Source organism: Bradyrhizobium sp. ARR65 (assembly GCF_000472385.1).
Taxonomy (GTDB): Bacteria; Pseudomonadota; Alphaproteobacteria; order Rhizobiales; family Xanthobacteraceae; genus Bradyrhizobium.
In genome coordinates, this window is record NZ_AWZU01000005.1 from 56,698 (window position 1) to 112,612 (window position 55,915).

Annotated in this window: 54 protein-coding genes and 1 tRNA gene (2 of these 55 running past the window's edge); 31 read left to right on the forward strand and 24 right to left on the reverse strand. The window is 62.9% G+C overall.

Translation table 11 applies throughout. The annotated features are described in order from the left end of the window. From F758_RS0108075 to F758_RS0108085, 3 genes are all read right to left on the reverse strand, one after another. Positions 1-658: the start of a peptidoglycan L,D-endopeptidase MepK gene (locus tag F758_RS0108075; RefSeq protein ID WP_035721318.1), read on the reverse strand. Its footprint begins 950 nt before the window's first position; 658 of the gene's 1,608 nt are visible here — the first part of the coding sequence; its start codon is at positions 656-658; its stop codon lies beyond the left edge, outside the window. Between the two features lie 301 nt (positions 659-959). Continuing rightward, on the reverse strand, positions 960-3,194 hold the full coding sequence (locus F758_RS0108080) for a L,D-transpeptidase family protein (protein WP_024507389.1): 2,235 nt from the start codon (positions 3,192-3,194) through the stop codon (positions 960-962). A gap of 318 nt (positions 3,195-3,512) precedes the next feature. Next, complete coding sequence (locus F758_RS0108085; RefSeq protein WP_024507390.1) at positions 3,513-5,009, reverse strand: sigma-54-dependent transcriptional regulator; 1,497 nt, start codon at positions 5,007-5,009, stop codon at positions 3,513-3,515. 115 nt (positions 5,010-5,124) lie between these two features. Between F758_RS0108085 and F758_RS0108090 the strand changes: the two genes are divergently transcribed. The 10 genes from F758_RS0108090 (at position 5,125) to F758_RS0108135 (ending at position 15,553) form a co-directional block, all read left to right on the forward strand. Further along, a complete protein-coding gene (locus tag F758_RS0108090) occupies positions 5,125-7,038 on the forward strand; it encodes a M3 family oligoendopeptidase (protein WP_024507391.1) in 1,914 nt (637 codons plus the stop codon). 248 nt (positions 7,039-7,286) lie between these two features. Beyond that, positions 7,287-7,439, forward strand: a complete 153-nt coding sequence (locus tag F758_RS0108095) for an aa3-type cytochrome c oxidase subunit IV (protein WP_024507392.1) — start codon at positions 7,287-7,289, stop codon at positions 7,437-7,439. Between the two features lie 134 nt (positions 7,440-7,573). Then, positions 7,574-8,701 (forward strand): Re/Si-specific NAD(P)(+) transhydrogenase subunit alpha, encoded by a 1,128-nt coding sequence (locus F758_RS0108100; RefSeq protein ID WP_024507393.1) that lies wholly within the window; start codon positions 7,574-7,576, stop codon positions 8,699-8,701. Positions 8,702-8,714: 13 nt separating this feature from the next. Then, entirely contained in the window at positions 8,715-9,032 is a 318-nt protein-coding gene (locus F758_RS0108105) for a proton-translocating transhydrogenase family protein (protein ID WP_024507394.1), read from the forward strand. A gap of 202 nt (positions 9,033-9,234) precedes the next feature. Continuing rightward, complete coding sequence (locus F758_RS0108110; protein WP_024507395.1) at positions 9,235-10,632, forward strand: NAD(P)(+) transhydrogenase (Re/Si-specific) subunit beta; 1,398 nt, start codon at positions 9,235-9,237, stop codon at positions 10,630-10,632. A gap of 16 nt (positions 10,633-10,648) precedes the next feature. Then, positions 10,649-11,455 (forward strand): alpha/beta hydrolase, encoded by an 807-nt coding sequence (locus tag F758_RS0108115; RefSeq protein ID WP_024507396.1) that lies wholly within the window; start codon positions 10,649-10,651, stop codon positions 11,453-11,455. Between the two features lie 97 nt (positions 11,456-11,552). Continuing rightward, a complete protein-coding gene (locus F758_RS0108120) occupies positions 11,553-12,887 on the forward strand; it encodes a sodium:proton antiporter (RefSeq protein WP_024507397.1) in 1,335 nt (444 codons plus the stop codon). Positions 12,888-13,030: 143 nt separating this feature from the next. Continuing rightward, positions 13,031-14,128, forward strand: coding sequence for a calcium:cation antiporter (locus F758_RS0108125; protein ID WP_024507398.1), 1,098 nt, complete (start codon positions 13,031-13,033; stop codon positions 14,126-14,128). 15 nt (positions 14,129-14,143) lie between these two features. Then, entirely contained in the window at positions 14,144-14,428 is a 285-nt protein-coding gene (locus F758_RS0108130) for a cupin domain-containing protein (RefSeq protein WP_024507399.1), read from the forward strand. Positions 14,429-14,542: 114 nt separating this feature from the next. After that, positions 14,543-15,553, forward strand: coding sequence for a hypothetical protein (locus tag F758_RS0108135; protein WP_024507400.1), 1,011 nt, complete (start codon positions 14,543-14,545; stop codon positions 15,551-15,553). Positions 15,554-15,870: 317 nt separating this feature from the next. On the opposite strand, the gene rpsU is transcribed toward F758_RS0108135, so the two are convergent. From rpsU to purE, 3 genes are all read right to left on the reverse strand, one after another. Further along, a complete protein-coding gene (gene rpsU, locus F758_RS0108140) occupies positions 15,871-16,167 on the reverse strand; it encodes a 30S ribosomal protein S21 (protein WP_024507401.1) in 297 nt (98 codons plus the stop codon). A gap of 173 nt (positions 16,168-16,340) precedes the next feature. Further along, the gene (locus tag F758_RS0108145) at positions 16,341-17,453 is read right to left on the reverse strand and encodes a 5-(carboxyamino)imidazole ribonucleotide synthase (protein ID WP_024507402.1); all 1,113 of its coding nucleotides are present in this window, start codon (positions 17,451-17,453) and stop codon (positions 16,341-16,343) included. Then, positions 17,450-17,938, reverse strand: coding sequence for a 5-(carboxyamino)imidazole ribonucleotide mutase (gene purE, locus F758_RS0108150; RefSeq protein WP_024507403.1), 489 nt, complete (start codon positions 17,936-17,938; stop codon positions 17,450-17,452). Before purE ends, F758_RS0108145 begins: the two co-directional genes overlap by 4 nt. A gap of 151 nt (positions 17,939-18,089) precedes the next feature. Between purE and F758_RS0108155 the strand changes: the two genes are divergently transcribed. Continuing rightward, positions 18,090-18,788, forward strand: coding sequence for a GGDEF domain-containing protein (locus F758_RS0108155; RefSeq protein WP_024507404.1), 699 nt, complete (start codon positions 18,090-18,092; stop codon positions 18,786-18,788). 141 nt (positions 18,789-18,929) lie between these two features. Here F758_RS0108155 and F758_RS0108160 read toward each other — a convergent pair whose 3' ends face one another. The 3 genes from F758_RS0108160 to F758_RS0108170 all read right to left on the reverse strand — a co-directional run bounded on the left by F758_RS0108160 (position 18,930) and on the right by F758_RS0108170 (position 19,779). Next, the gene (locus tag F758_RS0108160) at positions 18,930-19,181 is read right to left on the reverse strand and encodes a hypothetical protein (RefSeq protein ID WP_024507405.1); all 252 of its coding nucleotides are present in this window, start codon (positions 19,179-19,181) and stop codon (positions 18,930-18,932) included. Positions 19,182-19,204: 23 nt separating this feature from the next. Beyond that, positions 19,205-19,411: a hypothetical protein gene (locus F758_RS0108165; protein ID WP_024507406.1), complete on the reverse strand. Its 207-nt coding sequence runs from the start codon at positions 19,409-19,411 to the stop codon at positions 19,205-19,207. A 161-nt stretch (positions 19,412-19,572) separates the two neighbouring features. Then, the gene (locus F758_RS0108170; RefSeq protein ID WP_024507407.1) at positions 19,573-19,779 is read right to left on the reverse strand and encodes a YdcH family protein; all 207 of its coding nucleotides are present in this window, start codon (positions 19,777-19,779) and stop codon (positions 19,573-19,575) included. Between the two features lie 297 nt (positions 19,780-20,076). Here F758_RS0108170 and F758_RS0108175 point away from each other — a divergent pair, with 297 nt between their 5' ends. After that, entirely contained in the window at positions 20,077-20,262 is a 186-nt protein-coding gene (locus tag F758_RS0108175; RefSeq protein WP_024507408.1) for a YdcH family protein, read from the forward strand. Positions 20,263-20,380: 118 nt separating this feature from the next. Here F758_RS0108175 and F758_RS0108180 read toward each other — a convergent pair whose 3' ends face one another. Further along, on the reverse strand, positions 20,381-21,484 hold the full coding sequence (locus tag F758_RS0108180) for an NAD(P)/FAD-dependent oxidoreductase (protein ID WP_024507409.1): 1,104 nt from the start codon (positions 21,482-21,484) through the stop codon (positions 20,381-20,383). Between the two features lie 223 nt (positions 21,485-21,707). Here F758_RS0108180 and F758_RS0108185 point away from each other — a divergent pair, with 223 nt between their 5' ends. The 5 genes from F758_RS0108185 to F758_RS0108205 all read left to right on the forward strand — a co-directional run bounded on the left by F758_RS0108185 (position 21,708) and on the right by F758_RS0108205 (position 28,961). Beyond that, the gene (locus tag F758_RS0108185) at positions 21,708-24,398 is read left to right on the forward strand and encodes a sensor domain-containing protein (RefSeq protein WP_024507410.1); all 2,691 of its coding nucleotides are present in this window, start codon (positions 21,708-21,710) and stop codon (positions 24,396-24,398) included. A 36-nt stretch (positions 24,399-24,434) separates the two neighbouring features. Further along, on the forward strand, positions 24,435-25,904 hold the full coding sequence (locus tag F758_RS0108190) for a glycerol-3-phosphate dehydrogenase (protein WP_024507411.1): 1,470 nt from the start codon (positions 24,435-24,437) through the stop codon (positions 25,902-25,904). A 113-nt stretch (positions 25,905-26,017) separates the two neighbouring features. After that, positions 26,018-27,217 (forward strand): ABC transporter ATP-binding protein, encoded by a 1,200-nt coding sequence (locus F758_RS0108195; RefSeq protein ID WP_024507412.1) that lies wholly within the window; start codon positions 26,018-26,020, stop codon positions 27,215-27,217. Next, on the forward strand, positions 27,214-28,128 hold the full coding sequence (locus F758_RS0108200) for an ABC transporter permease (RefSeq protein ID WP_024507413.1): 915 nt from the start codon (positions 27,214-27,216) through the stop codon (positions 28,126-28,128). Before F758_RS0108195 ends, F758_RS0108200 begins: the two co-directional genes overlap by 4 nt. Beyond that, complete coding sequence (locus tag F758_RS0108205) at positions 28,128-28,961, forward strand: ABC transporter permease (RefSeq protein WP_024507414.1); 834 nt, start codon at positions 28,128-28,130, stop codon at positions 28,959-28,961. The genes F758_RS0108200 and F758_RS0108205 overlap by 1 nt, the downstream gene beginning before the upstream one ends. 144 nt (positions 28,962-29,105) lie before the next feature. Here the strand turns inward: F758_RS0108205 and F758_RS0108210 are convergent, their stop codons facing one another. From F758_RS0108210 to F758_RS0108225, 4 genes are all read right to left on the reverse strand, one after another. Continuing rightward, positions 29,106-29,957 (reverse strand): carbohydrate ABC transporter permease, encoded by an 852-nt coding sequence (locus F758_RS0108210; protein WP_024507415.1) that lies wholly within the window; start codon positions 29,955-29,957, stop codon positions 29,106-29,108. A gap of 11 nt (positions 29,958-29,968) precedes the next feature. Then, positions 29,969-30,844 (reverse strand): carbohydrate ABC transporter permease, encoded by an 876-nt coding sequence (locus F758_RS0108215; protein ID WP_024507416.1) that lies wholly within the window; start codon positions 30,842-30,844, stop codon positions 29,969-29,971. 63 nt (positions 30,845-30,907) lie between these two features. Further along, positions 30,908-32,287 (reverse strand): ABC transporter substrate-binding protein, encoded by a 1,380-nt coding sequence (locus tag F758_RS0108220; RefSeq protein WP_024507417.1) that lies wholly within the window; start codon positions 32,285-32,287, stop codon positions 30,908-30,910. 142 nt (positions 32,288-32,429) lie between these two features. Further along, positions 32,430-34,358: an AsmA family protein gene (locus tag F758_RS0108225; RefSeq protein ID WP_024507418.1), complete on the reverse strand. Its 1,929-nt coding sequence runs from the start codon at positions 34,356-34,358 to the stop codon at positions 32,430-32,432. Between the two features lie 347 nt (positions 34,359-34,705). Between F758_RS0108225 and F758_RS0108235 the strand changes: the two genes are divergently transcribed. The 4 genes from F758_RS0108235 to F758_RS0108250 all read left to right on the forward strand — a co-directional run bounded on the left by F758_RS0108235 (position 34,706) and on the right by F758_RS0108250 (position 37,637). Then, a complete protein-coding gene (locus F758_RS0108235; protein WP_024507420.1) occupies positions 34,706-35,437 on the forward strand; it encodes a CoA transferase subunit A in 732 nt (243 codons plus the stop codon). Continuing rightward, positions 35,437-36,087, forward strand: coding sequence for a CoA transferase subunit B (locus F758_RS0108240; RefSeq protein ID WP_024507421.1), 651 nt, complete (start codon positions 35,437-35,439; stop codon positions 36,085-36,087). Before F758_RS0108235 ends, F758_RS0108240 begins: the two co-directional genes overlap by 1 nt. Positions 36,088-37,113: 1,026 nt before the next feature. After that, positions 37,114-37,329, forward strand: coding sequence for a hypothetical protein (locus F758_RS0108245; RefSeq protein WP_024507422.1), 216 nt, complete (start codon positions 37,114-37,116; stop codon positions 37,327-37,329). A gap of 20 nt (positions 37,330-37,349) precedes the next feature. Further along, positions 37,350-37,637 carry a hypothetical protein gene (locus tag F758_RS0108250; protein ID WP_024507423.1) on the forward strand — a complete coding sequence of 96 codons (288 nt, stop codon included), beginning with the start codon at positions 37,350-37,352 and terminating at the stop codon, positions 37,635-37,637. Positions 37,638-37,915: 278 nt separating this feature from the next. Here the strand turns inward: F758_RS0108250 and F758_RS0108255 are convergent, their stop codons facing one another. Together F758_RS0108255 and F758_RS0108260 are read right to left on the reverse strand one after the other, a co-directional pair. Then, entirely contained in the window at positions 37,916-38,476 is a 561-nt protein-coding gene (locus F758_RS0108255) for a hypothetical protein (protein ID WP_035721386.1), read from the reverse strand. Positions 38,477-38,731: 255 nt separating this feature from the next. Further along, complete coding sequence (locus F758_RS0108260) at positions 38,732-39,316, reverse strand: YdeI/OmpD-associated family protein (RefSeq protein ID WP_024507425.1); 585 nt, start codon at positions 39,314-39,316, stop codon at positions 38,732-38,734. Between the two features lie 277 nt (positions 39,317-39,593). Here F758_RS0108260 and F758_RS0108265 point away from each other — a divergent pair, with 277 nt between their 5' ends. Together F758_RS0108265 and F758_RS0108270 are read left to right on the forward strand one after the other, a co-directional pair. Next, the gene (locus F758_RS0108265; RefSeq protein ID WP_024507426.1) at positions 39,594-40,625 is read left to right on the forward strand and encodes a GlxA family transcriptional regulator; all 1,032 of its coding nucleotides are present in this window, start codon (positions 39,594-39,596) and stop codon (positions 40,623-40,625) included. 114 nt (positions 40,626-40,739) lie between these two features. Further along, positions 40,740-41,273, forward strand: coding sequence for a hypothetical protein (locus F758_RS0108270; RefSeq protein ID WP_024507427.1), 534 nt, complete (start codon positions 40,740-40,742; stop codon positions 41,271-41,273). Positions 41,274-41,552: 279 nt separating this feature from the next. Here F758_RS0108270 and F758_RS0108275 read toward each other — a convergent pair whose 3' ends face one another. The 4 genes from F758_RS0108275 to F758_RS43470 are packed head-to-tail and all read right to left on the reverse strand — an operon-like array spanning position 41,553 to position 44,114. Beyond that, complete coding sequence (locus F758_RS0108275; protein WP_024507428.1) at positions 41,553-42,527, reverse strand: SUMF1/EgtB/PvdO family nonheme iron enzyme; 975 nt, start codon at positions 42,525-42,527, stop codon at positions 41,553-41,555. Between the two features lie 49 nt (positions 42,528-42,576). Next, positions 42,577-43,671, reverse strand: a complete 1,095-nt coding sequence (nirK, locus tag F758_RS0108280; RefSeq protein ID WP_024507429.1) for a copper-containing nitrite reductase — start codon at positions 43,669-43,671, stop codon at positions 42,577-42,579. Next, positions 43,568-43,846, reverse strand: a complete 279-nt coding sequence (locus F758_RS50745) for a hypothetical protein (protein WP_198026434.1) — start codon at positions 43,844-43,846, stop codon at positions 43,568-43,570. The genes nirK and F758_RS50745 overlap by 104 nt, the downstream gene beginning before the upstream one ends. A gap of 52 nt (positions 43,847-43,898) precedes the next feature. After that, complete coding sequence (locus F758_RS43470; protein WP_035721325.1) at positions 43,899-44,114, reverse strand: copper chaperone PCu(A)C domain-containing protein; 216 nt, start codon at positions 44,112-44,114, stop codon at positions 43,899-43,901. Between the two features lie 241 nt (positions 44,115-44,355). Between F758_RS43470 and hemN the strand changes: the two genes are divergently transcribed. Both hemN and F758_RS0108300 read left to right on the forward strand, forming a co-directional pair. Further along, on the forward strand, positions 44,356-45,708 hold the full coding sequence (gene hemN / locus F758_RS0108295) for an oxygen-independent coproporphyrinogen III oxidase (RefSeq protein WP_024507432.1): 1,353 nt from the start codon (positions 44,356-44,358) through the stop codon (positions 45,706-45,708). A gap of 178 nt (positions 45,709-45,886) precedes the next feature. Beyond that, complete coding sequence (locus F758_RS0108300; RefSeq protein ID WP_024507433.1) at positions 45,887-46,087, forward strand: DUF1858 domain-containing protein; 201 nt, start codon at positions 45,887-45,889, stop codon at positions 46,085-46,087. A gap of 98 nt (positions 46,088-46,185) precedes the next feature. On the opposite strand, the gene F758_RS0108305 is transcribed toward F758_RS0108300, so the two are convergent. Continuing rightward, the gene (locus F758_RS0108305; protein ID WP_024507434.1) at positions 46,186-46,899 is read right to left on the reverse strand and encodes a Crp/Fnr family transcriptional regulator; all 714 of its coding nucleotides are present in this window, start codon (positions 46,897-46,899) and stop codon (positions 46,186-46,188) included. A gap of 156 nt (positions 46,900-47,055) precedes the next feature. On the opposite strand from F758_RS0108305, the gene F758_RS0108310 reads away from it, so the two are divergent. Next, positions 47,056-48,255 carry an NnrS family protein gene (locus F758_RS0108310; RefSeq protein WP_024507435.1) on the forward strand — a complete coding sequence of 400 codons (1,200 nt, stop codon included), beginning with the start codon at positions 47,056-47,058 and terminating at the stop codon, positions 48,253-48,255. Positions 48,256-48,331: 76 nt separating this feature from the next. Here F758_RS0108310 and F758_RS0108315 read toward each other — a convergent pair whose 3' ends face one another. Continuing rightward, on the reverse strand, positions 48,332-51,631 hold the full coding sequence (locus F758_RS0108315; protein ID WP_024507436.1) for a PAS domain-containing protein: 3,300 nt from the start codon (positions 51,629-51,631) through the stop codon (positions 48,332-48,334). Between the two features lie 356 nt (positions 51,632-51,987). Between F758_RS0108315 and F758_RS0108320 the strand changes: the two genes are divergently transcribed. The 5 genes from F758_RS0108320 to F758_RS0108345 all read left to right on the forward strand — a co-directional run bounded on the left by F758_RS0108320 (position 51,988) and on the right by F758_RS0108345 (position 55,210). Next, positions 51,988-52,371, forward strand: a complete 384-nt coding sequence (locus tag F758_RS0108320; protein WP_024507437.1) for a phasin — start codon at positions 51,988-51,990, stop codon at positions 52,369-52,371. A 266-nt stretch (positions 52,372-52,637) separates the two neighbouring features. Further along, the gene (locus F758_RS0108325; RefSeq protein ID WP_024507438.1) at positions 52,638-53,072 is read left to right on the forward strand and encodes a phasin; all 435 of its coding nucleotides are present in this window, start codon (positions 52,638-52,640) and stop codon (positions 53,070-53,072) included. A 225-nt stretch (positions 53,073-53,297) separates the two neighbouring features. Further along, positions 53,298-53,374 (forward strand) — tRNA-His (locus F758_RS0108330). A 472-nt stretch (positions 53,375-53,846) separates the two neighbouring features. Continuing rightward, entirely contained in the window at positions 53,847-54,161 is a 315-nt protein-coding gene (locus tag F758_RS43475) for a hypothetical protein (RefSeq protein WP_157449907.1), read from the forward strand. Positions 54,162-54,532: 371 nt separating this feature from the next. Continuing rightward, positions 54,533-55,210 (forward strand): AAA family ATPase, encoded by a 678-nt coding sequence (locus F758_RS0108345; protein WP_024507440.1) that lies wholly within the window; start codon positions 54,533-54,535, stop codon positions 55,208-55,210. 356 nt (positions 55,211-55,566) lie between these two features. Here F758_RS0108345 and F758_RS50750 read toward each other — a convergent pair whose 3' ends face one another. After that, positions 55,567-55,710, reverse strand: a complete 144-nt coding sequence (locus tag F758_RS50750; RefSeq protein ID WP_198026435.1) for a hypothetical protein — start codon at positions 55,708-55,710, stop codon at positions 55,567-55,569. 98 nt (positions 55,711-55,808) lie between these two features. Beyond that, positions 55,809-55,915, reverse strand: partial view of a 4-hydroxy-tetrahydrodipicolinate synthase family protein gene (locus F758_RS0108360; RefSeq protein WP_024507442.1) — the final stretch only. Its footprint extends 832 nt past the window's final position; the window shows 107 of its 939 coding nt (coding positions 833-939); its start codon lies off the right edge, out of view — the gene reads right to left on this strand; the stop codon is at positions 55,809-55,811.

Sequence of the window (55,915 nt, forward strand, 5' to 3'; positions counted from 1 at the left end):
GCGGAACGCCATCGGAGGGAATGTGCACCGTGCGGCCGTCCGGAAACACCTTGACGAGCTGGTCATGGGTCATCCGCGGCCAGTGGCGGATGTTGCCGGTATCGAGGTGAACGAATGGCGAGCCTGAGGTCGGATAGAAGCCGACGCCGCCGCGTTGCAGCCTAAGACCCGCATAGCGGATCTGTTCAAGCGGCACGCCGGGAATGTAGAAGTCCATCGCATGCCCCAGCATGTGCTGGGAGAAGCGGGCCACGCCGGAATGCGCGGAGCGGCGGCGGAGCATGGCGTTGGTGGCTGGGCTGCGGTAGGCGGAGACGATCTGGATCGGCTGTTTGCCGTCGACGTCGCGATAGACTTCCCAGATGATATCGAAGAGGTGGCGGTCCATCACGATCTGGTCCTGGGTGCGCCAGTCGCGCAGAAAGTGATTGAGCTGTTTCAGCGCGTCTTCGTCATAGCGCCCGTCGCGCTTGAAAGTGACGGTGAGATCTTCGCCGGAATGGGTGTGATGGAAAGACAGCGTGCGGGTCTCGTTCAACGCACTTGCGTCGTGAACCGATCCCGCCCCGATCAGGAGCAATAGTGAAGCCAAGCCGAGCTGGCATCCGGCCTTCTGCAGGGACAGCATGTTGAATTGGCGTGCGAGACCCGTCAGCACGTATGAGCCCACCCACTCGACCCGCGTTCAGTGGACTCTTCCGCTAACCCCGTGGGCGAAAGAGAATGAACGCTTTTTCTAAAGCGGGATGGTTAACCAACCTCTATCATCCCGCCCCCAAGTTAGCTTTAACCTAACCGGTCGAGTGTGGCGAAAAAGAGCCGCCGCTGGAGAAGGGCCAAGAATGGTTAACGTTAGGCGATCCAGCTTCGCGCCGAGATCGTTGATTCTGCAGGGATAAAATCGACTCTAGGGCTGAAACGGCCGCCTGGTCGGGCGGCCGCTATCGCGTCTCTTGGCTTCAGCGGGTGAAGAAGCCCCGCGGCTGCATCTGCGCTGGCCGGCGGCCGATCGGAGCCGGCGGCGTCGGCGGGCCGCCGAACAGTCGCTCGAAGAAGTTGGGCCCCGACGACCAGCTGTTGTCGCTCGCATAGTTGACGCGGGAGGGCAGGGTGCTGCCCGGCGGACGCGTATAGGTCGGCTGCGCATGCGCAACGACAGCCTCGAGGTCCTTGCCGCGCGTGTTCTTGAGCATCGCGATCATGGTGGCGTCGCGGCCGTAGATGTCCTTGCGGAATTGCAGCTTGCCGGCGTCGTCGACGAAGGCCGTCTGGTAGGTGATGTTAACCGGGATCGGGGTGGGGAATTTCAGGTCGATCTCGTCATGACCGTACATCGCACGGATCTTCTCCGGCGTGTAATGCTCGTTGGGCATTGTGATGTTGAGCAGGATCGAGGCGTATTGATCCGGATACTGCACGCGCATGCAGCCATGGCTAAAGGCGCGCTCGCTCTTCTCGAACAGGTACTTGTCCGGCGTGTCGTGCTGATAGACCAGGAATTTGTTCGGGAAGTTGAAGCGGATGCGGCCGAGCGCGTTGCCGTCGCCAGGCGGCTGCGAAATGTGCGGCGAGCCGTCGCGATTGTACTCCAGCCGCAATCCCATCCGCTCCAGCACGGTCGGATCCTGCTGCAGCGCCGGCAGATATTCGTTGTAGACGATCGACGGCGGCACGTTCCAGGTCGGGTTGACCGTGATGTACTTCATCGTCTCCGTCAGCAGCGGCGTCGCGTGAATGCCCGGCTTTCCCGTCACGACCCGCGTGGTCCAGACCGTCTTGCCATTCTGCATCACCTTCAGCGTGTAATCGGGAATGTTGAGGATGACATAGGCATCGCCAAGCGAAGGCGCGCCCAAGTCGCGCGGCAGCCAGCGCCAGCGCTCCATGTTGGCGATCACGGTGTCGATCTGCTTGTCGCGCTTGGGGCTGTTCAGCGCCTTCACGGTGGCGGCATCGAGAATGCCGGTTTCCTTCAGCTCGGCGCTCTCCTGGAATCGGCGCACGGCTTCGGCGACCTTGGCGTCGTAATGCGTATCGTCGGGATTTTCGACGCCGAGTTTCGCGCGCAATTGCGGGACACGCGGGTCCTCCATCACCGCCTCGGGCTGCTTCTTGCGCGCAGGCGTGTATTTCAGCGTCGGACCTTCGGCGATCTCGATCGCGGGGCCGCTACCTACACCGCGCAGTTCGGCGAGCTTGGCCTTCAGCTCCTTGTAGAGCTTCTGCGGTGGGTTGTAGCTGTCCAGCGCCGCGGATGCATCCTTTGCCGTGGTGACGTGGCTCAGCACCTCGTTCGGATCGGTCGGATGCTCCGGATAGGAAATATCGCCGCTGACCTGCGACCAGTGCATGCGGCCGCTCTGCGCCTGGCGCGCATAATCGAGCATGCTGGCGGTCAGCTTCAACTCGGCTTCCGCAAGCGCATCCGGCGTGGTCGCGGCGGTGAAATCCGGAACAGGATAATCGCCGGGATTAAGTCCGTCGGATGCGGCATCCTTCAGGCGTGCGATCACGCCCTTGGCGGTGTCGGTCAGATTGCCCGCTTGCGTCCAGACCGGCGCATAGTCGCGCGCGCCGTAAAACTTCTCCACCGCGGTGCGTTCAGCCTTGCGGTCGAAATAGCGCAGCGACTTGGCCGCGAGCATGTCCTTCAGCTTGTCGGCCACGGGTTGATCGGCCGCAGGCACATTGCTTGCGGCCTTGGCGGGCTCGGAGGTCGGCGCGACCGAGGCCGCCGGAGCGGGCGCCGTCGGCGGCGTAGCGGACGCTGCGGCAGGGATGGCGGGGGCAGCGGTTGGCGCAGTCGCCGTATCGGCCTTCGCAGCCTCGTCCTTCTTGGGCTCGACGGGCGGTGTCGTCGCAACATCGGCGGGCTTGGGTTCGGTTGTATCCGCAGGCTTGGCCGCTTCGGTCGTCGGCTTTGCGGCCTCCGTTACGGCTTTGGCCGCGGCGTCCGCCTTGCCCGGTTCAGGGACCGAGGCCGTGGTGTCCATCTTGAAATCGTTGACGGTCGGGGGCGGGACGTTGGCCGGCTCGGGGCGCGGGATTGCCGCCTCGATCGCCAATTCTGCGGCGCTGCTGCGCTGCGGATCGCTCTGCGCCATTGCCGAAGTTGCGGACACCGCGAGGAAGCTTGCCGCGACAGCCATCAGCACGCGGTCAAATCCGCCACGGTTATTCAGACAATTTCGCATTTCACGTCCCTTTGGATGAACTGTCCCGGCAATCGGACAGTTCCGGTTATCGTCCCGTCAGCTTCCGCTAAAAGCGCCGGCCGTGAGATCTTCGCACGCCTGCACGCAACGATTCATACGCAGACGATACATAGGCCCCACTTGTGCGGCCAAGGCCGCACGGAGCCACTCACGACAAACTGACTTCAAGGAAAGCCCTTTGCAACGGATTGTGCGCTTTTGCCACGCGGTTTTTCATTAGTCTGTCACCGGCAAGCAACGGTTCACACATTGTGTATTGACCGAGACTTGTAGGCATTTTCACGTCTTGCGGGTGCGTCATTCCGCGCTGCCGTTTGTGGGGTCGGTGGCGGCGACGTCGTCAAGCTTCCGATAAAGCGTGGAGCGGCCGATCTTCAACCGTCGCGCGACTTCCGACATCTGTCCGCGATAATGCCCGATGGCAAAGCGGATGATCTCGTGCTCCATCTCGTCCAAAGGCCGCACATCGCCGGCCGCATTGAGCAGCGCGAGCGTGCCATTGGTCGCCAACGGTGCAATGGGTATTTCACTACCTGAAATCGTGACCGGCTGGGCGGGATTGATCGGTGGCGAGACCACCAGCGGTTCGGCGGGCGCGTCCGGGACGATCGGGGATTGCGCATTGATCAGCGGAAAATCTGCAATGCCGAGCTGTTCGCCCTCGCTGAGCACGACAGCGCGGTACACGACGTTCTCGAGCTGGCGGATGTTGCCGGGCCAATCGGCTTGCGACAGATACGCCATCGCTTCGCCGCTGATGCCCGTGATGATGCGGTTTTCCTCCGCGGCAAAGCGCGCCAGAAAATGCCGCAGCAGATGCGGAACGTCTTCGCGCCGCGCGCGCAAAGGCGGGATCGTCAGCGGCAGGACGTGCAAGCGATAGAACAGATCCTCGCGGAAATGCCCGGCCTTCACATGGTCCAGCAATTTGCGGTTTGTCGCGGAGATGATGCGGACGTCGACCTTGACCGGCCTGCGCCCGCCGACCACCTCCACCGTCCCTTCCTGCAGCGCGCGCAACAGCTTGACCTGCGCGCTCAACGGCAGCTCGCTGACCTCGTCGAGAAACAGCGTGCCGCCATGGGCCTCGACGAATTTGCCGGCGTGGCGCTCGGTGGCGCCGGTGAAGGCGCCTTTCTCATGACCGAACAGAATCGATTCCACCAGATTGTCCGGGATTGCGCCGCAATTGACGGCCACGAAAGGTCTGGACTTGCGCTCACCGCTGCCGTGGATGGCGCGCGCGAACAATTCCTTGCCGACGCCAGATTCGCCTTCGATCAGCACGGGAATCGAGGAGGCGGCCGCCTTCTGCGCGGTGCGCAGCACAGGGGCCATCGCCTCGCTGCGGGTGATGATGTCGGCAAAGCTCAGGCGGCCTTCGCGGCTGTGCTTGATGCGCTGCAACTCGCCTTTCAACGCCGACGTATTGAGCGCGTTGCGCAAGGAAACCTGCAGCCGCTCGAGGCCGACCGGCTTGACCACGAAATCGTGAGCGCCGGCGCGCATCGCGGACACGACATTGTCGATGCCGCCATGAGCGGTCTGCACGATGACGGGCAAAGTGAGGCCGGCTTCGCGCATCTTTGCCAAGACTCCCATGCCGTCGAGACCGGGCATGACGAGATCGAGGACGACGGCGTCGATTGAGGGCGATTCCAGGCTGGTCAGCATGGCCATGACGGCATCGCCGGAATCGACGACGACCGCCTCATAGCCGCATTTTTGCACCATAGCCTCGACGAGGCGGCGCTGTACGGCGTCATCGTCGGCGATCAAAATGGTAGCGGCCATGGCTTTCCCCCCGCATTACGACTATCTGTCTCGAATCGGGGCACTCTCGCCGATGCCACTTAACGCACACTTAAACCTTGTCCTTTGCTCCGGCTGAACACAGGTTTCGAACAAGATGACCTCGCGCTCCACATCTACTCTCCGCAAACCGAACTCCAGCAAGCCCGCCGCCAAAGCCAAGAGTCTCAAAAACAGTCTCAAAAGCCAGGCCAAGAACCAGGTTAAGAGCCCGGCAAAGACCGCCCCCGCCAAGACCGGCAAGTTACCGGAATGGAACCTGACCGATCTCTATGGCGGGATCGACGCCCCCGAAGTGGCGCGTGACCTTGCGAAGATGGACGCCGATTGCGTCGCGTTTGAGACCGACTACAAGGGCAAGCTCGCGGGAGGCACCGCGCGCGAGGATGGTGGCAAATGGCTGGCCGAAGCGGTGAAGCGTTACGAGGCGATCGATGATCTCGCCGGAAGGCTTGGCTCCTTTGCCGGGCTCGTTCATGCCGGCGACAGCGTCGACCCTGCGATTTCCAAGTTCTACGGCGACGTCTCGGAACGGCTGACCGCGGCCTCAACGCATCTGTTGTTCTTTCCGCTTGAACTTAATCGCCTCGACGATGCGGTGCTCGAGAAGGCAATACAGGCGGAAGAGCTTGCGCATTATCGGCCGTGGATCGAGGATCTACGCAAGGACAAGCCGTATCAGCTCGATGACCGCAGCGAGCAGTTGTTTCACGAAAAGTCGCAGACTGGCTTTTCCGCCTGGAATCGGCTCTTTGATCAGACCATCTCGGCGCTGCGCTTCAAGGTCGCAGGAAAAGAGCTCGCGATCGAGCCGACATTGAACCTGCTGCAGGACCGCGATGGGCAAAAGCGCAAGGCCGCGGCCGAAGCATTGGCCAAGACGTTCAAGGCCAATGAACGAACCTTCGCCCTCGTCACCAACACGCTCGCCAAGGACAAGGAGATTTCCGACCGCTGGCGGGGCTTTCAGGACGTCGCCGACTCGCGTCATCTCAGCAACCGCGTCGAGCGCGAGGTGGTCGACGCGCTGGTGGCGTCAGTGCGCGCTGCCTATCCGAAACTGTCGCACCGCTACTATCGGTTGAAAGCGGGCTGGTTCAAAAGGAAGAAGTTGCCGCATTGGGATCGCAATGCACCGCTGCCGTTCGCGCCGAGCGGGGTGATCGCCTGGCCGGAAGCAAAGCAGATGGTGCTGACGGCCTATCGCGGCTTCTCGCCGAAGATGGCCGAGATCGCCGAGCGCTTTTTCACCGACCGCTGGATCGACGCGCCGGTGCGGCCCGGCAAGGCGCCGGGCGCGTTCTCGCATCCCACCACGCCGTCCGCGCACCCCTACGTGCTGATGAATTATCAGGGTAAGCCGCGCGATGTGATGACGCTCGCCCATGAACTCGGCCATGGCGTGCATCAAGTCCTGGCAGCGAGGAACGGCGCGCTGATGGCGCCGACGCCGCTGACGCTCGCCGAGACCGCAAGCGTGTTCGGCGAGATGCTGACGTTCAAGCGGTTGCTGTCGCAGACCAAGAGCTCAAAGCAGCGTCAGGCGCTGCTTGCCGGCAAGGTCGAGGACATGATCAACACCGTAGTGCGGCAAATCGCGTTCTATTCCTTCGAGCGCGCAGTTCATACCGAGCGCAAGAATGGCGAATTGACTGCTGAGCGGATCGGCCAGATCTGGCTATCCGTGCAAGGCGAAAGCTTGGGTCCGGCGATCGAGATCAGGCCGGGTTATGAGAATTTCTGGATGTACATTCCGCATTTCATCCATTCGCCGTTCTATGTCTACGCCTATGCGTTCGGCGACTGCCTGGTGAACTCGCTCTACGCGGTCTACGAGCATGCCGCTGAAGGCTTTGCCGAGCGCTACCTCGACATGCTCGCGGCCGGCGGCACCAAGCATTATTCCGAGCTTCTGGCGCCCTTCGGGCTCGACGCCAAGGACCCGAAATTCTGGGACGGCGGGCTGTCGGTAATTTCCGGCATGATTGATGAGCTGGAGGCGATGGACTGAGGGTTGCGCTTTCCTGCTCAAAAATTAGGTGCGGTTTGCGCCCGATCCCGCCGATGGAACGAATATTATTCTATTTCCTGGTGCCGGCGGGGCCGATGAGCAGAGTTTGACCCGCTGCTTCCAGGATATTGCTCCTGTTTGCCTGTACCTTGGGCAAAGTGGCGCATAGGCGCGCAGTCGGCCGCCGTTGCCCTGGAAATGGGATTGCGCTAATTGCACGGCGGAAACGCATAAGACTGGGGACCCCAATGGCAGACCATGGCGAAGTGGCCTACTCCACGGCGGACGGCAATGATTACGCGGCACATGAGGCGACCTATGAGGGCTTCATCAAGCTGGTGAAATACGGCACCGCGGCGGTTGTCTGCATTCTCGCCTTGATGGCAATTTTCCTGACCTGATCGGTCGACGTTGCGCGCAACGGCGCGCTGCAACGAAGGATTGTCCATAAGCGCCGGTCGCAAAACCGGCACTCGTTCCACCAGATTAGCGCTAATCTGATCGCGCGCGCATGCCTTGCGCCGCCGGAGGCCTTATGAAGATTGCCGTTGCCAAGGAAATCGATCCGGCCGAGCCGCGGGTCGCGGCCTCGCCAGATACTGTGAAGAAGTTCAAGGCGTTAGGGCTGGAGGTCGCGGTCGAGCCCGGCGCCGGCGTCAAGTCGGGCCTGCCGGATACCGAATTTACCGCGGCGGGGGCGACCGTCACCGCGGATGCCGTCAAGGACGCCGACGTCGTCATCAAGGTAAAGCGGCCGGAAGCCTCCGAGCTCGCCCAGTACAAGCGGGGTACGCTGGTCATCGCCATCATGGACCCTTACGGCAATGATGCTGCGCTGAAGGCGATGGCAGAGGCCGGGATCTCGGCCTTCGCCATGGAATTGATGCCGCGCATCACCCGCGCCCAGGTGATGGACGTGTTGTCGTCACAGGCGAACCTCGCGGGTTATCGCGCCGTGATCGAGGCGGCCGAGGCGTTTGGCCGCGCTTTTCCGATGATGATGACCGCGGCGGGTACCGTCCCGGCCGCCAAGGTGTTCGTGATGGGCGTCGGCGTGGCTGGTCTGCAGGCGATTGCGACCGCGCGCCGCCTTGGTGCGGTGGTCACGGCGACCGACGTGCGGCCCGCGGTGAAGGAGCAGGTGGAAAGTCTCGGCGCCAAATTCATCGCGGTTGAGGACGAAGAGTTCAAGCAGGCCGAGACTGCCGGCGGCTACGCCAAGGAAATGTCCAGGGAGTACCAGGCCAAGCAGGCCGCGCTGACGGCCGAACACATCAAGAAGCAGGACGTCGTCATCACCACCGCGCTGATTCCGGGCCGGCCGGCGCCGCGGCTGGTGAGCCTTGAGATGGTCAAGTCCATGAAACCAGGCTCGGTGCTGGTCGATCTCGCCGTCGAGCGCGGCGGCAATGTCGAGGGGGTGAAAAGCGGCGAGACCATCGATGTCGAGGGCATCAAGATCGTCGGCTTTCCCAATCTCGCCGGCCGCGTCGCCGCCTCGGCCTCCGGCCTCTATGCGCGCAATCTCTTGTCCTTCATCGAGACCCTGGTCGACAAATCGAGCAAGGCGCTCGCGGTGAATTGGGACGACGAGCTGGTGAAGGCCACCGCGTTGACCAAGGACGGCAAGGTCATTCACCCGAACTTCCAGCCGAAGGCGTAAAGGAGAGAAGCCAATGGAGCATGTCGCCCAAGCCGTCGATCCCTTTGTATTCCGGCTGTCGATTTTCGTGCTGGCCGTGTTCGTCGGCTATTTCGTGGTGTGGTCGGTGACGCCCGCGCTGCATACGCCGCTGATGTCGGTGACGAATGCAATTTCGTCGGTGATCGTGGTCGGCGCGCTGCTCGCGGTCGGCGTCGGACTGGTGTCGAGCGGGTCGGGCTGGGCGCGCGGTTTCGGCTTTGTCGCGCTGGTCTTTGCCTGTGTGAATATTTTCGGGGGCTTTCTTGTCACCCAGCGCATGCTGGCGATGTACAAGAAGAAGGCGAGGTGACCGCGATGGTGAGCATCTTGCAAAAAGTACCATCGCCATTGCCGGGCGTGACCCGCCTGCGGGGCCGAAGCTTTCGCGGGTGCGGCCAAGGCCGGTTACCGATCGGCGAGGCGAAGACCCGGCAATCCATCCCTCTTCAAACAGTTTGTTTTTCTCTGACGGATGCGCGGATCAAGCCCGCGCATGACGGAGTGCGCGCGCTATGAACGCCAACCTGTCTGCACTGCTCTATCTCGTCGCAGGCGTGCTGTTCATCCTGTCGCTGCGCGGGCTGTCGAGCCCGGCTTCCAGCCGCAGAGGCAATTTCCTCGGCATGGCCGGCATGGCAATCGCGGTTGCGACCACGCTCGCAAGCCATCCGCCGGCCGATGGGATCGCCTGGCTCTTGGTCATCATCGCCGTTGCGATCGGTGGCGGTATCGGCGCCGTGATCGCCCGTCGCGTGCCGATGACTTCGATGCCGGAGCTTGTTGCCGCCTTCCACTCGCTGGTCGGCATGGCCGCGGTGCTGGTCGCGGCCGGCGCCTTTTACGCGCCCGAAGCCTTCGACATCGGCACGCCCGGTAATATCCACACGCAGAGCCTGGTCGAAATGTCGCTCGGCGTTGCCATCGGTGCGCTGACCTTCACTGGCTCGGTGATCGCGTTCCTGAAATTGTCAGCGCGGATGAGCGGCGCGCCGATCATTCTGCCCGCCCGGCATCTCATCAACATTGCGCTCGGCATCGCCTTGATCGTCTGCGTCGTCGGTCTCGTTTTGACCGGCAATGCGGTCTATTTCTGGCTCAACACCGCCATCGCGCTGGCCTTGGGCGTGCTGATCATCATCCCGATCGGCGGCGCCGACATGCCGGTCGTGATCTCGATGCTCAATTCCTATTCGGGGTGGGCCGCCGCCGGTATCGGTTTCACGCTGGGCAATTCGGCGCTGATCATCACCGGCGCGCTGGTCGGCTCATCCGGCGCCATCCTGTCCTACATCATGTGCCATGCGATGAATCGCTCGTTCATCTCGGTGATCCTGGGCGGCTTTGGCGGCGAGACGGTAGCCGCTGGCGGCGCCACGGCCGAGGCGCGACCGGTGAAGCTCGGCTCGGCTGATGATGCGGCCTTCATCATGAAGAATGCGCAGAAGGTGATCATCGTGCCCGGCTACGGCATGGCGGTGGCGCAGGCGCAGCACGCCCTGCGCGAAATGGCCGATACGCTCAAGAAGGAAGGGGTGGAGGTGAAATATGCCATTCATCCGGTCGCGGGCCGTATGCCCGGCCACATGAACGTGCTGCTCGCGGAAGCCAATGTGCCCTATGACGAGGTGTTCGAACTCGAGGACATCAATTCCGAGTTCGCGCAAGCCGATGTCGCCTTCGTGATCGGCGCCAACGACGTCACCAACCCGGCGGCGGAAGAAGATCCGAAGTCGCCGATCTACGGCATGCCGGTGCTGCAGGTGTGGAAGGCGGGCACGGTGATGTTCATCAAGCGCTCGCTGGCCTCGGGCTATGCCGGCATTGATAACCCGCTGTTCTACCGCGACAACACCATGATGCTGCTCGGCGACGCCAAGAAGATGACGGAGAGCATCGTCAAGGCGATGTGATATCTTCTATCGAGCCATGACCATCCTAAAATGGCTCGTCATCCTCGCTGTCCTCGGCTATCTCGGCGCGGTGGCCGTGCTGTTCTTCAACCAGCGCTCGCTCATCTATCCGATTCCGGAGGCGAGGCGAACTGCGCCTGAGGCGGCTGGATTTGGGCAAGCCGAAGAACATCTGCTCACCACGTCCGACGGGGAACAAATCATCGTTTGGCACGTCCCGGCGAAGGCGGGTCACCGGGTCGTGCTCTATTTCCACGGCAACGGCGACATTCTTGCAGGACTGGTCGGCCGCTTTCGCGAGATCACGTCTGACGGCACCGGCCTCATCGCGGTGTCCTATCGCGGCTATGCCGGCTCGAGCGGCAGCCCGAGCGAGCTTGGGCTGCTGCAAGATGCCGCGGCCGCTTACAATTTTGCGCTCGCGCGGTATGCTGCGAGGCGCATTGTGCCCTGGGGCTTTTCGCTGGGCAGCGGAGTCGCGGTGGCACTTGCGGCCGATCATCCGGTCGGCGGGCTGATCCTGGAAGCGCCCTACACCTCGATCGCGGACGTCGCCGCCACGCTGTTTCGTTGGGCGCCGGTACGCTATCTGCTCAAGGACCGTTTTCGCTCCGATGAGTGGATCGCCCGCGTGAACGCGCCGCTGCTCGTCATGCACGGAGACAGGGACCTCACGATTTCGATCTCGTTCGGGGAACGATTGTTCGCTCTTGCGCATGAGCCCAAGCAATTCGTGCGATTTCCCGGAGGCGGGCACAACGATCTCGACCAATTCGGCGCCATCGAAGCAGCAAGGAAGTTCATTGCGGGTTTGCGGACTTAACTGGACGAGCAAGTCAGGCCTCGCACTGGCTCTCTCGATCTTCATGCTGCTGCTGCCGAGGAATGCCTATGCTGGAACGGAGCTTGATGGCGCGGCGATGCCGTGGCCGTTTGCGCTTCCCTTCGCCGGGCTGCTGCTGTCGATCGCGGTGGGGCCGCTGCTGGTTCCTAAGTTCTGGCATCGTCAGTATGGCAAGATCGCTGCGGCCTGGTCGGTGCTGACGCTTGGCTTGCTGGTCTGGTTCGCCGGCGCTGCCTCCGCGCTCGCCGCCTTTGTGCATGCGCTGCTCGGCGAGTATCTCAGCTTCATCGTACTTCTGTTCGCGCTCTACACGGTGGCGGGCGGAATCCTGGTGAGCGGTGATCTCAGAGGCACGCCGTGGATCAACACCGGCATTCTCGCGCTGGGCACAGCCATCGCAAGCATCGTTGGGACGACGGGCGCAGCGATGATCCTGGTCCGGCCTTTGATCCGCGTCAACCTGTCACGGCCGCACAACGCGCATGTCGTGGTCTTCTTCATCATCCTTGCCGGCAATGTCGGCGGCGCGCTGAGCCCGCTTGGCGATCCGCCGCTTTTCGTCGGCTTCCTGCATGGCATCGATTTCTTCTGGACCGCGCGGAACATCTGGCTGCAGACCGCAATCGTATCGGGCTTGCTGCTCGCCGTCTTCGCAATACTCGATGTTTGGCGTTTCCAGGCCGAACCGCGGGTCACCAAAATCGGTGTACGGCGGCCGATCAGAATTCGAGGTCTCGTCAACATTGCGTTGATCGCGGCGATCATCGCAAACGCGCTGATATCGGCAATATGGCGCCCGGGGATCGCCATCGACATCCTTGGCACCAGGCTGGAGTTGCAGAACGTGGTCCGGGATGCGGTCTTGCTCGCGATCGCGGGCTTGTCCCTTTGGCTCACGCCCGACGAGCACCGCGAAGCCAATGATTTCAATTGGGAGCCCATCCGCGAGGTGGCCAAGCTGTTCGCCGCGATTTTCACGGCGATCATGCCGGTGATTGCCATGCTCCATGCGGGCCGCGACGGTGCTTTTGCCTGGCTATTCTCGGCGGTCACCGCGAGCAGCGGCGCTCCCCAGGAGGTTGCCTATTTCTGGTTCACGGGATTGATGTCGGCGTTTCTCGACAATGCCCCGACCTATCTCCTGTTCTTCGAACTCGCCGGCGGAGATCCCAAAGTCCTCATGGGGAAGCTCTCGGGCACGCTCGCCGCGATCTCGATGGGGGCTGTCTACATGGGCGCCCTGACCTATATCGGCAACGCGCCGAATTTGATGGTGGCCGCGATCGCCACCGAGCGCGGGATCAGGATGCCGGGATTCTTCGGCTACATGCTGTGGACAGGCGCCGTGCTGATTCCCTTGTTCTTGCTGCTCACCTTCCTGCCCATCGCGCCGGTCCTCAGCCTGGAATGAGAAAATTCGACTGACCTTCCGTGCTTGGCTGCAATGCCAGATTGAGCGGGTCTCCGTCTACCTCACCGTGGCGGCCATAGTCGGGATGACTGCCGCCCTGCTTTCGCGCATAGTCGGGCTTCAGTTGCAAGGATCCCGTTGCGATGAGCGCACATGCGGCGATGCCGAGATCGGCATGGATTTTCCCGGCGCTGGCCGTCCTGCTGTTCGCGGCCGTGACCGCCACGCATTATGATTTCACGCCGTCGGCAGTTGGGCTGTTATTCGCAGCGGTGCTGCTGGTGATCTTGTTCGGCACGGTATTCGCCGCCGTGCATCACGCCGAGGTGATCGCTCACCGGATCGGCGAGCCCTACGGCACGCTGCTGCTGACGCTGTCCGTGACCATCATCGAGGTGGCGCTGATCGCAACCATCATGCTGGGCGAGAAAGAGGTGCCGACCCTCGCCCGTGACACCGTGTTTGCGGTCGTCATGATCGTCTGCAACGGCCTGGTCGGGGTTTGCATCTTCATCGGCGGCTTGCAGTACCGCGAGCAGGATTTTCAGGTCCCCGGCGCCAATCTCTATCTCAGTGTTCTTTTCACTCTGGCGACCATCACCCTGGTGCTCCCCAATTACACCCTGACCACGCCGGGGCCGATGTTCTCCGAGGCGCAGCTCGAATTCGTCAGCGTCGCCACCATCCTGCTCTATGGCGTGTTCCTCTACACGCAGACCAGCCGTCACCGCGACTATTTCATCAAGGAGAACGCCGATTCCGCGGAGGGTGGCGCGCCGGTTTCCAGTGCCATGCTGGGCTTGAGCGTCGTGCTGCTTCTGGTCTCGCTGCTGTCAGTGGTGTTGCTCTCGAAGAAATTCTCCCTCGTCGTCGATGCGGCGACCGCCGCAATCGGTGCGCCGCCGGCCTTTGCCGGGGTCGTGGTGGCGTCGTTGATTCTATTGCCGGAAAGCGTGGCCGCGGTGTCCGCCGCGCGCAAGAACGATCTGCAAAAAAGCATCAACCTCGCGCTGGGTTCCTCGCTCGCCACCATCGGGCTCACCGTCCCGGCGGTCTCGGTGGCGGCGTTCACGCTGGACAAGCAGCTCGTACTCGGGCTGAACGGTCAGAATATGGTGGAGCTCTTGCTCACCTTCATCCTGAGCATGCTGACCTTCGGAACCGGGCGCACCAACATTCTGTTCGGGCTGGTCCACATGGTGGTATTTGCGATATTCATTTTCCTGGTATTCGTGCCGTAACTGGAGACACCCCCGATGCTTGCCGCCACGTCAGAAGTTCAGGTCGATACTCCGGAGGTCCGGGTGACCCAATGGCGGCTCGCGCCTGGAAGCTCCACCGGCCATCACACCCACGGCATGGACTATGTGATCGTGCCGGTGACCACAGGCGAAATGACCATCGTCGCTCCCAATGGGGAGCGCTCCAAGGCGCAACTTGGGATCGGCAAATCCTATTTCCGGAAGGCTGGGGTTGAGCATGATGTGCTCAACGAAACAGCATCCGAAATCGTGTTTTTGGAAGTAGAATTGAAGCGTTAATCCAGCGTTTACGGAATTAATCCAACGTTTACGGAATTGCCATCGATCCGACGCAGTTGATCCCTGAATGTGCCTCAAAGTTCCCCCATCACTGCCGCTCGGGGAGTGGCCGGAATGCTGAAATACCTCACCAAACTCGCGATGGACATTCTCCCGTCGGTCGTCGCGACCGTGCTCGGGGCGTATATCGTCAATCACTACATTTCGAATAAGCCAGCGGCCGACACGCCAGCCGCGGCTGTCTCGTCTGCGCAACAATCAAAGCAGGCTGACACCGGCGCCACGCCTCAGCCGGGTGTCAAGGCCAAGGGCATTTCCGAAAAGGCGATGATGGAGAAGGCGGCGGCCGAGCGGCCCGCCGAGGCCAAGCCTGCGGAAGCGAAAGCGGCTGAGACAAAGGCGACTGAGACAAAGGCGACCGAAACAAAGGCGACCGAAACGAAGGCAGCCGAGACGAAGTCCGGCGAGAGCAAGCCGACCGAGACGGCAAGCGCTCCCACGGAGTCGCGCCGTCACCTGTTGTTCTCGCGCGAGAAGGAAAAGGCGGTGGCCAAGGCCGCGCCCGCTCCGACGCCTGCGGCTGTTGCCAGCGCTCCCGCCGCGACGCCGGCGAACCCCGCCGCGGCATCTGGCCCGACTCCGACGGTTGAGGCGTCCGTGGCTCCTACCGAAGAGCACCACGATGCTGCGGAGCTTGCGCGCGCGGCCATCGAGCGGCTGCGTGGGATGAACGAGAGCGCATCGCGCTCCCCGGAAGCTGCGCGTGCTGTGGAGGCGCCCAAGGTTCAGGAGGCGCCGCGCACGGTTGCGGTCGCGCCGGTGCGGCCGCTGCCGCCGCCGATCACGGTTTCCACGCCGCCGGTTGATCCGGTCGCCTCGGTGCCTCCGCCAGCCTATCCGCCTTATACGGCCTCGGTCGGCAACGATGATCCCAACCGGCCGGTCCCGCCGGCGGACATTCCGCAGCCGCCGGCCCAGGCACCGCTCGACCTGCGGGCAGACGCTGCCGTTGCCCCCAGTCCGCGCGACCACGCCCGTAATGTCGCCGAAGATATGCTGTCGGCGGCGAAGTCGATGTTCCACGCGGTCATACCGGGCTCGAACTCGCAGAAGTTTACGGAATAGGGGACGCGTCGCCGTTGTTGCGGCGGGCCGGATGTGTCCCTGAAACTTCTTCCGTTTTACTCTATGGCGTGTGGCTAGCGCTCTTCGTCACGAGCGCCGTGTGAGCCGATACCCGTCGTCCATCAGCGACGAACGGATTTCGCAGAGCCGGCCGCGAGACATCCCGAATTGAGAGACACTGGAATCGCGGCTGCGCAAGGTGAGGGCGTGCTTGCTTTCACCGGCGGGACGCTGCGTAAGAAAAAGCAGTTTGCAAAAATAATAACGCGGACCCGTTCGGCCCGCGTCACCGCATAGCAGATCCGAGAAAGTTCGTATCAGCGCATGCCGCGCGGGGGAGCGCCCGCACCGCCACGGCCCGCGCCGCCACGGTCAGCACTAGCGCCGAACGCCGGCTTTGGCTTCATCGGCAGCAGGCCTTCGCGCTGCAGCTTCTTGCGCGCGAGCTTGCGCGCACGGCGCACGGCTTCGGCCTTTTCGCGGGCCTTCTTCTCGGATGGCTTTTCGTAATGGCCGCGGAGCTTCATCTCGCGGAAAATGCCTTCGCGCTGCATCTTCTTCTTCAGCGCCTTGAGGGCTTGATCAACATTGTTATCGCGAACGAGTACCTGCACCCGGCATCCTCTTTTCAGTAAATCGGAATGGAATTGGCTAACGTAAGGGGCTGGCGAAAGGCCTCGCCCATTACCTCGAGCGGGCGGATGTATCAGACAAAAGCGAAATTGTCCACCGTCGCGGGCCGCCCTGGCTGCGTTTAAGCGGAAAAATCGCTTCTTTTTGACCGCGATCAGCCCGATTTTGATGCGTGAGCCATCACCTGCGTCACATGGCCCATTTTGCGTCCTGGCCGCGGCTCTCCCTTACCGTAGATGTGAACGGTCGCGCCGGGAACGGTGAGCCATTGCGGGTAGGAGTGAATCTCGTCCCCGATCAGGTTGATCATGGTGACCTCGCCGTGACGCACGGGTTTTCCGAGCGGCCAGCCGGCAATTGCGCGGATGTGCTGCTCGAATTGCGAGATCGAGGCCCCGTCAAGCGTCCAATGGCCGGAATTGTGCACCCGCGGCGCAATTTCATTGACCAGAACCTTATGACCGGTCGCATCCGCGAGCACGAACATCTCCACGGCCAGCACGCCCACGTAATTGAGGGCGTTGGCAATCCGTCCGGCGATGTCGCGCGCTTGCGCCGCGAGGCTATCGGGGATTGCGGCTGGTGCGCGCGAGACTTTCAGAATGTGGTCGCGGTGTTCGTTCTCGGTGACATCGAAGCATTCGACATTGCCGTCCGCCGCGCGCGCCGCGATCACGGAAATCTCCCGCTCGAATGGGACGAAGGCCTCGAGGATCGCGGCTTTGGTCCCAAGCTCTTCCCAGATCCGGTCCAGCTCATCATCACGGTCGCGGATGAGGGCTTGGCCTTTGCCGTCATAGCCGAAGCGTCGGGTCTTCAGCACCGCGGGGACGCCGATGCGCGCGACGGCTTCGCGCAGCGAGGCGGCCGAGGTGACATCGGCGTAAGGGGCCGTGCCGATACCCAGTCGCGTCACAAAATCCTTCTCGGCAAGGCGGTCCTGGGTGGTCTCCAGGATCTTCCGGTCCGGCAGCACTGGCCGGCGCGCGGAGAGGATCAGCGCGGCCGCAGCCGGAACGTTCTCGAACTCATAAGTGATGACGTCAACGTCGTTGGCGAACAACTCGAGCGCCTCGACATCGGCATATTCCGCGCAGACCGCGTTCGCCACCACGTCGAAGGCCGGCGAGTCCGGATCTGGCGAAAACACCTGACAGCGCAGGCCCAGCCGGGCTGCCGCCATGGCCAGCATCCTGCCCAATTGTCCGCCCCCGAGGATTCCGATCGTGTCGCCGGGTTTGAGCTTCACCTGAGAGAGAGATGTCACGCCTTGTCCTCCGGCCGCTCGGCGACCGCGTCAGTCTGCTGCTGGCGCCACGCGGCAAGCCGTGCCGCCAGCGCGCTATCCTCAAGCGCCAGCACGCTCGCAGCGAGCAGCGCCGCATTGATCGCACCCGACTTGCCGATCGCGAGCGTTCCCACCGGCACGCCGGCCGGCATCTGCACGATCGAATAAAGCGAATCCAGGCCCGAAAGCGTCTTGCTCTCGATGGGGACGCCGAGGACCGGAAGTTCGGTAAGCGAGGCCGTCATGCCCGGCAGATGGGCCGCGCCGCCTGCGCCGGCGATGATGACCTTGAAGCCAGCCGCCTTGGCGCCCTTGGCGAAAGCAAACAGCCGGTCCGGGGTGCGATGCGCGGATACGATCCTTGTATCGCAGGCAATGCCGAGCGCGGCGAGCGTGTCGGCGGCGTGGCGCATGGTTTCCCAATCCGACTGGCTTCCCATGATGATGGCTATTGGCGCGGGCATGAGGTCAATTCTTCTCGGGAATCCAGAAACATAGGCCTAAGTATAGGTTCAGGCCCGACAGCGGCAAGGCGTGGCAAAGGAAGGGGAATGCACTATCCTGTCTCGGCTCATCCCGGCAAGCCTCATCGGCGTGCCGCAGTTAAGGATATGTATGAAAAAAAGGACCAGGGCACGGGCGCGCCCGTCTGCCGTAAAGAAGCGCCGCAAAGGAACCGGAACCGGGTCCAAGAGGCCACCGCGCAAAATCCCCCCGAAGGGCCGTTCACCTGCAACCACCGACCGTGCCAAACAGACCATCCGACAGCTCAAGGCCCAGCTTGCGCAGGCCCACAGGCGGATCGAGGAGCTGCAGGCCTCGGCCGAAACCGATTTCCTGCTGAACATTCTCAATCGGCGCGGCTTCGAGCGCGAGCTCAACCGTTCCATCGCCTATATCAAGCGCTACCAAGCCACCGGCGCGGTGATCATCCTCGATGTCGATCGCCTCAAGCCGATCAACGATGCGTTCGGGCACGCCGCAGGCGATGAGGTGCTCAAGGCGGTGGCGACGGCGCTTGGCCGGCAGGTTCGGGCATCCGACGTTGTCGGGCGGCTTGGCGGCGACGAGTTCGCAGTGCTGCTATGGAATCTGAGCGAAACCGATGCGCGGGCCAAGGCTGCCTCGCTGGAGCAGTCCATCGATGAGCTGAGCTTCGTGTTTCAGGGACGCACCGTCACGGCCGGCGCATCGGCAGGTGTTGCCATCCTGGGGCCGCACACGGATGCAGCGCGCGCGCTCGAAGCAGCGGACGCTGCGATGTACCTGCGCAAGGCGCAACGGCGCCGCGAGGAGGAAAAGGCTGCGCTTTAGAGCATGATCCGGACCCGGAGGGTCGCGGTAGCGCAAAGTGTGCAGCGGCTTTCCGAAAACATGCCCTCGGGCTCGACCCGGGGAATCATCTCTAACGAAAGCTAGGAGCGCGATGACGATTCAACATGATCTCATCGCGCTCTAAAGCTCGCCCAGATCATCTGGGACGCGGCCGAACTTTTGTAGAAGCCGCGCGTCGCTGAACTCGCCGAGCATCGGGTCGCCGCTGCGGCTGAACGCCACCGCGCCGATATTGCCGGGCAGCCGCGACAACAGCTCGGCACGCCGCAGCGCGGTTGCGGGGCTCTGGCATTCCTCGGCGGCGCCCGCGATCGGCGCGCCGCCGTCGTCCTGTGCGAAAGGCATTGCGACATAGTAGGTGACATCAGCCATCGCTTCGCTCCCGTCTTGAAGGATCACGCGGCACTGCTTGTGGAGCCCGTCAGCTTTTTCGGCATACAGCCGGACGAGATCGCAGCCTGCAATTCCGCAAGCTCAGCTTCCAGATATTCGTTCGCCATGATCAGCGCCTTGATGGTGCTACGCATGTTGCCGTCGCACATGGCAATCGCCTGATCGCAGGCCTCTTCGTAATGGCTGTTGTCGAAAGGTGATACGGACATGCTGATGATCCTTGCTCGACCTCCTGTAATGTTCTCTTTTTGTTCTTTCGGAGTCAAGCGAGAAAAACCTGCCGACGAACGCGGCGACGAGAAAATCTTTGGCCCAATAATCGAGCTGAAGGCTTTAAGGATCAGGCGCCGGTGCGATCCGCCGCGCGGGCCTACGCGATGATGTCGGGAGTGATCTGGTCTTCGATGAAGGCGATACGGTCGCGCAACAGCAGCTTGCGCTTCTTCATGCGTTGCAGTCGCAACAAGTCCGGCGCGGGCGATTGATGCAGGGCATCGATGGCCGCATCGAGATCGCGATGCTCTTGCTGCAATCGGGCGAGCTCGGCCTGGAGTTCGCGCTCATCTTCGTTGGTCATGTTGCACGATAGCCGAAAAACGCGATGAGGTTGCGAAAGGCTGTGGAAAGCCTGTGGGAAATATCAACCCTGCAGCCGTCTTCCGCAAGCCGCCAAACGTGGTGCCGCGCATGAGAACAAGCCAAGCCTGTGATTCCGAAAGCGGAAGGAGCATCCGGTTCCTTGCTCACGCTTCGTTACGCATGACAGTCAAAAATGACGGCACTGATTCGGATCCCCATCGACAGATACCGGGACTGGTGTAGACTTCGCCGTCCCGATCGAATCTTGAGGTTCATCCTACCGAGGAGGTTTCGAATGGCAATTCAGGCACATCTCGTTGAACTGGAGCGGAAACACAAAATCCTTGAAAACGAGTTGCACGAAGCCCTTCTACACCTTTCAACGGACGACCTGGAAATAGCCGAACTGAAGCGCCGGAAACTGATGGTGAAAGACCAGATCGAGCGCTTGAAGAATCAAAGCGACGAGACCTTACACTAACTCTGCACTGTAAAATCCGCGGATCGGCCCGGAGAGGCGGTTCGCTATCCGGGCGGATCGCGGCGACTTCTTCCCTTCACCACTCATCAACCATAGCTCCGCGCCGACGCGTGTGGGGCTATTTGCTTGCGAGTTCGCCGACATGGTCGGCGATCGCGAGCGATGATGTGAGCCCCGGCGATTCGATTCCGAACAGGTTGATCAATCCGCCAACGCCGTGATCGCGCGGCCCTTGAATCACAAAATCCTGCACGGCGACTGATGGGGGCACGATCTTCGGACGCATCCCGGAATAGCTCGGCATCAGTGCCCCATCCGGCAGCGTCGGCCAGTACTTTCGAATTGCCGGATAAAACCGTTCCGCACGTGCCGGATTCACTGCGTAGTCGATATGGTCGACCCACTCGACGTCAGGACCGAAACGCGCCTGCCCCGCCATATCGAGCGTGAGATGCACGCCAAGCCCGCCGGGCTCGGGCACCGGATAGATGAGACGCGAGAACGGCGCCCTCGCGCTGCAACTGAAGTAATTGCCTTTGGCCAGATAGGGCGTCGGGACCAGCTCCTGCGGCATGCCCTCGATCCTGCGTGCTATCTCCGGCGCGGAAAGGCCGGCCGAATTGATCAGCAGCGAACATTCCAGCGTCATCGGCGCGTCGCCGCCGGCGTCGATTTCGATGCGATCGCCTTTCACGCGCGCACGAAGCAGCGGGGTATGAAAGGCGAAGGCCGCGCCCGCGTCCTCGGCGTCGCCGCGCAAGGCCAGCATATAGGCATGGCTGTCGATGATGCCGGTGGAGGGCGAGAGCAGCGCCGCCTCGCAAGCGAGCGCCGGCTCCAGCGCCCGCGCCGCCGCGCCGGACAGAAGTTGCAGGTCGTCGACGCCGTTGGCCTCGGCATGGGCGCGGATCGACTGCAACCTGTCGGTTTCCTTGCCGCTTGTCGCGACGATCAGCTTGCCGCAATTGCGGTGAGGCACGCCGTGGTCGGCGCAGTAGCGGTAGAGCGCGCGTTTGCCGCTCACGCAGAACCGCGCCATCAGGCTTCCCGCCTTGTAATAGATGCCGGCGTGGATCACTTCACTGTTGCGGGAGGAGGTGACGGTGCCGATTCCCTCGGCGGCCTCCAGCACGATGACTTCGCGGCCGGAAAGGGCAAGGCGTCTCGCAATGGCAAGGCCGATGACGCCCGCGCCGACAACGACGCACTCAACCCTGTCCATGGATCGTCCGGGGTCCCGTGGGCTGATTGTATCCGCTGGCGCTGGGGCGATTGCGCGGAACCGGTGACAGCACGCCATCCATCAGAGCTGCTGTTAAGGGACTGGTAATCATGTCAGGGCAATTGCCGTAATTTGAGTCACATTTGGAGGTTATGCGGGTACGCGTTTACCCGATCCAAACCGGTCAAGCCAGACACTCCGTGGTTGAATCCGCGGGTGAATAATGGCTGACAAGAACTGCCAGGTTAGCGGCAGAGTTGTGATCGCTGCGCAGGTCCTTTTGTGCCTGGCCGCCGCTGTCGCGCCGTGTGCGTCGGCATGGGCATTCTCCGAAGAGCCGATCCCGGCCGCGCGGTTAGGCGTCTCGCCCGACGTTGCCTGGGAAATCGCGATCGGAGCGATCGTGCTCAGCGCCTTTCTTGCGGCGGTCGCGCTCTGGACGCATTCGGCGCTGCGGCGGGTCAAGCGCGCGCAGGCGCGGCGCACGGCCTATATCAGCTCGGCGCTGAACAGCCTCAGCCACGGCGTTGTCATGACCGACCCGAAGGGGCGGATCGTTTACCTGAACGACCGCTATCTCGAGCTCTATGGCATGCCGCGATCCGAGCTCAAGGCGGGGATGACCGCACGGGATCTGCTGGCGATCCGCCGCGAACTCGGGCTGCTCGACGTCAGTATCGATGATTTCTACCGCTATGCGGCACGGCCGGAAGGCCTCGTCACCCAACTGCCCGGCGGGCGCAGCGTGCTCGCCAGATATTTTGCGCTCCCGAACGGAGGGTCGATCGCAACCCATGAGGATTGCAGCGAGCAGCGCAAGCTGTCGCGCCAGCTTGCCTCGACCAAGCAGTTCCTGGAATCGGTTCTCGACAACGTGCCGGTCTGCGTGGCCGCCAAGAGCATCGAGGACGGCCGCTACATTTTCGCCAACCGCGCCTTCGAGCGCTTTTCGCGTTTCCCTCGCGATCACATCGTCGGCAAGCGTGCCGAGGAGATCTTCACGCCCAATACCGCGGCGGGCATCGAGGCTGCGGATCGCGCCGCGCTCGAGGCGCAGACCGGCCATTACAGCAGCGAGCTGCTGGTCGAGCGCGGCAAGCAGAAGCGTGTGCTTGCTTCCAACCGGGTAATCGCACGCAACGAGAAGAACGAGCCGGAATTCCTGATCGCGCTGTTCGAGGACGTCACCGACCGCCGTTCGCTGTCGCGCGAATTGGAGGACGCGAAGAAGTTCCTGGAGCTCGTGGTCGACAACATTCCGGTCTCGCTGATCGTCGAGCGTGTCAGCGACGGGCGCTATCTGCTGGCCAACCGCAGCGCCGAAATCATCCTGAACCGCCGGCGCGAAGAGGCCATGGGGCTGACCGCTGCCGATATTTTCAACGCCAAGGAAGCCAAGCTGATCATCGCGCGTGACGAGGCCGCGATCAGGAAACGCGGGCTGATCACCGAGGAGCATCCGATCTCGACCAAGGACGGTCTGCGCCTGTTCCTGACCCGCCGCGCAACCGTCTTGGACGAGGCGGGGCACCCGCAATATCTGATCAAGACCCATGAGGACGTCACCGACCGCCGGCAGACCGAATCCCGCATGGCCCATATGGCCTATCACGATGGCCTCACCGATCTGCCCAACCGCGCCGCTTTCCTGCAGGCCTTGACGCAGATGATCGAGGCCTGCGCCGGCACCGGCGAGGAGTTCGCCGTGCTCTGCGTCGACCTCGACGGACTGAAGGAAGTCAACGACGTGTTCGGCCACGCCACCGGAGACAAGCTCCTGATCGAGGTGGCGCACCGGATCCAGGCGGTCGCACGCGGCGGCGTGGTGGCGCGGCTGTCCGGCGACGAATTCGGCCTGATCATCGACGGCCAGCAGCCCGCTTCCGGCATGCTGCTCGCCGAACAGCTCGCCGAAGTGCTGGGCAAGGAGTTCGTCATCGACGGCAAGATGGTCCGAACCGGCGTGACCACGGGCATCTCCGTGTTTCCCCATAACGGCAACGACGCCGCCTCGCTGCTCGCAAATTCCGGCGCCGCCCTGTTCAGAGCTAAAGCGAAGTCGCGCGGCTCGATCAGCCTCTATGAACCGGAAATGGACCAGCAGATACGCGACCGCCGTGTGCTGCACCAAGATCTGTCGGTCGCGGTGAAAAACGGCGAGCTGACCCTGTATTTCCAGCCGCTCGCATCGGCCGCCGGCAGCGTTGCCGAGAGCAGGATTATCGGCTTCGAGGCGCTCGTGCGCTGGATGCATCCCGCGCGTGGCTTCATCTCCCCTGGCGATTTCATTCCGCTGGCGGAAGAGAGCGGGCTGATCGTCGAGATGGGGGAATGGATTCTGCGTGAGGCCTGCCGAGAGGCCGCTTCATGGCCGACGCCGCTGCAGATCGCCGTCAACCTGTCTCCGGCGCAGTTCATGCACGGCGACCTCGTCGGACTCGTGCATTCGATTTTGATCGAGACGGGGCTGGCGCCCGGCCGGCTCGAGCTCGAGATCACCGAGGGCGTGCTGATCGAGGATTTCGACCGCGGCTTGGCGCTGCTCCGGCGGTTGAAGGCGCTCGGCGTGCGCGTCTCGATGGACGATTTCGGCAGCGGCTATTCGTCCTTGAGCTATCTGCAGGCGTTCCCCTTCGACAAGATCAAGATCGACCGCGCCTTTGTCATCAATCTCGGCCGCAACCCGCAATCGGCGGCGATCGTGCGTGCGGTCATCGACCTCGGCCATGGCATGGAGATGTCGCTGGTCGCCGAGGGCGTGGAGACATCCGAACAGCTCGGTTTCCTGGCCAGCGAAGGTTGCGACGCCGTGCAGGGCTACCTGATCGGCAAGCCATTGCCGATCGCGCAATATGCAACCCTCGTTGGCCGCGAGAATGCCAATGTCATGGAGCCAGTGCGCAAGACCGGCTAGTGGTGGCCTGATTCCTCACACCACCCCAACAGGCGCATGGCGGATTACGATCTGGCGATCATCGGCGGCGGGCTCAACGGCGTCAGCATGGCGCGCGACGCGGCCGGCCGCGGCTTGCGGGTGATTCTTCTCGAGCAGGGGGACCTGGCATCCGGCGCATCCGGCGCGAGCACGCGGCTGGTCCACGGCGATCTCTCGCTGCTGGAAGCTGGTCGCCTCTGGCGTGTCCGCACGCAACTGGCGGAGCGGGCCCTCTGGCTGAAAAACGCGCCGCATCTGGTACGCCCGACGCGATTCGCGATTCCCTTCCATCCCGACGCCCGACCGCCATGGCTATTGCGCGCCGGGCTTTTGCTCTACGACCGCCTCGGCGCCGCAACCGCGTCGCCAGGGTCATGCACCGTCGACGTCACTCATCATCCGATCGGCAACCCCTTGAAGCGGCCGTTCGGCATCGCATTCGAATATTCGGATTGCCTGGTAGACGATAGCCGCCTCGTCGTTCTGACCGCGCTCGATGCTGCCGAACGCGGCGCCGCGATCCGGACCGGCGCACGCTGCGTTCGCGCCGAGCGCACCGATATCTGGCGCCTGGTGGTGATCGATCGCGGCCACCGCCAGGTGATCACGGCGAGGGCGCTCGCCAACACGGCGGGCGCATGGACACCGTCGGTGACCGAAACGACCCTGCGCCAGCCGCCGCCGCGGCAGGTGAGCGCGACACAGGTGAGCCAGATCATCGTCCGCCGTCTGTTCGACACCGACCATGTCTATGTGTTCCAGCACAGCGACGGCCGGCTGATTTTCGCAAGTCCCCTTGAGCGCGATTTCACCCTGGTCGGCACGGTTGCCCACGCCTTCGCGGGCGATCCAGCCATCGTGGCCATGCCGGCCGCCGACGTCGCCTATCTGTGCGATGCCGTCAGCCGCTATCTCCGCGAGCCACTCCATCCGGCCGATGTGGTCAGGGCCGTCTCTGGCGTCACTCTGATCGCCGCGCAAGGCGCCGGAGGCGTGCCGCCGGATGGCATGCTGCTGTTGGACAGCCGCCGGCGCTGGGCGCCCCTGGTCACGATGTTCGGCGGCGAGATCACCACCTCGCGGCGGCGCGCCGAGCGGGCGGTCTCGCTACTCACGCCGTTCTACCCGATGTCGCCGCGCTGGACCGCAAGGGCGAGCCTGCCGGGCGGCGATTTCGTCTGGGACCGCTTCGACCTGGAAGTGGATGCAGCACGTGAGCGCTGGCCCTTTCTCAGCGAAGCCCAGGCGCAGCGCCTGGTCGGCGCCTACGGCTCGCGCTTGCCGGCCGTATTGGTTGGCGCCAAACGGCGCGACGATCTTGGGCAGGCCTTTGGGCCGGAGTTGACGGCAGCCGAAGTGCGCTATCTCATGACCAAGGAATGGGCTCGCTTCCCCGATGACGTCCTGTGGCGGCGTTCCAAGCTCGGCCTGACCATGGAGGCGAGGGATCGCGAGGCGCTTGCCGCGTTCATGGCGGCAGCCTGAATCGGGGCGCGACATTACTCCTCCGTTCAAAGTGCGAGGAAACCGGTTCGTCATGGTTGAGCCGCGGCCCATGCGCCGCTAGCGTGCGGACGAGAGTGGGGTCGAAAGGGATGATGGCTGAGGAACTCGCAAGAACCCATGACGAAACGGAGCCGGGCGCGCCCGCGGCGGAGCTGGGCAAGCCGGAATCGTCCCTGCCTGACGCGGTCGGCATGCCGCTCTTGCGCATCGAAGGTGTGGTCAAGGCATTCGGCGGCGTCCGCGCGGTGGACGGCGTCTCGCTCGATATCCGCGCCGGCGAATTCCTCGCGCTTCTCGGCCCGAGCGGCTGCGGCAAGACCACGCTGCTCCGCATGTTGGCCGGATTCGAGACGCCGGATGAAGGCAGGATGCTGCTGAACGGCCGCGACATCGCGCAAGTGCTGCCGCATGAGCGTCCGGTCAACATGATGTTCCAGAACTATGCCCTGTTTCCGCATCTCTCCGTGCGCGACAACATCGCCTTCGGCTTGAAGCGCGCTGGCCTGTCGCGCGCCGAGATCAAGGACCGGGTGGCGGAGATGGTGGCGCTGGTCAAGCTCAAGGGGCTGGAGAAGCGCAGGCCCGACCAGCTCTCCGGTGGTCAGCGGCAGCGCGTGGCGCTCGCCCGCTCGCTCGCGCGCTGTCCGCAATTGCTGCTGCTCGACGAGCCGCTCGCCGCGCTCGACAAGAAGCTGCGCGAAAGCACGCAAGCCGAATTGATGGAAGTGCAGCGGCGGCTCGGGATGACGTTCATCATCGTCACCCATGACCAGGACGAGGCGATGACGGTCGCGGACCGGATCGGTGTGATGAATGCCGGCCGACTCGCTCAGCTCGCAACGCCACGGCAGCTTTATGAGGCGCCCAGGTCGCGCTGGATCGCCGAGTTCGTCGGCGACATCAACGTCTTCGAAGGAAAGATCGAAGCGCGCGAAACCAGCCGGCTGACGGTTGCGACGCGCGATGCCGGAACGCTCGCGGTCGTCGAGCCGCGCGATGCGATCGGCAAGGCGAATGTTGCGGTCGCGATCCGCCCGGAAAAACTCAAACTGTCGCGCCAGGGACCGGCGGTGGATGTCGCCAGCGCGCATGCAGTCAACCGCCTGGAGGGTGTCATTTCCGATGTCAGCTATCTCGGCGGCACCACGAGCTACAAAGTGAAGCTGGATTCCGGCGCCGTGGTCCGGGCCTCGATGTCGAATACGACACGGCTCGACGTGGATGCCTATGGCTTGGGCCAACGCGTGGTGGTTTGGTTCACGCCGGATGATTGCGTGATGCTGGACCAATGAGCGCGCGCGCCATTTTCACCCGTCCGGCCCGGCTTGCGGCGATCGTGCCTTATCTCTGGATGGTGTTGTTCTTCTTGGTGCCATTCGGCTTTGTGATGAAGATCAGCCTGTCGCAGACCGCGATCGCGCAGCCGCCTTACACGCCGGCGTTCGACCTGACCGCAGGCCTGGCGGCGATCGGCGATGCGCTCGCGGCGCTGTCGCTCGACAATTTCCGCCTGCTGATCTCCGATGATCTCTATTTGCTATCCTATCTGCGCAGCCTGTTCGTCGCCGTCGTCTCCACCGGGATTTTGCTCCTGATCGGCTATCCCATCGCCTATGGCATGGCGCGGCTGCCGCGGCGCTGGCAGGGGATCGCGATGATGCTCGTCATCGTACCGTTCTGGACCTCGTTTCTGATTCGCATCTATGCCTGGATCAACATCCTGCAGCACGATGGCCTGCTTAACCGCGTGCTGCTCGCGTTGCATCTGGTGTCGCAGCCGGTGGTCTGGCTCTCGACCGAAAGCGCGATGTATCTCGGTATTATCTATTCCTATCTGCCCTTCATGATCCTGCCGCTCTACGCGACGCTTGCGAAGATGGATCGGGCGCTGGAGGAGGCAGCCGCCGACCTCGGCGCTTCGCCATTCAAGGTGTTCTGGCTGGTGACGTTCCCGCTGTCATTGCCCGGCGTTGCCGCGGGCGTGCTGCTCTGCTTCATCCCGATCGTTGGCGAGTTCGTCATTCCCGACCTCCTGGCCGGTTCCAATGCGCTGATGATTGGACAGACGCTGTGGCTGGAGTTCTTCACCAACAAGGACTGGCCCGTGGCTTCCGCCGCGGCGGTATTCCTGCTGGTACTTCTGCTCATCCCCTTGTTGGTCTACGACCGCCTGCAGCGGCGGCAATTTGAGGAGGTCAAGTAATGGCGGCCGCGGCAGTGACCGCCGGCAAGGCGGGGCAGCTCTCGCGCTTCAACATCGCCTCGCTTGCGCTGGGGCTGGCCTTTCTCTATCTGCCGATCGTCATTCTGGTGATCTATTCCTTCAACGCTTCGCGCCTGGTGACGGTGTGGGGCGGCTGGTCGCTCAAATGGTACCGGGAACTTTTCAACGACGCCGCCATGATCGAGGCAGCGTGGATGAGTTTTCGGGTGGCTGCGACCTCGGCCACGATTGCAACGATGCTCGGTACGCTTGCCGCGGTCGCACTGTCGCGCGGGGACGGTTTTAAGGGGCGCACGCTGTTTTCCGGCATGCTGTATGCGCCGCTGGTGATGCCGGAAGTGATCACCGGGCTGTCGCTCTTGCTGCTGTTCGTGGCACTCAACGCCGAGCGCGGCTTTTGGACCGTGAGCATTGCTCACACGACGCTGACCATGTGCTTCGTTGCGGTCGTGGTGCAGTCGCGCCTAGCCTCGATCGACAGGAGCCTGGAGGAAGCGGCAATGGACCTCGGCTGCGACCCGCCGCGCGCGTTCCTCGCCGTGACGCTGCCATTGATCGTGCCGGCGATTGTCGCCGGCTGGATGCTCGCCTTCACGCTGTCGCTCGACGATCTCGTGATCGCGAGCTTCACGACCGGACCGGGCTCGACGACGCTGCCGATCCGGATCTATTCGGAAGTGCGCTTGGGGGTGAAGCCCGAGATCAACGCCATCTGCACGCTCGTGATCGCGCTGATCGCGGTGCTCATCATAGTCGCGTCGTTGGCCGCGAAGGTGTCGAGCGCGAAAGGCGAGAGCGCTGCGCCGCTGTAAGCCCGTCATTCCGGGGCGCGTCCCCCGGGTCCGCGGGACGCGCGGCCCGATAACACGCTGCGACGCGAACCTCGAGATTCTCTGATGTGCAATTGCACATCAGCGTTAGATGATCACATCGCCCCGGATTGACGCGCCCAAAGTTCAGGACTTCACCGCACCCGCGGTGAGCCCGCCGACCATGTAGCGGCGGAAGGCGTAATAGATCGCGGCCGGCGGCAGGGCGTAGATGAAGCCGGTGGTCATCAACAATTCCCAAGGCGAGTCGTCGGCGGCGAGGAAATTGCCGAGCGCCACTGGCAGGGTGATGTCACGGTCGTTCGACAACAACAGGAACGCATAGAGATATTCGTTCCAGGCGAGCAGCACCGCATAGGTGCCGATCGCGACCAGCGAGGGCATCATCAGAGGAAGATAGACCAGGCGGAAGATCTGCAGCGTGGTGGCGCCGTCCATCACCGCGGCCTCATCCAGTTCGACCGGCAGCTTGTCGGAAGACTGTTTCAAAACCCAGATCGCATAGGGCGAGGCGATGGTGACCATCGCGAGGATCAGCGACCAATGATTGTTGAGCAGGCCGTAAGTCGCCATCGTGCGGTACATCGGCACGGCCAAGAACGCCGCCGGAATGAAATAGGTGAACAGCGCGAGATTCATCAGCATGCGCCCGCCGGGCACGCGCAGCCGCGAGATCGAGAAGGCGGCGGCCGTGGCGATGAACAGCGTCAGCGCGCCGACCGCGACCGCAATCACCAGGGAATTCCAGAACTGGATGTAGAAGTCGCGGAGGAAATAATGCTGCTCGCGGAATACGATCTCGAAATTGTGCAGCGTCGGATGGTCCGGCCACAGCTTGCCGGAGAACGCGTCCTCCTTCGGCGAGATTGCGAACAGGAACATGTGATAGATCGGCACCATGGTCCAGATGAAGACGGGAATGCCGATCAGCAACAGCCGCGCCTCGGTCGTGACCTCGCGCCAAGTGGGGAGCTTCATCGCGGGGAGCTTCATCGCGACAACCGTTTCATCATGAAATAGACCAGCGGCAACACCAGCGGCATCGCGCAGACGATCGAGGCCATCGCCAGATTGAGCTGGTCGAGGCGGAGATAGCGGATGCCGAGCGTCGACAGCACGTGGGTAAGGTCGGCAGGTCCGCCGCCGGTCAAGAGGTAGACGCTGTTGAAATCTCCGAGCGTCCAGATCATCGAGAGCAGCGTGCAGGTGACATAAAGCGTCTGCATCGATGGCCAGGTGATGTAGCGGAACTTCTGCCACCAGGTCGCGCCGTCGACCGCGGCTGCCTCGAACAGATCGTGCGGGATCGCAAGCCGTCCGGTGATCAGGATCAGCGTCCAGAACGGCAGCGATTTCCAGATGTGAACCCCGATCGCCATCGCGAGCGCGACGGCGGGATCGTTCAGCCAGTTCGGTCCGTCATCGCCGGTGAACTTGAAGATGAGCTGGTTGATCACGCCCCATTCGGGATTGAGCATGAATCGCACCGACAGGATGGTTGGAATCGACGGCACCGCCCAGGGCAGGATGAACAGGACCGAGAGCCATCTGATCCAGCGGCGCTCCTGCACGAAGAAGCCGGACAGGAACAGAGCGATCAGCATTTTGATGTTGATGCCGATCACCAGGAAGATCAGCGTGTTGACCGCGGCGCGCGCGAAGATCGGATCCTGAAACAGTGCGACATAGCTCGCCGGCTGGCGTGCGAGCCAGAGCCCGTAACCGACGGGATACAGCACGAAGGCCAGGAACACCAACAGGTAGGGTGCAAGCAGAACGATGCCCCAGACCTGCGGCGGCGTCAGGCGCGCCGACAGTGGTGCGCCTGCTGTCGCGGAATCGGAAGCTGAAAAGGTGATCGCCATGCCGCAATTCGCCTGTCGTCTCGCCGAATGGAGGCCGGCCGCGCGGCCGGCCTCTTGACCAATTTAGCCCGCGACTTCCTTGATGCGGGCGATCAGTTCGTCGACCGCCTTGTCCACCGGGACCTTCTCGCTCACCACGCGGTTCATTGCCTTCGCCCAGACGTTCTCGTTGTTGAGAATGGTGAACTTGTAGTTCTTGGTGAAGTCGAACGGAGTGGTACCGCCGGTGAACTGCGCATACACCGCCTTGCGATGACGGTCGGCCTGCCAGAACGGGCTCTTCTGGCCGGCGACCGTCACCGGGAACCAGCGTCCCAACGCGCCTTCGACGTAGGGGCCGAGGTTTTCCTCCTGCATCAGGAACTTGATGAACTCCTTGGCCTGCGCCTTGTGCTGTGCGTTGGTGAAAATCAGGCCGGTCTTGACGTCGGAGCGGTACTTGATCGGCGTGCCGTCGGGCTTGTTGGGGAAGGACGCGGTGATGATGTCCTCCTCATAGGCCTTCTTGCCGGCCGCGCGCTGCTCGGGCGTCAGCGCCGGGTTGGTGGAGTCCTCGTACCACTTCGCCGCGATCGAGATCGTGAAATTATGGGTCATCACGATCGTCTTGTTGTGGAAGGCGACGTTGTTGTCCGGATCCTTCCAGGTGGTGGAGGAGGGTGGCGTGCAGCCCTTGACATAGGTGTCGGTGTAGTCCTTCAGCGCATGGATCAGGCCGTCCCTGACTTTGGGATCGTCGACCAGAAGCTTGCCGTCGTCGTCGACCAGCTTGACGTTGTAGGCGTCCATGAAGGTGTAGAACGACTGGAAGGAATCGGTGGATTCGACGCCCATCGGCTGGCCGATGCCATAGATGCGCTGGCCGGTCGCCTTACGCACCGCGGGCTGCACCTTGTTGCACCAGAACGACCAGTAATCCTCCCACTTGGTCGGGATGTCGCTCTGCTTGTAGCCGGCCTTTTCCAGCAGATCCTTCCAGATCTGGACGTGCATGCTCTGCTGTTTCAGCGGGAAGCCATAATAGGCCTTCTTCTTGGTCTGGTTGTTGTAGAGATAGGTGGTCTCCAGCGTGTTGGGCGCGAACTCGGATTTCATCGGCAACAGGATGTCCGAGAGATCCTCGAGCTTGCCCTCGTAGGCCCATTTGCCCTGCGCCTGCACGTCATATGTGTCGGAATAGGCGACATCAGGCACGGTGCCGGAATCGAGCGCGGCCACCGTCTTGGGGATCATGTCCTGGATGGCATATTGCGACAGCTCGACCTTGATGCCGGTCTTCGCCTCGAATTTCTTCACGACATTGATGAGCGCATCGTCTTCGGACTTGTAGAAGCCCTTGCCCCACCAGACCGTGATCGTGTCCTGAGCGCTCGCGGGTGCCGCGGCGAACAGACCCAGTGCCGCAAACACAATCGAAAGCCCTAATTTACCCCTGGATGTCACGTCGTTCTCCCTCTCATCGCCGATTTATTTTAACCGGTTGGATGAAACACTAGCTCAGGGCGGCGGACCGATCTAGCGGCAATCGCGTCAGACCTTGGGTCTATGAGCCCGCGGATGGGTGCGACGTATTGGGGTTTGTGCGTCAGTTCGTCTTGCCGGGGTCGGCAGAGGCGGAAGCATCGGGGGCTGCGGCTTTTTGTCCACCCGTGAAGCGCTCGATCACCGAGCGGACCGCGTCACGGGTCTTGTGGTCCTTGACGGCATCGAGCAGCGGTGCCGCTGCCGGCGCGCGACGGATCAGGCTTTCCGGATCGGGGAAGATCAGCGGATCATCCCACGGTCCCTGCACCACGAAGGGCAGATCGAAGGCGGATGCGCCGCCTGCGCCGGAGGTGAGGCTGGCAACGCCCTTGAGATCATATTCGCGCGCGGGCACCGAGGCCGTGCCGCTCAGCGTGACGCGCGAGCCCGGCCCCTCGATGCGCACATCCTCTGCGGTGGCGGTGCCGTCGCTGAATTTCACCGAGACCGTGAGATTGTCGTAAGGCGTCGTGCCGCTGCGGAAATTGCCGCCGCCTGACAGCGGCCGGCGCTCCAGTCGCTTCAGGAGCTGCTCGACGTTGAATCCCGAGATCGCGCCATCATGACCGGTCAGCGTCGCGGTGCCGTCGAGCGATTGCGCAAGGCCGAACGGACTCGAGCCGGAGGCCGTCAAAGAGACATTGAGATTGCCGTGACCGGACAGCTTGTTGATGCCGAACAATTCGCCGACGCAAGATTGCAGGTCGACGTCGGTGAACTGGAACTGCGCGCGCACATCCGCAACCGTATCGGCGCGAGAGACCGCGAAGGACCCCCTGGCGATGCCGCCATACACCTGCGCCTCGCCGACGCTCAGCGCCAGCGCGCCGCCGCGCAAATTGGCTCCGAAAGCCGTGTGGCCGAGCTTGGACGGGCCCACGGTGACGCGCGCCGCCGACAGGCGCATGTCGAGATCGGTGGCGGAGAGCGCGTTCAGATCGAACAACTGCCGATTCCAGTCGCGCGCGCCGCTGGCGAGCAGGCGGAAGGTGGAAATGTAAGGCGTGAAATCCAGGGCATCGGCGGCAAGCGTCGCCTGCAGCGTCTGCCGTCCGTTGTCGGAATAGGTCATCACGCCCTCGGCGACATTGCCGTCGAGCTCGACGTTGACATTGGTGAGCGCGATCGATCCGCCGACCACATTGGCGCGCGCCTTCAGCGCGAAACGGCCGAAGCCGCCGCCCGCGGGCGGCACCTGTCCGGTCCATTGCAGGGCGTTGCGCAAGGAAGGACTGTCGATGGTGAGCGTGCCCTCCATCATCGCGCTGGTGCGATTGGCTGCCGTGCCGTCGAAGGCAAGTTTCAGCGGCGCGCTCGAGAGCCGCGCCTTCACCCCGGAGCGATCGCCGGACAGCGCCGCGACGAAGTCGCCGATGCCGATCGAGCCGTCGACCCGTTCGCCGCGCCAGTCGAACTGACCGGTTGCGGCAAAGGAACGTGAGATCGATGGCCAGGCCAGCGAGAGATCGATGTCGTCGAGCTTTTCGGAAGCGTGGTTGCCGGCATCCTCGTAGTTGAGCACGCCGTCCTGCACGCGGATTTCCGAGAACGACACCTGATTCTCCGCGCCCGGTTTCATGGCCCGCGCAATGCTCTGGATGAAGGGGGTCCAATTGCTCTCGCCATCGGCGAAGCGGAGCACATGGATATGCGGACGCAGCAGCATCAGATCAGCGATCTCGAACCGCTGCAGCAACAACGGCAGCAGACGCAAATTGGCGGTGAGCACGTCGACCTGCAGCGCCGGACCGCTGCTGCCGCCATCTTTCAGGCCAACGTCGTGGAAGGACACGTAGCTGCCGGGAAAGACCGAGATGTCGATCGGTCCGTTGACCACGAGATCGAGCCCGGTGACGGACCGGATCTGCATCTCCACGGCCTGCCGCAGGGTATCCCGGTTGATCAACCAGGAACTGGCCGTCAGGGCAAGCAAAGCGAGAGCGAGCAACGCCACGATTGGCGTCCCCAGGCGCCTCATTCCTTGGGCCATCGTCAATGCCATGTTCTGATCGGGTAGATCGCGCGGATCGCTGGTTGAACCGGGAGGGCAGGGCGCGCCGAGACCCTGCCAATATCGGCAACTTGATTGGTTTTCTTGACGCTTTCAAGGCCGATGCGCCCGCTGTGGAGGACGCCGGCGGCGGCCCTCTTTGCAGCCTGCTTTGCCCGGATCCGACAGCGCGCCGCTGTGCCGAGCATCGCGTTCCGCCTTCGCCTTAAGCATGAGCACCGGATATGCCGGGCAAGGCCTCCCGTCATTGACGCACTGCGAAGATTTCGCCTAATAATCCTGCCAATGCGGGCCGTTCGTGCCGCTCTTTATCGGGTCTTTATTCAATGAACAAGGTTTACCCCGACGCCAAGTCCGCCCTCGAGGGCCTCCTCAAGGACGGAATGATGATCATGTCCGGCGGCTTCGGCCTCTGCGGCATCGCCGAAACCCTCTCCGATGCCATCCGCGATTCCGGCGTGAAGAACCTTACGGTGGTCTCCAACAATGCGGGTGTCGACGGTATCGGACTGAGCCGGCTCCTGGAGACACGCCAGATCAAGAAGATGATCTCCTCCTATGTCGGCGAGAACAAGCTGTTCGCGCAGCAATATCTCGCGGGCGAATTGGAGCTCGAATTCAACCCGCAAGGCACGTTGGCCGAGCGCATTCGCGCCGGCGGCGCCGGCATTCCGGCTTTCTTCACCAAGACCGGCGTCGGCACCCTGATCGCCGAAGGCAAGGAAGTGCGGGAATTCGACGGCGAGAAGTATCTGATGGAACGCGGCCTGTTTGCCGATCTCGCCATCGTTCACGCCTGGATGGGCGATACCGCAGGCAATCTCGTCTATCGCAAGACCGCGCGGAACTTCAATCCGATGATGGCGACTGCGGCGAAGGTCACCGTTGCAGAAGTCGAGCATCTGGTGCCTGCCGGCCAGATCAATCCGGACCATGTCCACACGCCGGGCATCTTCGTGAAGCGCATCGTCGAAGTCGGCACCGCCAAGAAACGCATCGAATTCCGCAACACTCGGCCACGCCCCGCACAGGCCGCCGCAACGGGAGTAGAAATCTGATGGCCTGGACCCGCGAACAGATGGCCGCGCGTGCGGCGAAGGAATTGCGCGACGGCTATTACGTCAATCTCGGCATCGGCATTCCGACGCTGGTGTCCAACTACATCCCCGAAGGCGTGGACGTCAGCCTGCAGAGCGAGAACGGCATGCTCGGCATGGGGCCGTTCCCCTATGAGGGCGAGGAGGATCCTGACCTCATCAACGCCGGCAAGCAGACGGTCACTGAGCTGCCCTCGACCAGTTATTTCTCGAGCGCGGACTCCTTCGGCATGATCCGCGGCGGTCACATGGACCTCTCGATCCTCGGCGCCATGCAGGTGGCCCAGAACGGCGATCTCGCCAACTGGATGATCCCCGGCAAGATGGTGAAGGGCATGGGCGGCGCCATGGACCTCGTCGCCGGCGTCAAGCGCGTCGTCGTGGTGATGGAGCACTCCGCCAAGGACGGCCCGAAGCTTTTGAAGAAGTGCACCCTGCCGCTCACCGGCGAGCGCGTGGTTGACATGGTCGTGACGGATCTTGCGGTGTTCACTATCGACAAGCACGGCGATGGTGGCATGGCCCTGATCGAACTCGCCGACGGCGTCACCCTCGACGAAGTGAAGGCCAAGACCGAAGCCGAATTCCGCGTCGCGCTGAAGAACGCGTAGGGAAGCGATCGGCCGTGCTGCGGCGGGAGCAGTCGGTGGCGCGCTTGTCGGGGACGACAAGTCGTTATTTTCCGATTCAGTTTTCAAACAGCCAGTAGCTCCCTCATCGCCCGGTTCGACCGGGCGATCCAGTAACCCGCGGCGCGCATTGTCTGGCAACAACGAGCGGCATGAGCTACTGGATGCCCCGCTGGAGCCTGTCATCGGGCGGCGTCTCGTGCCGACCCGGTGGCGGGCCGTGACCACCGTAAGCACGTAAGCCCACGTTCTCGCGGCGCTGTTCGCGTCCGAGTCTTGCATCAGCATTACCCTCTTGAACCAGAGGGCGCAGGGAAGGCCGGGTGACCGCTGCACCCGGGGCCCCCGCGCAGAAAAGGTGCGCGAGGCGCGCGTTGACCACAGGTACAGACGGAGACACTCCGGCCTTCCCTGCGCAGTGGTTTACGGCTTACTTCGCGCTCTCCTCGGTGAACCAGCTTGTTTGCCACCGTCGCCGGCGCGATGCGCAAGCATCATCGCCAACTTGGCGCCTGCATGGGCGCGCCAGGACCACACGACTTGACCGTACGCGAAGGTGCCGCTCGTCTGTCGGCACAATCAGCGTCCACCGCAACCCGCCTCGCGTTTCGTGACGATCGCGATACGCCCCTCCTGCAATCGAAGCGGGATATATCGACAATACGGCAAATCCGAATTTCGGAAAAGAAGAAAATTTCCGCATCAAGGGCTTGACGGGAATTCGCGCAAACGGCTCGTCGGGCAAATCAGTTGGCTCGCCTGCATGCACGGCCAAGCGTCGCGCCGCTACGGCGGCGAGCCGCCAGGCCGATGCCTATGTCCGCTCTACTCACAAAGCGGCCGAGGTCGTGGGGCATGTAATATGTCGCGATGGGCCAATGCCGGACGTGGCGCTCTAATCGCTCAAGCTTTATAGAGGCTGTTCAGATGCTCCTTAACCCCTTGGGGCTAGGTAGTCGGCAAAACAAGCGAGACCGAAGAACGAAGGCGGCTTTGGGACCTGGGTAGATGGGTGAGCGGTCGAGAGCGCCAGAGACCGAACAAGACGCCGCGAAACTCAGCTTAAACGAGCTTAACGGCTGGATCAGTATTGCCGAATTTCGTGCGAGCAAATTGAGGCTGTCGGCGTCACTCAAGAAGTCCGCAACGAAGCGCCTCGTCTGGCTCGAAGGTCAGCGCGAAAAGCTCCACGGCGTGCCAGCACCGAAACGCAATCGCTTTTGATCGACCGGCAGGTAATTTTCATGGGCACGTTCTATACCGACGAGCAGATCCAGGAAGCAATCGGGGCCTTGGAGAGTAACTCTCCCGGCATCTTCGAGAGAATGAAGAAGATGGCGTTGATCACGGATCCTCTCAACGAGGAACAAGAAATAGAACAAGGAGCCATCTTACGCGTACTTACCATTGTCTTGCCTGCGGTCTCATTCGTTGCACAAGCCGAAGACAAAAACGAGGCAAGAGCGCGTCTCAGCATAGATGTGGGCAATGCTGTTCGCGCCGCAATCGCATCCGCTAAGGACGTTTCCTAGTCAGCACCGCTCTTAAAAAAGGTTGATCTCGGGGGCGCAACCAATGTCCGCGTTGGGGTCACAAGCGGCGATCGAGCCAACACAGATCGACTGTCCGGTCTACCTCGATAAGCAGACTACTTTAGAGCCTTGCCGGGCTTCGCATTCGGGCCACATCCCGACTCATGCAGCGCAGCAATACCGGTGGGACGCGCGTTTCATCGTGCGCCCCCGCACAGAACGGCACGGATCAATCACCGCCGCTCGTAAAAACCCATGCAGACGCAGGAACCGCGAGATCAGCGGACGGGCAGCATCAAGTGCTCGTACTGCGTGCCGGGCCACATCACATAGGGCCTCGTTGGGTCTGCCTTCGCGTCGCGTGGATAACCATCCAACATCTTAGCGCCAGAGCCGACGATCATCACGTGCGCGCCGGTTTTGATCCAATTGTTGCCGGGCTCTTCTTTTGTTGCATACGGGTCGGTGTTGCTTGCACCGCCGTCCCCTCGGAGCATGTACATGAACCCTACCTTATTCGCCGGTGGCTCCTTGTGATTCATCCAGGCCGTCGCCCACTCCATCGCATTCTTATCCCCGCACATCGGGTCCGGATTGGCCGGATCGGCGTGACCTGGCATGCACGTCCACTGCCCGGTTCCTTGGCGCAATGTCCGCATCTTGCCGTCGTGATCTATAGCGATGATCGTTGCGTCTTTGACGATGGCCTCAGGCGCGGCCGACAGCGACAGTTTAATCAGCTCTTCGTCGGTCATCTGGTGGCCGGTTGACGCTTGAGCGAAGCCGTAGCTCGGGGCAAGCGCGAACGCAAATAGAGTTGCATAGGCCAGCGACTTCATCGCGAAATCCTCCCATGACTTTTGCTGATGCCAGCCGCGGAGTGGCCGAAGGCTGGCGTCCGCATTGAGGTGCTTGCACACGGTTATTCTAGCCTCCTTTTGGCCACCTGAAACGCGCCATTTGGCCGCTGCAGAGCGATCAGCTCCCCCTGGCCGGGCTTCCGCTCAGGGCCACAACCGGACCAAGTGCGGCGCCGCAAGAGCATCATGTGGGATTAGCTCGTCGGGATCGGCATGCGATAATCAGCATCTTTCCTATCCGTGGATTGTTTCGCCACGCTCGAGCATGGCTACAAATTCCGCAATCTTGCGCGCCCTCGTCTCGGCTTTTTTGACGTTGCCGATTCGGTACAGGATTGCGTAGCGATTTCGACTGTTCAATGTTGCAAAGAATGCGGACGCCTTCGGGTTGTTGTCCAGGGCCTTCTGGAGGTCGATGGGTACTTCGGCCCGACTCGCCGGGGCGTAGGCGCCCTCCCACCGACCATCTGCCTTAGCGGCTTCGATTTGCGCGAAGCCCGCAGGTCTCATGCGGCCCTCCTTGATGAGCGTCAGCGCTCTGTTGCGGTTCAGCGCCGACCACTTGCTCCGCGCTTTCCGTGGCGTGAAGCGAACAAGCCAGTGTTGGTTGTCATACTTTTCCAGCTTTCCGTCGATCCATCCGTAACAGAGCGCAGCGTCAATCGCTTCTGCTTTCGTGAGTTTCGCTCTTGTCGCCGCCTTCTTGGCGAACTTAATCCAAACGCCAGCCGCATCAGCTGGTTGGACCGCGAGCCATCTTTCGAACGACCTTTGATCCGCGAAGCCAAGAACCGGCAAGCCTGATCGCTTTTCCGTCATAAAGAGCCCTGCTTCTCTGTCGACCGGGACCGATACTGCCCGAATCCGTGTTGAGGTCCACACGGGCAATTGTCGTCCCCGCCGCTAAACGGTTCCATGACCGCTTTGGGTCATTTTCGACCGAGGCGACCGCCTTGGCTTACGTCTGATGTCCGCTCCAAAAAAGCAACGGGTTGTTGCGCGTGGGCGGAGCATCAGGTTCGGCCAGGCTGTGGGCTTGTTCACCGCGCGCGGCGATGGCAGAATTGCCTTGTACAGGCAATATCGGACATGGGCCATGCCGCAGATCAGGCTGTGGGTGTACGACGACATTCTGGCGTCCAGCGTCGCGGGCATCGTCGATGTCTTCATGGCCGCCAATTCCGTCTGGAGCGAGCGGAACGGCCGCACCGGCAAGCCGCCCCTGCAATGGCGGATCGAATCCCTTGACGGAAAGCCGGTGCGGACGGCATCCGGCCAATTCGTGAGCGCGGATGGACCGATCAATGCAAGAGCGGTTGCGGATGCGATCGTCGTGCCGGGGCCGTTCGTCGCGGACATCGAGCGGTTTTTCGCACGGACGGATATTCTGACGCCCCTCTGCGCCGCGCTGTGCCGCCAGCACGAGCGCGGCGCGCTGCTTGCGTCCTACTGCACCGGCAGCTTTATCCTGGCCGAGGCCGGCCTGCTCGATGGCGGGGTGGCCACCACGCATTGGGCGAGGGCGAGAATCTTCGCAAAGCGCTATCCGCAAGTCGACCTGCGGGTCGCCGAGATCCTGACCGAGCAGAACAACATTCTCTGCAGCGCCGCGGTCACCACTTCGCTCAATCTCGCCTTGCGCATCGTCGAGAAGTTCGTCGGGCCGCAGGTCGCAGCCGAGACCGGGCGGCTGATGCTGATCGAGGCCAATCCGGCCTCGCAAGCCTCCTATGCTCTGATGGAGAGCGGGCCGCAGCATTCGGATGCGCTGGTGGCTCGGGCGCGGCGCGTCATGGAAAAGTCGCTGCGTGAGGGCTTCGATCTCGGCGAGCTGGCCCGTCATCTCGCAGTGAGCGAGCGCACCCTCAACCGCCGCTTCAAGCTCGCGACCGGGGCGGCGCCGCTGCAGTACCTGCAGAGCCTGCGTGTCGACGTCGCCAAGCGGCTGTTGCAGAAGGGCGGATTGACGGTGGACGCGGTCGGCGAGCGCGTCGGCTATCGCGACCTTTCGACCTTTCGTCGCCTGTTCAGGCGCGAGACTGGACTCTCGCCGCGTGAGTACCAGCGCCGGTTTTCGCACCACGACCGCAGCCGCGCCTCATCAGGCGCAAGCGCGGCCGTCCGCTGACCCCGGGCCGGCGGGCGTTTGTCCGATTTTGCTCGGAAAGTGGCGATACTGCCTCTGTGTCCGGAGAGGAGCGGCGCTTAGATCTCTCGCACCGAAGCAACGAAGAGGTCAGCCATGCCGATGATCGACGTCACCATTCCCGAAGGTGCCCTGAAGCCGGAGGCCGAGGAGCGGCTGCTCAAGGAGCTTGGCGACATCCTGATCGGCCATGAAGGGTTCAGCCCCGACAACAAGGTGGCGCAAAGCGTCACGGTGATATTCCTGCACCGGCCGGCCGCGGTCTTCGTCGCCGGCGCGCGCTCGCCAAGCCCGCGCTATCGTATCGTTCCGACGGTGCCGGAAGGCCAGTATACCGAGGCATCGCGGGCGGCTCTGGTGAAGGACGTCACGCTAGCCGTCGTGCGGGCCGAGGGCGGCACGTACGAAGATGTGGCGCCGCGGGTGTGGGTATTCCCGACGGAAATTCCCGACGGCGAGTGGGGCAGTCGCGGCCTCATCCGGCCGCTGCCGGATATCCAGGCCTTCATTGCCGGCGAGCACGAACGCAAGATCGGAGTCGAACGTCTCGCCAGGCGGCGGCGCGTCAAGGCGCTTCAAATGCTGGAAGGGGCGCTCGACGCCGCCCGTAATGGCTTGGCCGCGGATTAGAGCATGATCTGGAAAAGTGTGAAGCGGTTTCCCGAAAAGATCATGCTCAAACAAGAATCTAAAGCGCGATGGCGATTCGACCTAATCCCATCGCGCTTTAGAAACGATCCGGTGCGAGCGCAATCATGACAGACAATGATCGCTTCAGGCTCGCCGCCATCCAGGAGGCGGCCGTCCCCTTCGATCGCGAGGCATCGACCAGGAAGGCCTGTCGCCTGATTGGCGAGGCGGGGCGATGGGAGCCTCGATTGCGGCGTTCGGTGAAACGTGGCTTCCGGGCTATCCCTTCTTCTGCAATGCCCCGACCATGCCCAGACGTGGTGGGCCATGGCGGAATATCTCGCCAACGCCGTTGAAGTTCCGAGCCCAACGACCGACCAAGCGCGACTTGCCCAACTTGGCGGCAATCCTGTCAGCCAAGGACGGTTCGTCGCGCACCAGGCGGAAACCGAGATTGCTCGGCGGCGTGCCGGCCGCGCAGCCGCCGGCACGGGCGTCGCGGACGAAATCGGTGACATAGGCGCGGTGCGCGCCTTCGGCGATGCGGACGCCGCAATTGGCATTTGTCTTCACCGCGTGGCCTTGCTCGTCAAGCGCGGTCCGGTCGAAGCAGGTCGTAGTCCATTCCCACACATTTCCCGCGAGATCGGAGAGCCCGTTCTCATTGACGCCGAAGGTGCCGAAGGGGCGTGTCGCGGAGTCGGCATCGCGCGCGGTCTCGCGCTCATATCTGGCGATCCAGCGCTTGGCCGGATCGTCGAGGTCGACCGGCACTCCGTCATCGACGAATTTGCTGCCCGCCGCGAAGGCCCATTCCTCGTCCGTCGGCAACCGATAGTGTTCTCCGGTCTTGCGCGACAGCCACGCGGCATAGGCGTTGGCGTCGTGCCAGTTCACTTCGACCGCGGGACGGTCGATCGCAACGATAACGTCTCGGTCGAGCGCAGGACAGGCGCCATCGTCGACGCAAGCCTGATAGTCGGCCGAAGAGACCTGGTGCTTCATGATCGACAGCGGCTTTGGGAAATGCAGGCGCAGCAGCGGCGCTTCCGCCACTTGCCCAGAACGGGTGAAATCACCGGCCGCGCGATAGGATGTCGTGCCGGCGGCCACTTCGACCATTTCGATGACGATCGGCCGGCCGGCGGCGAGATTGTGCCTTGAGCTGTCTGATAGCAGCGGCACCATGGCGAGTGGTCCGGCGAGCCCCGCCGCGCAGGCAAGCGCCAGCTTGAGTTTGAACGCGATCAACATGGCTCGTCCCCAAAGAAAAAGGGGCCGGCTGGTGGCCGGCCCCTTGCGATCAATTCGTATCGGCGGGCGGAATTTCGGCCGGCGCCTTCACCTGGGTCATCAGATCGTCGTTCCACTTGCCTTCGACCTTGAAGTGCGCAGTGGCGCCGAGATCGGCGGCTTCGATCAGATTATGCGTGACATAGGCGTAGATGCCGGGCTGCAGGAACTTGTACAGCGCAGCTCCCGCCGAGCCGCCGCGGATGAACCAGGTCTCAAGGCCCGTTTCCGGCGCGTTTCCGAACTTGCCGGTCTCCCAGACATAATCGCCATGGCCGCCGATCAGGTGCGGACGGCTGTCGCGATTGGCTTGCGAATGCACGATCAGCACGTTGTCGCCGACCTTGGCCGTCAGCGCGTTCTTGCCGGTCAACGCGCCGACCTTGCCGTTGAACACGACATGCGTCGGGATCAGCTTGCGCATCACCTCCTCGGTGTCGTTATAGGCTTCGCCGGGCGAGTCGTAGGACTTGAAGTTGCCCTTCTCGTCGCGCGGGATATAGAGGTCCTGCTCGCCGATATAGTAGATGCGGTCGTAGCGCAGCGGATGGCCGTGACCGTCATTCAGCCCATCGCGCGGCAGCACCATCACTGCGCCGTTCATGCCGGACACGACATGCCAGGGCGTCATCGGACCGCCGGGGGCGCAGTGATAGACGAAGACGCCGGTCCGCGTCGCCTTCCACCGCAGCACGACCTGTTCGCCGGGATTGATCAGCGTCAGTCCGGCGCCGCCGAGCGCGCCGGTGGCGGAGTGGAAGTCGATGTCGTGCGGCATCGAGTTGCTGGCGGGGTTGACCAGCGTCACCTCGACATAGTCGCCTTCATGCACCACCATCAGCGGGCCTGGAATGGAGCCGTTGAAGGTCATCGCCTGCAAGGTGGTGCCCTTGTCGTCGATCACCATCTTCTTCTCTTCGATCACGAGCTTGAACTCCATGATCTTGGGGCCCTGCTTGGTGGCCTGTTCGTGCGGATGCACGAAGGGCGGCGCGACGAGGTCAACCTTCTGGCGCGGCAAATTCGGCTCTAAAGCGATGGCCGGCGTCGCCAGCATCAGGACTGCGGCGGCGGCGCTGAACAAAGCAGCTCTGCGGGTGAACATCGGAATTGTCCTTGCTTGTTCTGACCGCGAGATTCTGCGCCGATCGCCGCAAACCTGTTTGTGCTGCGACAACGTTCTGCTGCTCTGCAGCATCAGGAAAAATACGTAAGAAAAATACTTTAGGAAGGATACTTGGCGCGCCGGACGAGATGATGCTCATCATCTCGTCTGACATTGCATGATAGTTCCGTGAAAGCGGTCAACGCAGCAGGATTGGCAAGACCACGTCAACCATGTCGGAGGCGGAGAGCCTGATTCCGAGTCCGAGCGAGCAGCGGCCGGCCAGCGGCGCCGACATGTTCGAAATCGAGCGTCACCGGCACCTGGCCGCCCTGCCTGAACGCCGCGCTAAGGCTCTCGAACATCAGATGTGTCCCGCCTGGCGCCAGGATCACGCTGTGGCCCAGCATGGCGAACAGCACGTCCAGAACGTAAAAAGCCATGATACCGGCTCCGGCTGATCTTTCTGTTGACTATGCCGGCCCAAAATGGGTTATGCCTGTTTGCGCGAACGCAAATTTGGGCTTGGAAAGTTTGGGTTTGGAAAGCCAACATTTTCCGGCTTGGTTCCGGAAATCTGCTCCGGCTTTGAGCGAGCGCAAGGTTACTTTCTCGTCTTGAGCTATCCGCGGTTTCAGGCAGGCTCAGGCTGCCTGCGGTTCGATTCGAAATGACGGGTTGGAAATGAAGGCAGATCTTGCGGCTTGCTACGGACAGGAGCGATTGCCGAGATACACGAGCTACCCGACGGCTCCCCATTTCTCCGATACAGTCGGGCCAGAAGAGTACGCGCGCTGGCTCGCGGCCATCCCACAACACGCCACCGCCTCGCTCTATCTGCATGTGCCGTTCTGCCGCTCCATGTGCTGGTACTGCGGCTGTCACACCACGGTCGCCCGCCGCGCGGAACCGATCGCCGTTTACGAGGCTGCGCTTCGCTGCGAAGTCGAGTTGATCGCGCGGCGGCTCGACCGCCGCATGAAGGTCAGTCACATCCATTTCGGTGGCGGCACGCCGACCATCATGGCGCCGGAATCCTTCACCGACCTGATCGGGGCCATCAGGCAGTCTTTCTTCGTGCTGTCCTCGGCCGAGATCGCCATCGAGATCGATCCGCGCACGCTCACGGGCGCCGTGATCGATGCGCTCGCGCTCGGCGGCGTCAACCGGGCGAGCCTGGGCGTTCAGAGCTTTGATCCCGTCGTGCAATACGCGATCAACCGCGTGCAGAGCTTTGACGAGACCGCCGCCGCCGCCGACAATCTGCGGCGTGCCGGCATCTCTGCTCTCAACTTCGATCTGATCTACGGCTTGCCGCACCAGACCATCGCCTCCTGCCTGGACACGGTGCGGCGCTGCCTGGAACTGCGTCCGGAGCGTTTCGCCGTGTTCGGCTATGCGCATGTGCCGACATTCAAGAAACATCAGCGCAAGATCCAGGACGACTGGTTGCCCGACAGCGTCGAGCGCTACAATCAGGCTTGCGCGATCGCCAACGCACTGAAGGAAGCGGGCTACATCCAGATCGGGCTGGATCACTTCGCGCTGCCATCCGACGATATGGCGATCGCGCTGCGCGAAGGCAGCCTGCACCGGAACTTCCAGGGATATACCACGGACGACAGCACCGTCCTGCTTGGCTTCGGCGCCAGCGCCATCGGACAATTGCCGCAAGGCTATGTGCAGAACGAGGTCCGGATCAGCGCCTATTCCGACGCGATCGCGTCGGGCAAGCTCGCCACCGCCAAGGGCTACGCCCTCACCGAGGACGACCGGCTGCGGGCCGAGATCATCGAGCGTATCATGTGCGACTTCAGCGTCGATCTCGGCGCCATCTGCGCGCGCCATGGATCAGGTGCGAACGCGATGTTGGACTCCACGCCGCGGCTGAAGGAGCTGGTTTCCGACGGCGTCGTGAAACTCGACGGCACTTCGCTGAAGGTGGCGGAGAACTCACGCTTTCTGGTGCGCAGCGTGGCCGCGGCCTTCGACGCGCATCTCGATCAGTCCAAGCGGCTGCACAGCCGCGCGGTTTAGCGCCGATCAAGTCCCGGCGCCGGACGGGCGCGTCCGATCACGCTCGTCGCAATGACGCCGGAGGTTGGTCGCGCGTCGCCTTCGATTTGCTCAGCTCGGCGACTGCTCACAAGCTTGCGCCCGGACAAACAGGCCGGAGCGCAGTGGCGGTAGCGTTCGCTTCCGAACGGAGGCGATCATGGCTTTCTCGCTCTACGATCTCGTCGAGGACGTGATGCGTGCCTCGCCGCAGACGATCCGGGTGTTCCTGCAGTTCAAGATGGGCTGCGTCGGCTGCCCGATCGCGAGCTTCCACACGGTCCAAGATGCCTGCGGGGAGCACGGCGTCGACCCAGATGCCTTCCTGCGGGCGCTCTGCGGTGCCAGCGTCGCGGCTTAGAGCATGATCCGGAGAAGTGTGAAGCGGTTTTTCCGAAAAGATCATGCTCAAACGAGAATCTAAAGCGCGATGGCGATTCGACCTAATCCCATCGCGCTTCAGGAGCTGCCGTTGTCGCCGGCGGCCTGCTCGGCGAGCAGAAAGATCTTGTGCGGCTCGCGCAGCACGATGCGCTGACGTCCACCCTCGACGAGCCCTGCCTGCTCCCATCCCGACAGGATGCGGCTGACCGTGTGCAGCGTGGTTCCGGTCATCTGCGCAATGTCCTGGCGGCTGATCGGAAAATCGATCTCGACGCCATGCTCGAGCTTGCGCCCGGATTGCTTGGCAAGCCGCAGCAGCGCATGCGCGATGCGTTGCTCGACCTGCTGGGTCGACATTTCAATGACGCGCGTATGCGTCTCCTGCAGCCGATTCCCGACGGTCTGCAGCGTATTGGCGGCGAGCTGCGGAAACCTCGCCACCAGCCTCGGCCAGGCCGCCGAGGGCCAGGCCAGCACGACACTGTCGTCCACGGCGGTCGCGGTCGCCGGATAGTGCTGCAGGCCGATCGCAGGCGCCACGCCAAAGATCTCGCCGGGTCCGACATAACGCACCACGATCTGCTCCCCGGTCGGCGTGGTCTTACTGGCGCGGACATGTCCGTGCAGCAGCAGGAAGAAAGAGGTCGCGTCCGCGCCCTGCTCGAACACCGCGCTGTTCTTCGGGTAGCGGGTGGAACGGGCCTCGCGCAGCACCTCCGCGAGATCCTCGCTTCCCAAGCCGGCAAACAGCGGCAAATGCGCGACCAGCGAACTGTTGACTGTGGCCATGTCCTCGCTCCGCGGGGCGGTGTCGGTGGGATGTAGACCGCGTCGCCGTCCCCCGATCAAGCAGAAGTTTGACCGGGCACAACGATTGCCCCCATCTGTTCTGCATAAATTAGACCGAATGGCCCCACGAGGGGGCGCACTTTGGAGCAAGCTTACATGGCGGTTCCACGCTATCGCGATTATCGGGGCTGGCCCGTGCTGGCGGCCGGCTTTCGCCCGTTCTTCCTGCTTGGCGCGGCCCAGGCCGGCCTCGCGATCCTGATCTGGTTGCCGGTGTTTTATGGCGAATTGCGGCTGACGAGCGCCTTTGCGCCGCGCGACTGGCATGTGCACGAAATGCTCTACGGCTATCTGCCCGCCGTGATCACCGGCTTTCTGTTCACGGCCATCCCGAACTGGACCGGGCGGCTGCCGATCCAGGGCCTGGCGCTCTTGACCCTCGTCCTGGTCTGGATCGCCGGGCGCATCTTCGTGAGCTTCTCCGCCGGGACAAGCTGGTGGCTTGCAATGCTCGTGGATGCGGGCTTCCTGGCTCTGGTGGCTGCGGCCGCGGCGCGGGAAATCGTCGCGGGCAAGAACTGGCGCAACTTGACCGTGGTTGCGCTGGTGTCGGTGCTATTGGCCGGCAACGTCGCGTTTCATCTGGAGGCGCATTTCGCCGGCAGCGCCGATTACGCCATCCGCATCGGGATCGCGGTCGTGGTGCTGCTGATCTCGCTGATCGGCGGGCGCATCATCCCGAGCTTTACGCGCAACTGGCTGGTGCGCGAAAATCCCGGCCGGCTGCCCGCGCCGTTTGGCCGCTTCGACAGGGTCACGCTGGCGCTGAGCGCGCTCGCGCTGCTCGCCTGGATCATCGCTCCGGATCATCCTGTTGCAGGCGTCGTACTGGGCGTGGCCGGCGTGTTGCACTTGCTGCGGCTGGCCCGCTGGGCAGGCGGGCGTACCCTTCGCGAGCGGCTGCTGCTGATCCTCCACGTCGGCTATGCCTTCATCCCGCTCGGCTTCCTGCTCAATGCGGCGGCCGCGTTCGACATCGTTCCGATCAGTGCCGGGATCCACGCCTGGATGGCGGGCGGAGCGGGCGTGATGACGCTTGCGGTGATGACGCGCGCGAGCCTCGGCCATACGGGCCAGGAACTCACGGCCTCCCGCAGCACGCAGGCGATCTATCTCGCCATCATCATCGCGGCGCTTGCGCGCATCTGCGCGGTGCTTCACCCGGCGCAGAGCGACGTGCTGCTGCACATCGCGGGCTTTGCCTGGGCGGCGGCATTCTTCGGTTTTGCCCTTGCTTACGGGCTGCTCCTGCTCGCCAGCCGGCGCCGCGCGGCAGAGCGCAGGGCGCCGGCCTGAGCCTCGTGCTATTGCGCATGATGGCTTTTCGGTAAAACCGGTGCGCTTTGCGCTAACGCCGGGTCGGGATCATCCGCTAGGCCCGCGCCAGCGCGCGGGCGAACACCACTTCGACCAGGGTGCCGGAACGCCCGCCGGTCTTGATGTGGAATTGCGCGCGATTGGCCTCGACCAGCGCTTTGGTCAGCGACAGGCTCACCGGCGAAGTGTCGCTCGCCTTGTCCGATGGTGGCGGCGTGCGGAACGGCTCGAGCGCGGCGGCGACCTCGTTGTCGTTGAGCCCGTTGCCGGTGTCGCGCACGCGCAGGACCACTTCGCCGTAGTCCGATAGCGCGGTGGAGACGATCACCTGGCCGCCGGGATTGGCCAGGTGCATCGAATTGCCGATCAGGTTCATGGTGATCTGCTTGAGCGAGCGCGCGTCCGCCACCACCGGCGGCAACAGATGCGCAAGCGAGGTGCGGATGATGATCCGCTCGCGGTTGGCCTGCGGCTGCATCACCGAGACGCAGCTTTCGACCAGCTCGTTGAGGTTCTGGCTGGTGAAGGCGAGGTCGAGCTTGCCGGTCTCGATGCGCGAGAGCTCGGTGAGATCGTTGATGATGGCGATCACGCGCTCGCCGGAGGCGCGGATGTCCTTCAGGTATTCGAGATAGCGCTCGTTGCCGAGCGGCCCGAAGCGCTCGCCGATCATCACCTCGGCAAAGCCGATGATGGCATTGAGCGGCGTGCGGACCTCGTGGCTGATCCGTGCCAGCATGTCCGCCTTGGCGCTCGCCGCGCGCTCGGCCATTCGCCGCGCCTCGCGCAATTCGCCGTCGCTCTTGCTGTGCGGCTGATCACGGAACACCGCGAAGAAGTTCGGCCCCTCCGGGCGGGTCCGTCCCATTGTCATCGACAGCGGGATGATGCCGCCTCGGCTGACGCGGCCGAGCACGTCGCGGCCGGCATCGAGCACGATGGCGGCGCCGGCATCCGCGATGCTCTGCAGATAGTCCAGCACCTCGCGCTGGCTTTCCGGCGCGAACAGATCGGCGAGATTGCGTTTGATGAGGTCGTCGCCGTCATAGCCGAACAGCGCCTCCGCGCTGCGGTTGCAGGCATGGATATTGCCGGCCGCATCGAACATCAGGATGCCTTCGGCGGTGGTGTCGAGAATGGCAGCCAAATCCTCGGCGCTGGCATGGCCGATTTCGGCCGGCGGGTTTGCGGCAGCGGGTGGGGGCGCCGGCGGTCCAGTATCAGGCTGCATGCTCGGTCCCGGGGTGAACATCAGGGCGAGTGCGGACTCGCCATCCCAGGAAATCGTGAACAGCCGCGCGGTCGTGGCGGCGGTGTGCTCGCCCGTGGGCTGGTTGGCCGCAATCGTGACCGGGGTGCCGGCTTGCGATGTGCTGCTGGGAGCGGACACGACCGGCTCGACATAGAGCGCATCAAGCCCGCCGGCCTGTTCGAGCTCATGCAGACTGGCATAGCCCATCCGCTCGAGGAACGCCGGGTTGGCGTAGAGCAGGCGGTCCAGCCGGTAGATCAAGACACCGGTTGGCAGGAGATCGAGCAGCGTGCGGTCGCGTCCAGTCTCGCCCTGCGCCGGCGGCTCGGGCGTGCTCAGCCATTCCGCCTGGGGCGGTGCCGGTAATTCGTGCACCGGTTCGGGCGCCTCCGCCACGACGTTCGCCACCCCGCTGCTTGTGATCTCGCCGCCATGCGGCTCCGGCTCGGCGGCCGTGTCACGCTCCAGACGCGCCGACAATTGCCGGGCCAACTCGTTGAACGCGCTGTTCTCGACCGGAGAGAGCGCCGGCGACTTCGGCTCGCCTCCCAAGGGGCGGAACGGCACGACGTTTGGCGGGGTTTCCACAGGCTCATCCAAATCGGTTGGTGGTGAAGTCTTGTCGGTGGCGGCCGTCGCGGATTCGATCGATGATTCGGACATCACATCGCTTTCGGCGGGCGGAACTGCGGCGCTGGCGTGCTCTGAATTGGTCGGTACGATGTCGGCCGAAAGCGGCTTGGCGGTTTGCGCGGGATGCTCGCGTTCGTAGCGGCGAAACGCCGCCAGCCGCGCGAGCGCATCGAGATCGCGGCACACGCCAAAGCCGCGGAAGCCGGCAAAATCCCTGTTGCGATTGAACGTGGCAAGACCTGCGAGCTCGACCGGCAGGCTGCCGCCGCCCTCGACCGGCCAGCTCAAGGTGATGCCGCTCCAGGTGTCGCGGGTCGCAAATGCCGCCATGACCCGGTCGTCCGGATCGAGGCCCAGCGTGCGTGCGATCTCCGGCCAGCTCTGGCCGAGGACGGCCGCAGTCGGGGCACCCGCGAGCTCGAGAAATTCCTCCGAGGTGATCGTGAAGTGGGCAGCGGCATCCGTCTGCCAGACGAAGCGCAGCGGATGCGCGCGGGGCTCCGGCGCGGGGTGATCGAGCCATGCGGCCGCCGCCTCGGGCTCATTCGGCGCAGCCGCGGCTTGGCCTGGCACGGGCGCATCGCTTTCGTTCGCCGGCTCGTCGGCAACGGCTGCGACGTAAGGCGAAGGCTCGGGATCCGTTCCCGCGGGCTCCGTCGCCGGCTTTGGCGCGGGAGCGGTCTCCGCGGCTTGGGTTTCTGCGGCGGCCTCGATCAAGGCAAATTCTGCGGGCGCTTCGCCGGATAGGGCCGGCTGTTCATAGGGCGGTGTCTGCATTGGCGGCTCGACCGGTTCGCTTGGCTCGGCTGGCGCGGCTACACGTGGCGGCATCATCAACGCCACAAGGGCGGCATCGGTGCCGAAGCCGACTCGCTGCAGCACAATATGGCCGATCGCGGTCACTGTCTCAAAGCGGCCCGTGGCGAGTGCGGCGCTGCCGGCCTGCTCGAGCCCGGCCTCGGCAAGATTGCGGAAAATGCTCAGCGCATGCGCCGCCTCGCTCGCCGCAACCAGCATGCCGTCGCGCGCGAACACGGCGATCGGCATGTCGATACCCCCGATCAGACGCTGTAGCCGATCGAGCAGCGGCATTGTGCGCTGCTGCGACTCGACGGGCGCGATCAGCACGCCATGGCTGCCATCGGAGAAATCGATCCGCATACAGGCGCAAGTGACGAGCAGGCCCGGGCGCGCGCCAAAACCGCGCAACCGCTGCAGCCGCGTCGCGCCGCTCGGCGGCAGCTTGCCCACGAGTTGGACGACCTGGCGGCGGTGCAAATTCGCCGGTCCAAATGGCTTCTTTGCAAGTTCAACCCCGTTGGCTGCTCCGAACAGTTGTGCGCCGACGGGATTGGCCCAGAGAACCCGCGTGCCGTCCGTCGACCAGAGCCAGGCCGGCAGCGGGCTGGTCGCATGCACAGCGAGCCGGGGATCGCTGAGGCCCTGCAACTGGAATTCCGTATTGTTCATCGTGACGACTGGACCGGCTGATCTGCGGCTATGGCCTTGGTGGGAGCAATGGTGAATCGGCCGCGAGCGTGACAGCCTTAACGCAAGGTTAGTATCGCCCGGCGGGAATGTCAGGTCCACGGCCGGTCGCCTCTGCCCCCTGCGCCAAGCGGCGATAACCTTAATTCATCGGTCTCGTCGAACCCCGGCTGCGCCTCTGGCGTTGAGCCTGTTGCAGAACACAATCAAAAGTCCGCGCGAGAAGGCGGGCGGGCCGTGTTCTTGCGTCACATCGCGGAAGTGTTTCGCCGATACTGGATTGCCGCCGGGGCAATGGGCGGAAAATACAAGTTCTTAGAGCGCAAAGGAGAGGGTTCATGGACGAACAGGTACGCGAGCGATTCGAAATCCCCAAGGAAATGCGAGCCATGGCCGAAGCCAGCGTCGAGCAGGCGCGTAAGACCTTTGAGAGATTTCTGGAAAGCGCGCAGGCGACCGCGGGTTCCCTGGAAGAGCGGGGCGCCACGGTGCGCGCCGGGGCCAAGGACATCGGCGCCAAGGCCATCGCCTATGCGGAAAAGAATATGCAGGCCTCGCTCGACTACGCGCAGTCGCTCCTGCACGCCAAGGATCTCGCCGAGGTGATGCGGCTGCACAGCGAATATGTTCAGGCTCAGATGCGGGCGCTGACCGAGCAGGCGAGCGAGATGGGCCAGACCGTCAGCCGCGCCGCGATGAATGCCGCTAAACCTAAAGTCTGAGGCCCGCGATATCTCGCGCGGTTCCCACGTCAATAAAAAAAACGAGTGTTTTCAAAGACCCGGCGCATCACCGCCGGGTCTTAAAATTTGGCGCCGCACCTTAAATTGCATTGCGATGCACAAAATTGACATTATATGGCTGTTCATTGTGCAAGCCCGTTGAGGGATCTCCACCGCGTGATCCAATTCGACGTACCCGGCCTCTTGGCCGCCGGGCGCGCTTAAGAGGGTCACTCGCTTCATCTCCGCCGCGAAGGAAGCATGACATGACCAACGCCACCGATCCGTTTTCCGCCTCAGTCATTCCGTTTGAAGTTCCCGAGCAGGTACGTGCGTTCGCCGAAAAGGGCGTCTCGCAGGCCCGCGACAATTACGCCAAGTTCAAGGATGCAGCCGAGACCCACAACAGCACGATCGAGGCTGTATTCACCAGCGCCAGCAAGGGCATGAGCGCCTACACCGCCAAGCTCATGGAGTTCGTGAAGGCCAATACCACCGCCAACCTGGACTTCGCTCAGGATCTGCTCGCCATCAAGTCGCCCTCGGAGGCGATGGAGCTCTGGACCTCCCACGCCCGCAAGGCGTTCGAGACCCTGTCGGCCCAAACCAAGGAGCTCGTCGAGCTGACGCAGAAGGTTGCGGCAGAAACCGCTGAGCCCATCAAGCAGAACGCCGCGAAATATTATAAGCCCGCCGCCTGATTCCCGGGCGGGCTGCTGGCCTCGGACTTGAATTGTTTAGGGTGTGCGTAATCCGAGACCGGCGATGGCTTTTGATTTGGAGAAAAACCCGGGCAAGCCGCCCGGGTTTTGCTTTCGATGCGGCAAGTGCCGGCAGGTCGAATCTGCCCTCGTTACGGCCTTGCCAAAATAAGCCGTTGCACCTAGTTTCCGCCCCGTCCGGCCCCCGGGGGCCAGGGCAAGGATGCAGTTGTAGCTCAGTTGGTTAGAGCGCCTGACTGTGGATCAGGAGGTCGGTGGTTCGAATCCACCCAACTGTACCAATTTCTCCCGCTTCAGCCATCCTGACACGCCCGGCTTTGAGCCGTTCCTATTCTCCGCCGCACGCGGCAGAATATGCAAATGTCCGCCATCATCGTGACGGCATGCCCCTGAGAGTGAAAGCGGACAGGGCGTTCCGCCAACTGTGGCGGCATCCGGGCAAAGGCTCATGGGCGCCTTGTCGGCCGCATGTGTTGCGTGATTGCTCGAGCCGACCTGCTCTGCTTGAGGGCATTTCATTTCACGCCGCCTCGCTTGCAGTGTTTATGGCAGGAATGGCGCGTCCGATCGTTTCGCGCTTGATGCATCGACGCGCAAGCGTGCAAGCCATGCCGAGTGTGAGCGGCGCGAGTTCCGTCGGTTGTTGTAGCAAAGTCACGAACGTTGAAGTTCGCGCGAGGAACCTGCGGGCGCGCTTGCGAAGCATTCGGGCTTCACCCACAATTTCCGCTGCGCGCTCTCAGGGGAAATTCCATGTCCGTTATTTCGCACCCGAGGCTTCAACTCGCCATGCTGCTTGCCGCCGGGCTTGCGGCTTCGATGGCACCGACGAGCGGCTACGCTTACTCGCCGGAGCAGCAGCAGGCCTGCACCCCTGACGCGTTTCGTTTGTGCAGCTCCGAAATTCCCGATGTCGAGCGCATCACGGCCTGCATGATCCGCAACAGGTCGCAGCTTTCACCGGAATGCCGGGTGTTCTTCAGGCACGGTCGCGAAGCCGGCGAAGCCGATCCTCCCAGCAGGCCAAGGTTACACAGGATCAAGAGGTCAAGGGCCGACGCGACCTAAGCCCGCCCAGCGCGATCGATGATCGATCCTGCGCGGGCGCGAGATAGCTCCCGGCACCGTGCTGCCCCTTGTCACGCCACTTCTCGCAAGAGCGCGGACTCGTTTTGTTCGAAAGAGTGGCGCCTGCCGTTTTTGCAAGACCGCGACATCGCTTGCGAAATCCTGTGCGGGCGGTGCAGTAGCCGCGCTTCGGTCCGCAACAACCCGTGCGTGCGCGAATGGCCTGTTGATCGCTGCTTTCAGCCGGTGTGACTCAAAAGCCAATCGTTTCGGCAATCAGTGGTTTCGCCTTAAATGGTGCCATATTTTCCTTTCGCGAATCAACGCACTGATTCATTTTTGGCTTCTGGGGTCAATCTGGAGGCAAGGGTATGAACGTTATTGTTTTTGCATCACGTAAAGGCGGCTCGGGAAAGAGTACCCTGGCCGCGCATCTCGCCGCGCAAATTAAGGCGACGAAGCCCTGTCTATTGATCGATGCGGATCCGCAAGGCTCTTTGACGTTATGGCACAAGCTGCGCGGCACCAACGAGCCGCCGATCAAGGCGGCTATTAATTCTGTGACCGGTATCGTTGCTGCCGCAAGGCGCGACGGAGTCGAATGGGTTCTCATCGACACGCCGCCGAACACCTCGGCCGTTGTCGAAGATGCCATCAAGAACGCCACCATGGTGATCATCCCGGCGCGGCCGGGCGTGTTCGACGTCAACGCGGTGCAGGAAACGATCCAGACCTGCCGCGCCGCGCGCAAGCCCTACGCCGTGGTGCTGAACGGCGCGCCGGCACGCCGCGACGATGCCGAAAGCCCGATCGTGACCATCGCACGCGAAGCGCTCGCCAAATTTCGCGCGCCGGTGTGGGGCGGCCAGATCACCAACCGCGCCGACTTGCTGATGGCGCTCGGCCACGGGGAAGGCGTGCGCGAATATTATGCGGAAGGGCGTGCAGCGGCGGAGATCGCGCGGCTCTGGGCTGCGATCGAGCGCTCGGTGAAGGCCATCCGCGGCAGCGCGTCGGCCAACGGCACCATGCACAAGCAGGCGGCGTAATTTCGCCGCCTCGCCCGGACGAGTTACTGAGAACGCGCGGTCCCCGCGCGTTTAGCTTGTTGAATGCCGGTTCGCATTCCCAAAACTGAGCAGGCCTACGCCACCATCAGCATGTAGAAAAGGATCACCGGCGAGAGAGAAATGATCGCCGACCAGATCCCAAGCGCCCAAAGAATGTCTTCGGTCGTGAAAGCCCTCGGCTCACGAACCGGGTTGTCCTGCCTGTTCACAACGCCCCCGCGTTCTTGTCTTTATGGGTTCGTCATATGCGACAGGCGTTAAAAAACGGATGCGCCTTCGTTTTCGATTTCGGCGCAGTTGCTACCGCGGTTTAACCAACTGCACGCGGTGCGAGTTCACGACCCGAGCAGGGTGGCAAGCGCAAGCACGGGCGCGAGGCCGAGCAGCAGCGCCCAGAAGCCGAACGTTGCCACCACCAGAAGGTCCCGAACCGTTTCCCGGCGCGCGATGAATTTTCGCGAGAACGTGTCAGTGCTCATGTTTCGCCCGGCCTTGGTTTTTGTTGCGGCCGGGAGATTCATACGCGCGAGATTTTAAGGGCGCCGCAGCGCGCTCGATCGCTTTGCCGCCGTGCTGCTCACCTCACGTTAACCAGATCCTTCGCGTCTGCGCCTGCGAGCGCGCCGCGGCAGGCGATTTCGCGTTCGAGGCGCGCGGCGAGTTCGCCGCTGACCTCCACGATCG

What these genes read in the sequence shown, in the direction of transcription:
- F758_RS0108190 (WP_024507411.1), top strand. Translation starts at nt 24,435, where the DNA reads ATGGCGGATTACGATCTGGCGATCATCGGCGGCGGGCTCAACGGCGTC.
- F758_RS0108250 (WP_024507423.1), top strand. Translation starts at nt 37,350, where the DNA reads ATGGGCACGTTCTATACCGACGAGCAGATCCAGGAAGCAATCGGGGCC.
- F758_RS50745 (WP_198026434.1), bottom strand. Translation starts at nt 43,846, where the DNA reads ATGTCAGACGAGATGATGAGCATCATCTCGTCCGGCGCGCCAAGTATC.
- F758_RS0108130 (WP_024507399.1), top strand. Translation starts at nt 14,144, where the DNA reads ATGCTTGCCGCCACGTCAGAAGTTCAGGTCGATACTCCGGAGGTCCGG.
- nirK (WP_024507429.1), bottom strand. Translation starts at nt 43,671, where the DNA reads ATGTTCACCCGCAGAGCTGCTTTGTTCAGCGCCGCCGCCGCAGTCCTG.
- F758_RS0108185 (WP_024507410.1), top strand. Translation starts at nt 21,708, where the DNA reads ATGGCTGACAAGAACTGCCAGGTTAGCGGCAGAGTTGTGATCGCTGCG.
- F758_RS0108090 (WP_024507391.1), top strand. Translation starts at nt 5,125, where the DNA reads ATGACCTCGCGCTCCACATCTACTCTCCGCAAACCGAACTCCAGCAAG.
- F758_RS0108245 (WP_024507422.1), top strand. Translation starts at nt 37,114, where the DNA reads ATGGGTGAGCGGTCGAGAGCGCCAGAGACCGAACAAGACGCCGCGAAA.
- F758_RS0108085 (WP_024507390.1), bottom strand. Translation starts at nt 5,009, where the DNA reads ATGGCCGCTACCATTTTGATCGCCGACGATGACGCCGTACAGCGCCGC.
- F758_RS43475 (WP_157449907.1), top strand. Translation starts at nt 53,847, where the DNA reads ATGTCCGTTATTTCGCACCCGAGGCTTCAACTCGCCATGCTGCTTGCC.
- F758_RS0108105 (WP_024507394.1), top strand. Translation starts at nt 8,715, where the DNA reads ATGGAGCATGTCGCCCAAGCCGTCGATCCCTTTGTATTCCGGCTGTCG.
- F758_RS0108345 (WP_024507440.1), top strand. Translation starts at nt 54,533, where the DNA reads ATGAACGTTATTGTTTTTGCATCACGTAAAGGCGGCTCGGGAAAGAGT.
- F758_RS0108165 (WP_024507406.1), bottom strand. Translation starts at nt 19,411, where the DNA reads ATGTCCGTATCACCTTTCGACAACAGCCATTACGAAGAGGCCTGCGAT.
- F758_RS0108160 (WP_024507405.1), bottom strand. Translation starts at nt 19,181, where the DNA reads ATGGCTGATGTCACCTACTATGTCGCAATGCCTTTCGCACAGGACGAC.
- F758_RS0108080 (WP_024507389.1), bottom strand. Translation starts at nt 3,194, where the DNA reads ATGCGAAATTGTCTGAATAACCGTGGCGGATTTGACCGCGTGCTGATG.
- F758_RS0108125 (WP_024507398.1), top strand. Translation starts at nt 13,031, where the DNA reads ATGAGCGCACATGCGGCGATGCCGAGATCGGCATGGATTTTCCCGGCG.
- F758_RS0108260 (WP_024507425.1), bottom strand. Translation starts at nt 39,316, where the DNA reads ATGACGGAAAAGCGATCAGGCTTGCCGGTTCTTGGCTTCGCGGATCAA.
- F758_RS0108210 (WP_024507415.1), bottom strand. Translation starts at nt 29,957, where the DNA reads ATGAAGCTCCCCACTTGGCGCGAGGTCACGACCGAGGCGCGGCTGTTG.
- F758_RS0108240 (WP_024507421.1), top strand. Translation starts at nt 35,437, where the DNA reads ATGGCCTGGACCCGCGAACAGATGGCCGCGCGTGCGGCGAAGGAATTG.
- F758_RS0108315 (WP_024507436.1), bottom strand. Translation starts at nt 51,631, where the DNA reads ATGAACAATACGGAATTCCAGTTGCAGGGCCTCAGCGATCCCCGGCTC.
- F758_RS0108170 (WP_024507407.1), bottom strand. Translation starts at nt 19,779, where the DNA reads ATGACCAACGAAGATGAGCGCGAACTCCAGGCCGAGCTCGCCCGATTG.
- F758_RS0108200 (WP_024507413.1), top strand. Translation starts at nt 27,214, where the DNA reads ATGAGCGCGCGCGCCATTTTCACCCGTCCGGCCCGGCTTGCGGCGATC.
- F758_RS0108300 (WP_024507433.1), top strand. Translation starts at nt 45,887, where the DNA reads ATGGCTTTCTCGCTCTACGATCTCGTCGAGGACGTGATGCGTGCCTCG.
- F758_RS0108225 (WP_024507418.1), bottom strand. Translation starts at nt 34,358, where the DNA reads ATGGCCCAAGGAATGAGGCGCCTGGGGACGCCAATCGTGGCGTTGCTC.
- hemN (WP_024507432.1), top strand. Translation starts at nt 44,356, where the DNA reads ATGAAGGCAGATCTTGCGGCTTGCTACGGACAGGAGCGATTGCCGAGA.
- F758_RS0108135 (WP_024507400.1), top strand. Translation starts at nt 14,543, where the DNA reads ATGCTGAAATACCTCACCAAACTCGCGATGGACATTCTCCCGTCGGTC.
- F758_RS0108235 (WP_024507420.1), top strand. Translation starts at nt 34,706, where the DNA reads ATGAACAAGGTTTACCCCGACGCCAAGTCCGCCCTCGAGGGCCTCCTC.
- F758_RS0108120 (WP_024507397.1), top strand. Translation starts at nt 11,553, where the DNA reads ATGCCGTGGCCGTTTGCGCTTCCCTTCGCCGGGCTGCTGCTGTCGATC.
- purE (WP_024507403.1), bottom strand. Translation starts at nt 17,938, where the DNA reads ATGCCCGCGCCAATAGCCATCATCATGGGAAGCCAGTCGGATTGGGAA.
- F758_RS0108115 (WP_024507396.1), top strand. Translation starts at nt 10,649, where the DNA reads ATGACCATCCTAAAATGGCTCGTCATCCTCGCTGTCCTCGGCTATCTC.
- F758_RS0108180 (WP_024507409.1), bottom strand. Translation starts at nt 21,484, where the DNA reads ATGGACAGGGTTGAGTGCGTCGTTGTCGGCGCGGGCGTCATCGGCCTT.
- F758_RS0108095 (WP_024507392.1), top strand. Translation starts at nt 7,287, where the DNA reads ATGGCAGACCATGGCGAAGTGGCCTACTCCACGGCGGACGGCAATGAT.
- F758_RS0108215 (WP_024507416.1), bottom strand. Translation starts at nt 30,844, where the DNA reads ATGGCGATCACCTTTTCAGCTTCCGATTCCGCGACAGCAGGCGCACCA.
- F758_RS0108205 (WP_024507414.1), top strand. Translation starts at nt 28,128, where the DNA reads ATGGCGGCCGCGGCAGTGACCGCCGGCAAGGCGGGGCAGCTCTCGCGC.
- F758_RS0108155 (WP_024507404.1), top strand. Translation starts at nt 18,090, where the DNA reads ATGAAAAAAAGGACCAGGGCACGGGCGCGCCCGTCTGCCGTAAAGAAG.
- F758_RS0108320 (WP_024507437.1), top strand. Translation starts at nt 51,988, where the DNA reads ATGGACGAACAGGTACGCGAGCGATTCGAAATCCCCAAGGAAATGCGA.
- F758_RS50750 (WP_198026435.1), bottom strand. Translation starts at nt 55,710, where the DNA reads ATGAGCACTGACACGTTCTCGCGAAAATTCATCGCGCGCCGGGAAACG.
- F758_RS0108100 (WP_024507393.1), top strand. Translation starts at nt 7,574, where the DNA reads ATGAAGATTGCCGTTGCCAAGGAAATCGATCCGGCCGAGCCGCGGGTC.
- F758_RS0108175 (WP_024507408.1), top strand. Translation starts at nt 20,077, where the DNA reads ATGGCAATTCAGGCACATCTCGTTGAACTGGAGCGGAAACACAAAATC.
- F758_RS0108265 (WP_024507426.1), top strand. Translation starts at nt 39,594, where the DNA reads ATGCCGCAGATCAGGCTGTGGGTGTACGACGACATTCTGGCGTCCAGC.
- F758_RS0108275 (WP_024507428.1), bottom strand. Translation starts at nt 42,527, where the DNA reads ATGTTGATCGCGTTCAAACTCAAGCTGGCGCTTGCCTGCGCGGCGGGG.
- F758_RS0108305 (WP_024507434.1), bottom strand. Translation starts at nt 46,899, where the DNA reads ATGGCCACAGTCAACAGTTCGCTGGTCGCGCATTTGCCGCTGTTTGCC.
- F758_RS0108270 (WP_024507427.1), top strand. Translation starts at nt 40,740, where the DNA reads ATGCCGATGATCGACGTCACCATTCCCGAAGGTGCCCTGAAGCCGGAG.
- F758_RS0108325 (WP_024507438.1), top strand. Translation starts at nt 52,638, where the DNA reads ATGACCAACGCCACCGATCCGTTTTCCGCCTCAGTCATTCCGTTTGAA.
- F758_RS43470 (WP_035721325.1), bottom strand. Translation starts at nt 44,114, where the DNA reads ATGGCTTTTTACGTTCTGGACGTGCTGTTCGCCATGCTGGGCCACAGC.
- F758_RS0108110 (WP_024507395.1), top strand. Translation starts at nt 9,235, where the DNA reads ATGAACGCCAACCTGTCTGCACTGCTCTATCTCGTCGCAGGCGTGCTG.
- F758_RS0108310 (WP_024507435.1), top strand. Translation starts at nt 47,056, where the DNA reads ATGGCGGTTCCACGCTATCGCGATTATCGGGGCTGGCCCGTGCTGGCG.
- F758_RS0108195 (WP_024507412.1), top strand. Translation starts at nt 26,018, where the DNA reads ATGGCTGAGGAACTCGCAAGAACCCATGACGAAACGGAGCCGGGCGCG.
- F758_RS0108255 (WP_035721386.1), bottom strand. Translation starts at nt 38,476, where the DNA reads ATGAAGTCGCTGGCCTATGCAACTCTATTTGCGTTCGCGCTTGCCCCG.